At 62.9% G+C, this 45,000-nt stretch carries 45 protein-coding genes, 2 rRNA genes and 2 pseudogenes (2 of these 49 only partly in view); 20 read left to right on the top strand and 29 right to left on the bottom strand.

Going from position 1 to position 45,000, the window contains the following annotated elements; genetic code table 11:
* Positions 1 to 1,358, bottom strand: partial view of a DNA polymerase I gene (gene polA / locus E5E97_RS05130; RefSeq protein WP_118882140.1) — the start only. Its footprint begins 1,396 nt before the window's first position; 1,358 of the gene's 2,754 nt are visible here — the first part of the coding sequence; the start codon lies at positions 1,356 to 1,358; its stop codon lies off the left edge, out of view.
* A 400-nt stretch (positions 1,359 to 1,758) separates the two neighbouring features.
* On the opposite strand from polA, the gene elbB reads away from it, so the two are divergent.
* Complete coding sequence (elbB, locus tag E5E97_RS05125) at positions 1,759 to 2,409, top strand: isoprenoid biosynthesis glyoxalase ElbB (protein ID WP_171279945.1); 651 nt, start codon at positions 1,759 to 1,761, stop codon at positions 2,407 to 2,409.
* Positions 2,410 to 2,481: 72 nt separating this feature from the next.
* Here the strand turns inward: elbB and E5E97_RS05120 are convergent, their stop codons facing one another.
* The 4 genes from E5E97_RS05120 to E5E97_RS05105 form a co-directional block, all read right to left on the bottom strand.
* Positions 2,482 to 2,691 carry a cell division protein ZapB gene (locus tag E5E97_RS05120; RefSeq protein WP_016349028.1) on the bottom strand — a complete coding sequence of 70 codons (210 nt, stop codon included), beginning with the start codon at positions 2,689 to 2,691 and terminating at the stop codon, positions 2,482 to 2,484.
* Between the two features lie 246 nt (positions 2,692 to 2,937).
* Positions 2,938 to 4,218, bottom strand: a complete 1,281-nt coding sequence (locus E5E97_RS05115) for a hypothetical protein (RefSeq protein WP_060389795.1) — start codon at positions 4,216 to 4,218, stop codon at positions 2,938 to 2,940.
* A 21-nt stretch (positions 4,219 to 4,239) separates the two neighbouring features.
* The gene (cysE, locus tag E5E97_RS05110; RefSeq protein WP_011704210.1) at positions 4,240 to 5,019 is read right to left on the bottom strand and encodes a serine O-acetyltransferase; all 780 of its coding nucleotides are present in this window, start codon (positions 5,017 to 5,019) and stop codon (positions 4,240 to 4,242) included.
* An 8-nt stretch (positions 5,020 to 5,027) separates the two neighbouring features.
* Entirely contained in the window at positions 5,028 to 5,939 is a 912-nt protein-coding gene (locus tag E5E97_RS05105; RefSeq protein WP_016349026.1) for a cation diffusion facilitator family transporter, read from the bottom strand.
* Positions 5,940 to 6,025: 86 nt separating this feature from the next.
* Between E5E97_RS05105 and E5E97_RS05100 the strand changes: the two genes are divergently transcribed.
* The 3 genes from E5E97_RS05100 to trmL all read left to right on the top strand — a co-directional run bounded on the left by E5E97_RS05100 (position 6,026) and on the right by trmL (position 8,612).
* Positions 6,026 to 6,721, top strand: a complete 696-nt coding sequence (locus tag E5E97_RS05100) for a response regulator (protein WP_016349025.1) — start codon at positions 6,026 to 6,028, stop codon at positions 6,719 to 6,721.
* On the top strand, positions 6,718 to 8,073 hold the full coding sequence (locus E5E97_RS05095; protein WP_042067266.1) for an ATP-binding protein: 1,356 nt from the start codon (positions 6,718 to 6,720) through the stop codon (positions 8,071 to 8,073). The genes E5E97_RS05100 and E5E97_RS05095 overlap by 4 nt, the downstream gene beginning before the upstream one ends.
* Positions 8,074 to 8,141: 68 nt before the next feature.
* Positions 8,142 to 8,612, top strand: a complete 471-nt coding sequence (gene trmL / locus E5E97_RS05090; protein WP_029302634.1) for a tRNA (uridine(34)/cytosine(34)/5-carboxymethylaminomethyluridine(34)-2'-O)-methyltransferase TrmL — start codon at positions 8,142 to 8,144, stop codon at positions 8,610 to 8,612.
* A 28-nt stretch (positions 8,613 to 8,640) separates the two neighbouring features.
* Here trmL and dinF read toward each other — a convergent pair whose 3' ends face one another.
* From dinF to lexA, 4 genes are all read right to left on the bottom strand, one after another.
* Entirely contained in the window at positions 8,641 to 10,026 is a 1,386-nt protein-coding gene (dinF, locus tag E5E97_RS05085) for an MATE family efflux transporter DinF (RefSeq protein WP_118882143.1), read from the bottom strand.
* A 22-nt stretch (positions 10,027 to 10,048) separates the two neighbouring features.
* The gene (locus E5E97_RS05080) at positions 10,049 to 10,675 is read right to left on the bottom strand and encodes an SCO family protein (RefSeq protein WP_045790911.1); all 627 of its coding nucleotides are present in this window, start codon (positions 10,673 to 10,675) and stop codon (positions 10,049 to 10,051) included.
* Positions 10,676 to 10,896: 221 nt separating this feature from the next.
* Positions 10,897 to 11,184, bottom strand: a complete 288-nt coding sequence (locus E5E97_RS05075; RefSeq protein ID WP_101150965.1) for a hypothetical protein — start codon at positions 11,182 to 11,184, stop codon at positions 10,897 to 10,899.
* A gap of 439 nt (positions 11,185 to 11,623) precedes the next feature.
* On the bottom strand, positions 11,624 to 12,247 hold the full coding sequence (lexA, locus tag E5E97_RS05070) for a transcriptional repressor LexA (RefSeq protein ID WP_118882145.1): 624 nt from the start codon (positions 12,245 to 12,247) through the stop codon (positions 11,624 to 11,626).
* Positions 12,248 to 12,451: 204 nt separating this feature from the next.
* Between lexA and plsB the strand changes: the two genes are divergently transcribed.
* Complete coding sequence (plsB, locus tag E5E97_RS05065; protein ID WP_118882146.1) at positions 12,452 to 14,875, top strand: glycerol-3-phosphate 1-O-acyltransferase PlsB; 2,424 nt, start codon at positions 12,452 to 12,454, stop codon at positions 14,873 to 14,875.
* Between the two features lie 63 nt (positions 14,876 to 14,938).
* Here the strand turns inward: plsB and ubiA are convergent, their stop codons facing one another.
* Both ubiA and E5E97_RS05055 read right to left on the bottom strand, forming a co-directional pair.
* Complete coding sequence (gene ubiA, locus E5E97_RS05060) at positions 14,939 to 15,802, bottom strand: 4-hydroxybenzoate octaprenyltransferase (protein WP_118882147.1); 864 nt, start codon at positions 15,800 to 15,802, stop codon at positions 14,939 to 14,941.
* On the bottom strand, positions 15,799 to 16,335 hold the full coding sequence (locus tag E5E97_RS05055; RefSeq protein ID WP_029305282.1) for a chorismate lyase: 537 nt from the start codon (positions 16,333 to 16,335) through the stop codon (positions 15,799 to 15,801). The genes ubiA and E5E97_RS05055 overlap by 4 nt, the downstream gene beginning before the upstream one ends.
* 145 nt (positions 16,336 to 16,480) lie before the next feature.
* On the opposite strand from E5E97_RS05055, the pseudogene E5E97_RS05050 reads away from it, so the two are divergent.
* A pseudogene (locus E5E97_RS05050) lies at positions 16,481 to 16,914 on the top strand (flagellar basal body-associated FliL family protein).
* A 105-nt stretch (positions 16,915 to 17,019) separates the two neighbouring features.
* Positions 17,020 to 17,190 (top strand): hypothetical protein, encoded by a 171-nt coding sequence (locus E5E97_RS05045; RefSeq protein ID WP_005307551.1) that lies wholly within the window; start codon positions 17,020 to 17,022, stop codon positions 17,188 to 17,190.
* Between the two features lie 13 nt (positions 17,191 to 17,203).
* Here the strand turns inward: E5E97_RS05045 and E5E97_RS05040 are convergent, their stop codons facing one another.
* The 4 genes from E5E97_RS05040 to E5E97_RS05030 form a co-directional block, all read right to left on the bottom strand.
* Positions 17,204 to 17,539, bottom strand: coding sequence for a DUF2799 domain-containing protein (locus tag E5E97_RS05040; protein WP_016349018.1), 336 nt, complete (start codon positions 17,537 to 17,539; stop codon positions 17,204 to 17,206).
* A gap of 135 nt (positions 17,540 to 17,674) precedes the next feature.
* On the bottom strand, positions 17,675 to 17,797 hold the full coding sequence (locus E5E97_RS23665; protein WP_016349017.1) for a hypothetical protein: 123 nt from the start codon (positions 17,795 to 17,797) through the stop codon (positions 17,675 to 17,677).
* 74 nt (positions 17,798 to 17,871) lie between these two features.
* Entirely contained in the window at positions 17,872 to 18,852 is a 981-nt protein-coding gene (locus E5E97_RS05035; RefSeq protein WP_171279944.1) for an MDR family oxidoreductase, read from the bottom strand.
* Positions 18,853 to 18,881: 29 nt separating this feature from the next.
* Positions 18,882 to 19,904, bottom strand: a complete 1,023-nt coding sequence (locus tag E5E97_RS05030) for a LacI family DNA-binding transcriptional regulator (RefSeq protein WP_171279943.1) — start codon at positions 19,902 to 19,904, stop codon at positions 18,882 to 18,884.
* A gap of 252 nt (positions 19,905 to 20,156) precedes the next feature.
* On the opposite strand from E5E97_RS05030, the gene E5E97_RS05025 reads away from it, so the two are divergent.
* From E5E97_RS05025 to E5E97_RS05015, 3 genes are read left to right on the top strand one after another with little or no spacing between them, the layout of a single operon-like run.
* Positions 20,157 to 20,600 (top strand): PTS sugar transporter subunit IIA, encoded by a 444-nt coding sequence (locus tag E5E97_RS05025; RefSeq protein WP_171279942.1) that lies wholly within the window; start codon positions 20,157 to 20,159, stop codon positions 20,598 to 20,600.
* A 32-nt stretch (positions 20,601 to 20,632) separates the two neighbouring features.
* The gene (locus E5E97_RS05020) at positions 20,633 to 20,920 is read left to right on the top strand and encodes a PTS sugar transporter subunit IIB (protein ID WP_016349013.1); all 288 of its coding nucleotides are present in this window, start codon (positions 20,633 to 20,635) and stop codon (positions 20,918 to 20,920) included.
* 60 nt (positions 20,921 to 20,980) lie between these two features.
* Positions 20,981 to 22,237, top strand: coding sequence for a PTS ascorbate transporter subunit IIC (locus tag E5E97_RS05015; protein ID WP_011704190.1), 1,257 nt, complete (start codon positions 20,981 to 20,983; stop codon positions 22,235 to 22,237).
* Positions 22,238 to 22,305: 68 nt separating this feature from the next.
* On the opposite strand, the gene waaA is transcribed toward E5E97_RS05015, so the two are convergent.
* Together waaA and waaF are read right to left on the bottom strand one after the other, a co-directional pair.
* Positions 22,306 to 23,571 (bottom strand): lipid IV(A) 3-deoxy-D-manno-octulosonic acid transferase, encoded by a 1,266-nt coding sequence (gene waaA, locus E5E97_RS05010; RefSeq protein WP_171279941.1) that lies wholly within the window; start codon positions 23,569 to 23,571, stop codon positions 22,306 to 22,308.
* A 1-nt stretch (position 23,572) separates the two neighbouring features.
* A complete protein-coding gene (waaF, locus tag E5E97_RS05005; protein WP_171279940.1) occupies positions 23,573 to 24,688 on the bottom strand; it encodes a lipopolysaccharide heptosyltransferase II in 1,116 nt (371 codons plus the stop codon).
* Between the two features lie 241 nt (positions 24,689 to 24,929).
* On the opposite strand from waaF, the gene E5E97_RS05000 reads away from it, so the two are divergent.
* Positions 24,930 to 25,718, top strand: a complete 789-nt coding sequence (locus tag E5E97_RS05000) for a glycosyltransferase family 2 protein (protein WP_171279939.1) — start codon at positions 24,930 to 24,932, stop codon at positions 25,716 to 25,718.
* Positions 25,719 to 25,788: 70 nt separating this feature from the next.
* On the opposite strand, the gene E5E97_RS04995 is transcribed toward E5E97_RS05000, so the two are convergent.
* Positions 25,789 to 26,832, bottom strand: a complete 1,044-nt coding sequence (locus E5E97_RS04995; protein WP_171279938.1) for a glycosyltransferase family 9 protein — start codon at positions 26,830 to 26,832, stop codon at positions 25,789 to 25,791.
* A 223-nt stretch (positions 26,833 to 27,055) separates the two neighbouring features.
* Between E5E97_RS04995 and coaD the strand changes: the two genes are divergently transcribed.
* On the top strand, positions 27,056 to 27,538 hold the full coding sequence (coaD, locus tag E5E97_RS04990; RefSeq protein WP_011704185.1) for a pantetheine-phosphate adenylyltransferase: 483 nt from the start codon (positions 27,056 to 27,058) through the stop codon (positions 27,536 to 27,538).
* Between the two features lie 54 nt (positions 27,539 to 27,592).
* Here the strand turns inward: coaD and E5E97_RS04985 are convergent, their stop codons facing one another.
* The 6 genes from E5E97_RS04985 to radC form a co-directional block, all read right to left on the bottom strand.
* Positions 27,593 to 28,474, bottom strand: coding sequence for a VirK/YbjX family protein (locus tag E5E97_RS04985; protein ID WP_171279937.1), 882 nt, complete (start codon positions 28,472 to 28,474; stop codon positions 27,593 to 27,595).
* A 178-nt stretch (positions 28,475 to 28,652) separates the two neighbouring features.
* On the bottom strand, positions 28,653 to 29,465 hold the full coding sequence (mutM, locus tag E5E97_RS04980) for a bifunctional DNA-formamidopyrimidine glycosylase/DNA-(apurinic or apyrimidinic site) lyase (protein WP_011704183.1): 813 nt from the start codon (positions 29,463 to 29,465) through the stop codon (positions 28,653 to 28,655).
* Positions 29,466 to 29,495: 30 nt separating this feature from the next.
* Positions 29,496 to 29,951, bottom strand: coding sequence for a hypothetical protein (locus E5E97_RS04975; protein WP_044798843.1), 456 nt, complete (start codon positions 29,949 to 29,951; stop codon positions 29,496 to 29,498).
* 93 nt (positions 29,952 to 30,044) lie between these two features.
* The gene (gene rpmG / locus E5E97_RS04970) at positions 30,045 to 30,212 is read right to left on the bottom strand and encodes a 50S ribosomal protein L33 (protein ID WP_005307500.1); all 168 of its coding nucleotides are present in this window, start codon (positions 30,210 to 30,212) and stop codon (positions 30,045 to 30,047) included.
* 11 nt (positions 30,213 to 30,223) lie between these two features.
* Entirely contained in the window at positions 30,224 to 30,460 is a 237-nt protein-coding gene (gene rpmB, locus E5E97_RS04965) for a 50S ribosomal protein L28 (protein WP_005307492.1), read from the bottom strand.
* A 136-nt stretch (positions 30,461 to 30,596) separates the two neighbouring features.
* A complete protein-coding gene (radC, locus tag E5E97_RS04960; RefSeq protein WP_011704181.1) occupies positions 30,597 to 31,271 on the bottom strand; it encodes a DNA repair protein RadC in 675 nt (224 codons plus the stop codon).
* A 147-nt stretch (positions 31,272 to 31,418) separates the two neighbouring features.
* Here radC and coaBC point away from each other — a divergent pair, with 147 nt between their 5' ends.
* The 4 genes from coaBC to E5E97_RS04940 all read left to right on the top strand — a co-directional run bounded on the left by coaBC (position 31,419) and on the right by E5E97_RS04940 (position 34,808).
* Positions 31,419 to 32,621, top strand: a complete 1,203-nt coding sequence (coaBC, locus tag E5E97_RS04955; RefSeq protein WP_118882152.1) for a bifunctional phosphopantothenoylcysteine decarboxylase/phosphopantothenate--cysteine ligase CoaBC — start codon at positions 31,419 to 31,421, stop codon at positions 32,619 to 32,621.
* Between the two features lie 40 nt (positions 32,622 to 32,661).
* Positions 32,662 to 33,120 carry a dUTP diphosphatase gene (gene dut, locus E5E97_RS04950; RefSeq protein WP_016349004.1) on the top strand — a complete coding sequence of 153 codons (459 nt, stop codon included), beginning with the start codon at positions 32,662 to 32,664 and terminating at the stop codon, positions 33,118 to 33,120.
* 68 nt (positions 33,121 to 33,188) lie between these two features.
* A complete protein-coding gene (slmA, locus tag E5E97_RS04945) occupies positions 33,189 to 33,785 on the top strand; it encodes a nucleoid occlusion factor SlmA (RefSeq protein WP_011704178.1) in 597 nt (198 codons plus the stop codon).
* A gap of 186 nt (positions 33,786 to 33,971) precedes the next feature.
* Complete coding sequence (locus E5E97_RS04940; protein WP_011704177.1) at positions 33,972 to 34,808, top strand: mechanosensitive ion channel domain-containing protein; 837 nt, start codon at positions 33,972 to 33,974, stop codon at positions 34,806 to 34,808.
* Between the two features lie 125 nt (positions 34,809 to 34,933).
* Here the strand turns inward: E5E97_RS04940 and E5E97_RS04935 are convergent, their stop codons facing one another.
* Positions 34,934 to 35,122: a holin gene (locus E5E97_RS04935; protein WP_005323764.1), complete on the bottom strand. Its 189-nt coding sequence runs from the start codon at positions 35,120 to 35,122 to the stop codon at positions 34,934 to 34,936.
* 416 nt (positions 35,123 to 35,538) lie between these two features.
* Between E5E97_RS04935 and pgi the strand changes: the two genes are divergently transcribed.
* Entirely contained in the window at positions 35,539 to 37,188 is a 1,650-nt protein-coding gene (gene pgi / locus E5E97_RS04930; RefSeq protein ID WP_171279936.1) for a glucose-6-phosphate isomerase, read from the top strand.
* Positions 37,189 to 37,344: 156 nt separating this feature from the next.
* Here the strand turns inward: pgi and ilvC are convergent, their stop codons facing one another.
* Complete coding sequence (ilvC, locus tag E5E97_RS04925; protein ID WP_029305272.1) at positions 37,345 to 38,826, bottom strand: ketol-acid reductoisomerase; 1,482 nt, start codon at positions 38,824 to 38,826, stop codon at positions 37,345 to 37,347.
* A 217-nt stretch (positions 38,827 to 39,043) separates the two neighbouring features.
* Here ilvC and ilvY point away from each other — a divergent pair, with 217 nt between their 5' ends.
* Complete coding sequence (ilvY, locus tag E5E97_RS04920; RefSeq protein ID WP_017411123.1) at positions 39,044 to 39,937, top strand: HTH-type transcriptional activator IlvY; 894 nt, start codon at positions 39,044 to 39,046, stop codon at positions 39,935 to 39,937.
* Here the strand turns inward: ilvY and E5E97_RS04915 are convergent.
* Positions 39,926 to 40,809 (bottom strand): annotated as a pseudogene (locus E5E97_RS04915) (substrate-binding periplasmic protein). The gene ilvY and the pseudogene E5E97_RS04915 overlap by 12 nt on opposite strands.
* Before the next feature lie 169 nt (positions 40,810 to 40,978).
* Here E5E97_RS04915 and E5E97_RS04910 point away from each other — a divergent pair.
* Entirely contained in the window at positions 40,979 to 41,170 is a 192-nt protein-coding gene (locus E5E97_RS04910; RefSeq protein ID WP_011704172.1) for a hypothetical protein, read from the top strand.
* A gap of 72 nt (positions 41,171 to 41,242) precedes the next feature.
* The gene (locus E5E97_RS04905; protein WP_118882156.1) at positions 41,243 to 43,819 is read left to right on the top strand and encodes a bifunctional acetate--CoA ligase family protein/GNAT family N-acetyltransferase; all 2,577 of its coding nucleotides are present in this window, start codon (positions 41,243 to 41,245) and stop codon (positions 43,817 to 43,819) included.
* 90 nt (positions 43,820 to 43,909) lie between these two features.
* On the opposite strand, the gene rrf is transcribed toward E5E97_RS04905, so the two are convergent.
* A 5S ribosomal RNA gene (gene rrf, locus E5E97_RS04900) occupies positions 43,910 to 44,024 on the bottom strand.
* Positions 44,025 to 44,108: 84 nt separating this feature from the next.
* Positions 44,109 to 45,000: ribosomal RNA gene (locus E5E97_RS04895) — 23S ribosomal RNA — on the bottom strand (it continues 1,997 nt past the right edge of the window).

The raw sequence follows: 45,000 nt of genomic DNA, 5'->3' as shown, positions 1-45,000 counted from the left end.
TATCTTCGAGCCAGCGAATCCATGTCGTGGCGGCTGGCGGTGGAGTTGAGCACATAGGACTCGAGCATGGTGTCGTAGGCGATGCCCTGCAGCTCGATGCCGTGATTGAGTAGCACGTTGCGATCGTACTTGAGGTTCTGTCCCACCTTGAGACGGGCCGGATCTTCCAGCAGCGGTTTGAGCTTGCCGAGCACCACGGCTTCGGTCAGCTGTACCGGCGCCCCCAGATAATCGTGGCCGAAGGGCACGTAGGCCGCCTTGCCCGGCTCGATGGCAAAGGAGACGCCCACGACGCGCGCCTCCATATAGTCGAGACTGGTGGTCTCGGTATCGAAGGCAAACAGCGGCGCCGCCTGCAGACGGGCCAGCCACTCATCGAATTCAGCCTCATCCAGGATGCAGCGATAGTCGGTCTCGATGACGGCTACCGGGGCGGCGACTTCATCATCACCCTCGGCGTCACTCTCCTCAGCGCCGCCGGACTCCAACTCTTTGATCAGGTTGCGCAGCTCGTACTCACGGTAGACCGCCAGCAGAGCCTCCTTGTCGATAGGGCCAAGCTGCAGTTCTTCCAGGCTCTGTTCCAGCGCCACGTCGGTCTTGATGGTAGCCAGCACGTAGGAGAGGCGCACCTGCTCTTCCTGCTCGCGGAACTTGTCGGCGAACGCCTTGGAGCCACGGAAACCGAGCGCAGCCACCTTGTCGAGATTGGCGGCGATCTCGTCGATACTGCCAATCCCCTGCAGCAGGGCCAGTGCGGTCTTCTCGCCGACGCCGGTCATGCCGGGGATGTTGTCCACCTTGTCCCCCATCAGGGCCAGGTAGTCGATGATGAGCTCGGGCGGTACGCCGAACTTCTCGATCACCCCTTCCCGATCGGTCTTCACGTCCTTCATGGTGTCGATCAGGGTGACATGGTCGGAGACCAGCTGCGCCATGTCCTTGTCGCCGGTGCTGATCAGCACCGGCAGCTGCTTCTCGGTCGCCTGGCGGGCCAGAGTGCCGATCACATCGTCAGCCTCCACCCCTTCCACCATCAGGAAGGGGAAACCCATCGCCTTGATCATCTGGTGGATGGGGGCGACCTGGCTGCGCAGATCGTCCGGCATGCTGGCCCGGTTCGCCTTGTATTCGGGATAGATGTCGTCGCGGAAGGTCTTGCCCTTGGCATCGAACACCACGGCCACGTGGCAGTCGGGGTACTGCTTGCGCAGGCTGCGCATCATGTTGGCCATGACACGGACGGCGCCGCTCGGCAAACCGGTCGAGGTGCGCAGATCGGCCTGCTGGGAGGCAAAGAAGGCGCGGTAAAGGTATGAAGAGCCGTCGACCAGAATAAGGGGGTTGCTAGGGGCCATGAAATCGTCCTGCCAGAGATAAACAGCCGCTAGGATGCCACAGGGCCCCCCTCACACCAAGGGGGGCAAAGACCCTGCCGGCGGATCCTCACAGGCCATCAATCTGTGGATAACTCTGTGCTCAAAAATGGGGGGCAGTATGAACCACAGTGATGAAACTGTGCACAAAAATATAAAAACCAATAAATAACAATTGGTTGCACATGTAAAAATCGATCGCGAGACGACTTGAATGATCTCGATCAATGTGGAAAAAAATTTAAGGGAGTAAGTACGGCAGGATCCAAAACGAAACAATCCTAGCACAGCAAGATGACTTGACCAGCTGAGGACGAACGATAACCATACAAAAGTACAACAATCCATTCTGGCTCACATTTTCAACAACGAGGAGTCTGTCATGAAAAAAGTGGCCGTGATTTTGAGTGGCTGTGGCGTCTTTGACGGGGCCGAAATCCACGAGGCCGTCATCAGTCTGCTGGCGCTGGCCAGGCAGGACGCAGCAGTCCAGTGCTTCGCTCCCAATGTTCCACAGCTCCATGTCATCAACCACCTGACCGGGGAAGTGAGTGAAGGCGAGCGCCGCAACGTGCTAGTCGAAGCGGCCCGCCTCTGCCGCGGCCAGATAAGGGACGTGGCCGAGCTGGATGCGGCCGACTACGATGCCCTGCTGGTGCCAGGTGGCTTTGGCGCCGCCAAGAACCTGTGCGACTTCGCCATCAAGGGGGCCGAGTGCCAAATCCAGCCGGATGTACTGAAGGCGTGCCAGAGCTTCGCCAAGGCCGGCAAGCCGGCCGCCTACATCTGCATCGCACCGGCCATGATCCCGCTCATCTATGGCGCCGGCACCCTGGCCACCATAGGCCACGACGAGGGCACCGCCAACGCCATCGAGGCGATGGGCGGCAGCCACCTCAACTGCCCGGTCAACGAGTTCGTGGTGGATCAGGAGCGCAAGGTGATCTCCACCCCCGCCTACATGCTGGCCAACAACATAGTGGAAGCGGCAGACGGCATCGAGAAGACCGTCAAACAGCTGCTGGCACTCTGATTGCCAGACTGACCCAAACAAACGGGCCGCTCATGGAGCGGCCCGTTTTCAATTCTCGCGGATGGCGACGACTCAGATGCTTTCGCCCATCTGGTCCATCTTGCCCAGCAGGGCACGCAGACGCTCTTGCCAGGCGACGTGCTCGTTGCGCAGCTGATGGTTCTCGTCTTGCAGCTTGTTGTTCTGCTCTTTCAGCTCGTCCAGCTCCATCTTCAGCAGGGAGATGTTGTCGACGGCGGATTGTACTTTGGATTCGAGTTGCTCAAGGACTTCTAGTGACATATGCATACCTGTATGTTCAATTGCGATGCCCCACAGAGGGCGATTCAAGCGCGTGAAGCCAGCATACCCCGAGCCTATCGGCACAAACAAGCCGGTGCGCTGTAAAATGCGCCTTCCATGGATGTATTGCCTAAATATGCGTCTATTTTTCTCGCATCCTGCGCCCGGGCCACGGCCGGCCCCGCACAAGTCGCCACCCCACCCCTGCACAACCGCCCTGCACGCCCTTGCCGCAAGCCCGCATCATCAGGCGTGCAGGGCGATATAGGCCCCCAGCAGCAGACAGGCGACCCCGTACATCAACAGGCCGTAGAGCAGGTTGCCGCGCAAAATCGCTCCGGCACTCAGGTTGTAGCGGGAGGCCAGCGCCAGGTTGGAGCCGGAGAGCGGACTGGTACCGGTGGCCAGCCCCCAACCCAGCAGGAAGCACATGCCGAGCAGGCTGGGATCCGGCGAGAGCGGCCACAGCAGCGGCGCCAATCCTGAGATGCTGATGAGCGGGTGTACCCCAACGATGGCCACCAGCAGGATCAGCAACAGGGTGAGCGAAGACTCCAGCCAGCCGAAGTGCTGGAAGAAGGGCAAGCCGTGGCCGCCGCCCAGCTCGAACACCGACAGCGCACTGTTGATGCCGGCGGCCAGCAGACCAGCCCCCAGAAACAGCACCAGTTGGCCGCCGATGGCGGGGAAACGTTCCACCACCTGCCGCTTGAGGGCCGGGCCGCGCCCCGCACTCGGCATGAAGGCAAAGGCCAGCAGCGGCGCCACTAGGGCGATCACCGCCAAAATGCCGAGATCCGGCCAGATCTGCTTGATCAGCAGCACCAGCAGGGCCAGGGCCACCGGCAACCCCAGAGTCTGCAGCCGCAGCGGATAGCCGGCAAAGTCTGCCACCCCCAGCCGCTCCACCTGCCAGGCGGTCAGCCCCATTGCCAGCAGGGTCGCTACCACCCCGAACGGCAGGATGCGCGACAGCTGCAGGCCGGGCGCATAGGTGAGCGCCACCGCCATGGCGACGAAGAAGGGGGACCAGAAGGCCGCCGCGCAGAAGATCCGGCTCAGCACCAGCACCTGACGCCGCTCAAGGGTGCCGTTACGTTCCAGCCGATCGCCGATGATGAACAGCACCGAGAGGTTGATGACGGCCCCCAGCAGGTTGAGGCTGGCCATGGTGCTCCACAGCCCCTTGCGGCCTTGCCATGAGGTGGTGCCGGTCAAGAGACCCGAGGTGGCGAGATTGAGGGTGCTCACAGCTGCAAACATGGTGAGCATGTTGATGTTGGGCAGCAGCCAGTCACCGGCGGTGAGGCTCGCCCCCCGCCAGCAGGAGAAGATCAGCAGTGCCAGCGCCGCCCCGTACAGGGCCAGCGCCTGGCGCCGCGCCGCCCCCACCAGCCAGGGCCAGGTGAGCAGCGAGGCCCCCCAGGCCGCGATGGCTGCCGGCCAGGGGGAAAATCCCAGATAGAGGTGCAGCAGATTGAGCAGCCACATCCCCAGGATCAGATAACCCGACCAGCGCTTGGCCATCAATGCACCTCGGTCAGGGGATCAGAGACACTGATCCATGTCCAGCGAAGGCTTGTCGCACTCCGGACGACCCACGATCTTGGCGGGCACGCCCGCCACCGTGGTGTGCGGCGGCACCGGGTTGATCACCACGCTGCCGGCACCGATCTTGGCGCCCATGCCCACCTCGATGTTGCCGAGCACCTTGGCACCCGCCCCTATCATCACCCCTTCCCGGATCTTGGGGTGGCGATCGCCGCTCTCCTTGCCGGTACCACCCAGGGTGACGCTCTGCAGGATGGAGACATCGTCCTCGATCACCGCCGTCTCACCGACCACGATACCGGTGGCATGGTCAAACATGATGCCCTTGCCGATGCGGGCGGCCGGGTGCACGTCCACCCCGAACACCACGGAAATCTGGTTCTGCAGGTAGAGCGCCAGCGAGCGACGCCCCTGGCGCCACAGCCAGTTGGCGACCCGGTAGCCCTGCAGGGCATGGAATCCCTTGAGGTAGAGCAGCGGGGTGGAGAAGAGATCGACCGCCGGGTCGCGCTCCTGCACCGCACAGATGTCGGCCGCCACGACCGCCAGCAGCTCGGGCTCGCTGCGCAGTGCCAGCTCGATCACCTCGCGCAGGGCGATGGCGGGCATGGTGGCGCTGTCGAGCTTGTTGGCCAGCTGGAAGCTGAGGGCCGAACGCAGGTTCTTGTGATTGAGAATGGTGGAGTGGAAGAAGCTGGCCAGCATGGGCTCTTCGGTCGCCATGCTCGCCGCTTCTTGCTGAATTTTTTGCCAGGTTCTGGCAACCAGATCATCCATGTTGCAGCCTACTGTTGTTCTGAGGGAGTGCCTTGCTGTTCCTTGTGCACCACGGAGATGGGGTCCATATGAATGATGACATCCATGCGCTCAAACGCCTGACGAACCGCCAGTTCGGCTTCATCGGCAATCTGATGGGCCTTGACCAGAGGGAGCTGATCGTCCAGTTCCAGATGCAACTGCACGAAACGGGTCGGACCGGATTGGCGGGTGCGCAGATCATGCACCCCGTGTACACCTTCGACGTCACAGCAGAGGGCCATTATTCTCGCTTGTTCCTCGGCTGGCAACTGACGATCGAGCAGCGCCTGCACCGATTCATAGCCGATGTGCAGCGCCCCCCACAGCAGGAACAGCCCGATCAGGATGGCAAACAGGCCGTCGGCCCAGTACCAGCCCTGTCCCGCCAGCACCAGTGCCAGCAGCACGCCGCCGTTGAGCAGCAGGTCGGAGCGGTAGTGCAGCATGTCGGCCTTGATGGCCACGCTGTTGGTCTTGCGGATCACCAGGCTCTGGAAGCTGACCAGCAGCAGGGTCAGCACGATGGAGCCACCGCTGACCCACAGACCCGCCTCAAGCCGCTCCAGCGGCGCCTGCTTGAGCAGGGAGGAGATGCCGTGCATCACCAGCAGCAGGGCGGAACCGGAGATGAAGGCCGCCTGGATCAGCCCGGCCAGCGACTCCGCCTTGCCGTGGCCGAAGCGGTGTTCGTCGTCGGCCGGTGACAGGGCGTAGCGGATCGCCAGCAGGTTGATGATGGAGGCGCTCACGTCCATGAAGGAGTCGGTGAGGGAGGCCAGCAGGCTCGAGGAGTCGGTCATCAGCCAGGCGATCAGCTTGCCGGTGATCAGCAGGGTGGCGGTCGTGACGGCGGCCATGCTGGCCAGCGTCACCCAGCGGGAATATTGTTGATGGCTCAAAACCGGCTTTCCTCTTGCGGTTAAAAATCTATTATACCCTGACCCCGACGCCGGATTGGCGCGAAAAATCAGCGGAATGACTTCAGATGCACAAAATACTCCTGGTCGACGACGATCTCGAGCTGACCCAGTTGCTCACCGAAATTCTGACCCTGGAAGGCTTCCAGGTGACCGTCGCCGAGGATGGCGAAGAGGGCTTGCAACGGCTGGCCGAACAGCACTTCAACCTGGTGCTGCTGGACGTGATGATGCCCAAGCTCAACGGCTTCGCCATGCTGGCCCGACTGCGCAAGACCCACGACACTCCGGTGCTGATGCTGACCGCCCGTGGCGACAGCCAGGATCGGGTCAACGGGCTGGAAGCGGGGGCTGACGACTATCTCGCCAAGCCGTTCGACGATCGGGAGCTGCTGGCCCGGGTGCGCGCCATCCTGCGCCGAACCCAGGGCACCCAGCCCCAGCGCGGCGGCAGTTCGGAAGAGGTGCGCTTCATGGATCTGGTGCTGCAACCCGGCCTGCAGCAGGCCAGCTGCCACGGCGAACTGCTGGAGCTGACCGCCACCGAATTCGGCCTGCTGGAGTGCCTGCTGCGCAACCCGGGTCAGATCGTCAGCAAGAGCCAGCTCTCCGAGCTGGTGCTCGGCAAGAAACTCGAGCCCTTCGATCGCGCCATCGACATGCACCTGAGCAACCTACGCAAGAAGCTGCCGGAGCGTACCGATGGCCAACCCCGCTTCAAGACGGTGCGCGGCAGAGGCTATCTGTGGCTGGAACAGGCATGAGAACCGCCCGCACCTTCAACGGTCTCTCCACCCAGATCTTCCTCTGGTTCTGGTTCATGCTGTTGCTGGTGGTGGCCGCCGTGGTGATCCTGCCGACCCTGGATCCCCGCAACATCATTCCGCTGCCGGCCCACGAGATCACCCGCCTCAACAACAACCTGAAGGCACTGCAGAAGGGGGCAGACCCCAATCAGGATTTCGATCTGGCCCAGGCCATCGATGCCGCCGGCCTGCTGCCGGTCGACAACATCTATTTGCGCGATGCCAAGGGGCAGATGCAGTCCAGTACCCGCCTGAGCAAGTTCGTCATCCGTTTCATGCTCGACTCGGACAACCCGGCCAAGCCCATGCTGGGCAGCGAACATAAGCGGGCCATCGCCGGCCCCTTCCAGATGACGCATCACGGCCAGATCTACCACATCTACTTCGGCCTCAACGTCGAGAACTCCTATCTGTTCCTGTTCATCCAGATCCTGGATCACCCGATCCAGATCCTCGGCATCGCCATGCTGGTCAGCACCCCACTCTGTCTGCTGCTGGCCTGGCGGCTGACCCGCCCTATCCTGCAGCTGCAACAGTCGGTCTCCCAGCTGGCGGAGGGCAATCTGGAGGCGCAGATCCCCAACCTGGGACGGCGGGACGAGATCGGCCAGCTGGCGGATCACGTCAGCCACATGGTCGATACCCTCAAGAACATGATCCAGAAGCAGAAACAGCTGCTCTCCGATATCTCCCACGAGCTGCGCAGCCCGCTCACCCGCATCCAGCTGGCGCAGGCGCTGATCCGCCGCAAACAGGGTGACAGCAACGAGCTGGCACGGATCGAATCGGAGATCGGCCGGCTCGACAAGCTGATCGGTGACCTGCTCGATCTGTCGCGGGTACAGCAGCATGTGGAAGCGCCGGTGGTGATGCCGCTGGCCGAACTGCTGGAGCCCATCCTGGACGATGCCATGTTCGAGGCCAACCAGAGCGGCAAGCAGCTCCGGCTGCCGCCACTGCCGGCTGAGTCGCTGCGGATGTGGCCCGATCTGCTGGCCCGGGCACTGGAGAATCCACTGCGCAACGCGCTCAAATACGCCCGCGAGTTCATCAAGGTGGACTGGTATCGGGAGGGACTGGAGTGGGTGATGACCATCCGCGACGACGGTCCCGGCGTGCCGGTGGCGCAGCAGGCCCAGCTGTTCCTGCCCTTCTTCCGGGTGGACGATGCCCGCAACGCCAAGACCGGCGGCACCGGGCTGGGGCTGGCCATCGCCGCGGAGGCCATTGCGCGCCACGGCGGTACCATCCGTGCCAGCAGCAACCAACCAGCCGGGCTGACCATCACCATCCGCCTGCCCATCAGCTGAGCAGACTCTTTTCATCCGTACGGGCGCTGGGTATGCTGGCGCCCTTTTCGCCCCATCAGGACGCCGTCATGCTCGACATCGTGCTCTACCAACCGGAAATTCCGCCCAACACCGGCAACATCATCCGCCTCTGCGCCAACACCGGCTATCGACTGCACCTGATAGAGCCGCTGGGATTCGAGTGGGATGACAAGCGAGTGAAGCGGGCGGGGCTCGACTACCACGAGTTTGCCGAGGTGAAGCGCTGGCCGAACTTCGAGGCTTTTCTGGAGGCGGTGGCACCGACGCGGGTATTCGCCTGTACCACCAAGGGGCGCACCGCCCATTCGGCGGTGCAGTTTGCCGCGGGCGATGCCCTGCTGTTCGGGCCCGAGAGCCGCGGCCTGCCCATCGAGATCATCGAGAGCCTGCCGTTCGAGCAGCGGCTGCGCATCCCCATGCTGCCCCAGAGTCGCAGCATGAACCTCGCCAATGCGGTGGCGGTGTTTGTCTACGAAAGCTGGCGCCAGCTGGGCTACGCCGGCTCGCTGCAGGAGTGAACCCGACAGATCCAGGCAGGCGCTGACGTCAGGAAGAGGTCTGCTGCGCCGCTCCCACCCCGTGGGCTGAGTGCAGCAGCCGGCCATCGCGCTCCAACAGCCAGCAGAGCCAGCCCAGCGTCAGCCCCCGCCCCGCCATCAGGGCCGCCATCGCGGCCCACAAGGCCGCCACGCCCCAACCCTGACAGAGCCACCAGACCGGGAAGAAGCCGCACAGTGCCGCCACCAGCATGCTGTTGCGCATCTCCCTGGCCCGGGTCGCCCCGATGAAGACCCCGTCCAGCAGGAAGCACCAGACCGCCAGCAGCGGCATGGCGATGAGCCAGGGCAGCTGCGCGTTGGCGGCGGCGATCACCGCCGGCAGATCGGTGATGTGCGCGATCAGCCGGCTGCCGCCCACCGCAAACAGCAGGCTGAACGTCAGGGCGATCAGCAGCGCCCAACCGAGATTGAGTACGATGGCCTCCCGCAACCCCTGCCGATCCCGCTGCCCGATGGCGCGGCCCACCATGGCCTCCACCGCGTAGGCAAAGCCATCCAGCCCGTAGGAGATCAGCATCAGGAAGTTGAGCAGCACCGCATTGGCCGCCACCGCCACATCCCCCAGCCTAGCCCCCTGCAGGGTCATGAAGGCGAAACAGAGTTGCAGGCAGAGGGAGCGGATGAAGATGTCTCGGTTCAGGGCCAGCAGTCGCAGCAACGCAGGCCACTGACGCCAGCGCTGCCAGGCCCCCTGCCACGCCGACGCGGCCAGCCGGCGCAGGTGACGGCTCACCAGCCAGAGCCCCAATCCGAGTGCGCTGTAGTCCGCCAGCAGCGAGGCGGCGGCGACCCCTTTTACCTGCCAACCCAGCCCCAGCACGAACCAGGCATCGAGCCCCATGTTGACCAGGTTGGTGAAGATCAGCAGCAGCATGGGGCTGCGCGCATCCTGCATGCCCAGCAGCCAGCCCATGATCACCAGGTTGCAGAGCGCCGCCGGGGCGCTCCAGACCCGCACCGAGACATACTCGGCGGCATAGTGCTGCACCTCGGCGGAGCCACCGCTGAGCGCGATGAGAGTGGGGATCAGCGGCAGCAACAGCAGCAACAACGTCACTCCCAGCCCGACGGCGAGCCCCAGCGCACGGGTCAGGGTGTCGAGCTGGCCGGCCGGGCTGCTGGCGCCATGAGCCTGGGCGGTCAGCCCCGTGGTGGACATCCGCAGAAAGCCGAGCAGCCAGAACAGCAGGTTGATGAGGGTGGCACCGACCGACACGCCGCCGAGGAACCAGGCCTGGCCGAGATGACCGATCACCCAGGCATCCACCAGCCCCAGCAGCGGAGTGGTGACATTGGAAAACACCATGGGCAGGGCCAGGGCAAACACGGCGCGGTGGCGCCGCCCGTCCCGCCACCAAACGGGGGTCAGCATGTCGCAGGGAATCCGTTGCTCATCATGCGTCGTCCAGCCGCACTATCTTGGCAAAGTCCGACACCATGCTCGCCATGACGACCCTGGGTACACTGCCCTCGCTCACACGGGGGCGAAACACGGCCTCCAGCTTGCCGGCCGGATTGATCAGCACGATGGAGGCGGAGTGGTCGATCAGGTAGTCCTTCTCCCCCTGGTCGGCGATGGAGTAGATGAGCCCCAGATTGCGCACGAAGGGGAACAACTTGTCGTGGGGGCCGGTCGCCGCCTTGAACTCCGGGTTGAAGAAGGCGGTATAGGTCTTGAGACGGGCCACGTCATCCCGCTGCGGATCCGCCGAAATGAACACCACCTGGCTGCTCGGGGCGATCTTTTTCAGCTCGGGATAGACGGAACGCAGATCCGCCAGGGTGGTCGGGCAGATGTCGGGGCAGAAGGTGTAGCCGACGAATAGGAAGGTCCAGTGGCCGGTCAGGCTGGCGGGGACGAAGGGTTGGCCATCCTGATCGGTGAAGGCGAACGGATTGATGTCCCGCCCCGCCGGGTAGTAGTCGGCATGCTCGGGCAGGGAGGGCTGGTTCCAGTAAAATCCGGCCATCATGCCCCCGACCAGCAGCAGAAATAGCAAGGGGTAACGCGGTTTAACCATAAGAGAACAGACCCTTTCACTTCGACATACCCGCCAACCGGGCCCGAATGGAAGAGCCATTGTAACCCAGCCGGCGCCACACCGGTCACCCCCTTGTACCGGATGCCCGTTCACTGGCCAACTTCCGTCAGAAGATGACGCAAGGGCCGGTGATGCCGGCCCGAACCCGCCCAAAACAGCAGCCCCACCATGGGGTGGGGCTGTACAAGAAGAGGTGGCGCTCAGGGCTGCTGTCGGCGCCGCTCATGCGGGCGTCTGGATTGTGCCCGCAGCGGGATGACGGGGGCGGTCCAGAGGGCGTCGGCCAGGCCGCCGTCATGATGGCTGTGAAACAGGCGCACCAGCCGGACAATCTTGTCCTTGGGGCATCCCAGCCAGATGGTCCAGCAAGCGCCCTTGTGGTGTACCCAGAGGGCATAGAAACGGGTCATCCGGTTACCCTTGATGAAACGGGTGATGGAAGAAACGGGCGATGCCAGACCCGGATCCCATGGCGAGCTTGAAGCCATACCTGTCCTCCTCGATCAACAGGTCACGCCAACCGGCACCGCCCATCACCGCCGGGGTGAATGAGCCGATGACTGCCGCGTGTCGACTGCGCGAGTGTGCCGCTGCGGTGCCGACTGCCGGCGCCCTGCTGGCCACTCTCCCTTCTATCCCGCAAGCGCCTCTTTGCCGGGTGTGACCTGCACACCGCACGAGGCTGTTGTTTTTCCCTGCTGCCCTCCGGGTTCCTGCTACCAGCGATCTGGATAACGCGCGTCATGGCGAGCAGCGGGAGCGGCTCGAGCCAACGAGTCCGCCTTACCAAATGATATATCTGAAATGAATCGCCTGCGGTCACCGCCCGCAGACAAAAATGGCGGGTATCAGGATCTGATTGAAATCATGGGGAAAGGAGTACAGAAACGAAACGGCCTCCCGCAGGAGGCCGTTTCATGGCAGGGATTACATCCAGTCGGCGTTGCGAATGACGCCAACCGCCAGCCCCTCGATGGTGAGCTGCTGACAGGAGAGATCCACCTCGATGGGGGAGAGCTCTTCGTTCTCCGGCAGCAGCCACACCTGGCTGCCCTTGCGCTGGAAGCGCTTGACGGTGACATCCTCGTCGAGCCGTGCCACCACCACCTGGCCGTTGCGCACCTCCTGGGTCTTGTGCACCGCCAGCAGGTCGCCATCCAGAATGCCGATGTTCTTCATGCTCATGCCCTGCACCCGCAGCAGGAAGTCGGCCCGCGGGTGGAACAGGGCCGGATCCACCTGGTAGTGGCTCTCGATATGCTCCTGCGCCAGGATGGGCTCGCCGGCGGCCACCTTGCCGATCAGCGGCAGGCCGCTCTCTTCCAGCGGCTCTTCCTCTTCGATCAACAGGCGGATGCCGCGGGACGTGCCCGGCATGATCTCGATGACCCCCTTTTTGGCCAGGGCTTTCAGATGTTCCTCGGCCGCATTGGCCGACTTGAAACCAAGCTTCTGGGCTATCTCGGCGCGAGTCGGCGGCATGCCGGTTTCGTTCATGTTCGCCTTGATCAACTCCAGCACTTCGGCCTGGCGGGGAGTAAGGGGTTTCATAGCATGGGCACCTGTCTTTTTATACAGCACACTGGCAGTATATACAGTGCAGTGGCCAAGGCAAGGCGCAGCTGACATTTGTCGCGGCCCGGCACTCATTTGCTGCAGATTTGATCCCGCGCAGCCGACTCATCGTACCTCTCGGCGACAACCAGTCGGTGATTTGCTATGCTCACGCCGCATTTTTTTGGAGAGCAGACGCACATGTCCCTTGGACAGAACATTTCCAGAGCCATCTTGCAATGGCCGGTCAGCGGCTTGGTCAATCACAAGAGCCTGCCGGAAAATCCCATCACCGAGCTCAAGCTGGATCCGGCCAGACCCATCGTCTACGCCCTGAAGACCAGCTCGATCACCGACCTGATGACCCTGCAACAGTGCTGCGAGGATCTCGGCCTGCCCGGCCCCTTCACCCCGCTGGAGCTGAACGGCCAGTTGCTGCCCCGTTATGTCTGTCTGGACCGTCCGCCTCCCCTGTTCGGCAAGCGCAGCAAGCCGCTGCCCTTCCTGCAGGAATTCCACCAGCTGCTGGATCTGCACAAGCAGGATCCGGCGCTGGATATCCAGGTGGTGCCCGTCACCCTGTTCTGGGGCCGCGCCCCCGGCCGGGAAGGCGAGGAGGCCTCCGGCTGGAACATCATCAGCAGCCTGGCGCCAAACCGCCTCAAGAAGGCGTTGATCGTGATCCTCAAGGGGCGCGAGAACCTGGTGCGCTTCTCCCCGCCGCTCTCCCTGCGTCACATGGCGGACAAGCACGGCACCGACGAAGCCATCGCCCACAAGCTGGCGCGGGTCGCCCGTACCCACTTCAGCCGCCAGCAGCTGGCCGCTACCGGCCCCAAGCTGCCCAACCGCAACCTGCTGTTCAAACAGCTGCTCGATTCGAACGTCATTCAGCAGGCCATCGAGGAAGAGGCCCAGCGCGAGGGGATCAGCCTGGAGAAAGCCCAGAAACGGGCCCACGGCTACATGGACGAGATCGCCTCCGACTTCTCCTACCGGTTGATCCGGCTCGGTGAGAGCTTCCTCGGCTGGCTGTGGAACAAGCTCTACCGCGGGCTCTCGGTCAACGGCGCCGAGAAGGTGCGCCAGCTGGCCCAGGAAGGGCACGAGATCGTCTATGTCCCCTGCCATCGCAGCCACATGGACTATCTGCTGCTCTCCTACGTCATCTACCACCAGGGCATGGTGCCACCCCACATCGCGGCGGGCATCAACCTCAACTTCTGGCCGGCGGGCCCGATCTTCCGCCACGGCGGCGCCTTCTTCATCCGCCGCACCTTCAAGGGCAATCCGCTCTACAGCACGGTATTCCGGGAATACCTCAATCTGCTGTTTGCCAAGGGTTATTCGGTGGAGTTCTTCACCGAGGGCGGGCGTTCGCGTACCGGCCGCCTGCTGCCGCCCAAGACCGGCATGCTGGCGATGACCCTGCAGGCCATGATGCGCGGGCTGGACAGACCGGTTACCCTGGTGCCCGTCTATCTGGGCTACGAGCACGTGATGGAGGTGAACACCTACCACAACGAGCTCAAGGGCAGCCGCAAGGAGAAGGAGAGCTTCCTGCAGGTGCTCGGCATCCTGCGCAAGCTGCGCAACTACGGCCGCGGCTTCGTCAACTTCGGTGAGCCGCTGACCCTCAACAATTACCTCAACGAGCAGGTGCCCAGCTGGAAGGAGCACATCGGCGAGGAGGAGCGTCCCGAGTGGATGGCGCCCACCGTCAACCAGCTGGCCGAGCTGCTGATGACCCGCATCAACGGGGCCGCCGCCGTCAACGGCCTGACCCTGAGCGCGCTGGCACTGCTGGCCGCCGAGCGCCACGCCCTGACCCGCGACGAACTGCAAGCCCAGCTCAACACCTATCTGGATCTGCTCAAGCAGGTGCCCTACAGCCCGCACAGCACTATCCCGGACGAAGATGCCAAGACCCTGCTGGATCAGGCCATGGAGCTCAACAAGTTCGAGGTGAGCGAGGACAAGCTGGGCCAGATCGTCAGCCTGGACCGCTATCAGGCGATCCTGCTGACCTACTACCGCAACAACATCCTCCATCTGTTCGCCATGCCCTCCCTGGTGGCGGCCCTGATCGAGCGCTGCGAGGGGATCTCCCGCAGCGAGATCGTTGCCCGCTGCATCGACATCTACCCGCTGCTCAAGACCGAGCTGTTCCTGCGCTATGAAGAGGACGAGCTGCCGGAGCTGGTCGATGCCCTGCTGGCCGAACTGCAGCGCCAGCAGTTGATCGAGGCCCGCGATGGCGGCTTCTGGGTCAATCCGGTCAACCAGACCCGCCTGCTGCTCTTGGCCGAGAGCATTCAGGAGACCCTGCAGCGCTACGCCATCGTGCTGACCCGGGTGCTGGCCCAGCCCCGCATCGAGGCCGAGCAGCTGGAGGCGGATGGCCTGATGATGGCGGAGCGCCTCGGCACCCTGCACGGCATCAATGCCCCCGAGTTCTTCGACCAGAAGCTGTTCAGCACCCTGATCCACACCCTGCGCAGCGAAGGCTACCTCGACCCGGGCTGCAAGCCGGATCTGGGCCGTTTCCAGGCGCTGGCCGACAACATAGTGCCGCTGCTGAGCACCAAGATCCGCCGCACCATCCAGGCCGGCAACCGGCTCTGACCCGCTCGCACGACACCATAAAAAAGGCCGCAACATGCGGCCTTTTTTCATGATGGGGCTGACTCACAGGTAGTTGATCACTACCCCGGCAAAGATCAGCGCCCCCACGTAGTTGTTGTTGAGAAACGCCTGGAAGCAGGCCTCCCGCTTCCGCTCGCGGATCAGCCGCTGCTGATAGACGAACAGCGCCGCCGCCGCCAGCAGCGACCAGTAGTAGCTGGAACCCAGCTCGCTCAGCTGCCCCACCAGCAGCAGGATCAGCAGGGTCAGCAGCTGCAGCGCGCCGATGATCCGCTTGTCGTGGCGGCCGAACAGGATGGCGCTCGACTTGAGGCCGAGCTTGAGGTCGTCGTCCCGGTCCACCATGGCGTACTGGGTGTCGTAGGCGATGGTCCACAGCAGGTTGGCGAGAAACACCAGCCAGGCCACCGCCGGCAAGGCGTTGGCCTGGGCCGCATAGGCCATGGGAATCGACCAGGAGAAGGCCATGCCGAGCACCAGCTGGGGGATCGGGATGTAGCGCTTCATGAAGGGGTAGCAGACCGCCAGCAGCAGGGCCGCGAACGACAGGCCGATGGTGAGCGGGTTCATGGTCAGCACCAGGGCGAACGAGATGAGCGCCAGCACCGCAAACAGCGCCAGTACTTCCCGCGGCTTGACCTTGCCCATGGGCAGCGGCCGGCCGGCGGTGCGCTTCACGTGACCGTCGAAGTTGCGATCCGCATAGTCGTTGATGACGCAACCGGCGGAGCGCATCAGAAACACCCCCACCACGAACACCAGCAGGGTCCAGAGATCCGGCAGGCCGTCAGCCGCCAGCCACAGTGCCCACAGGGTCGGCCACAGCAGCAGCAGGGTGCCGATGGGTTTGTCGATGCGGGCCAACTGCACGTAGGCCAGTCCCCGCTCCTTGGTTAACAGATTCACTCCAGCTCCTTGTTGCATGACAGAGAGGGCAAGAAGAGTTCATGGACCAGCAGTGGCCATTGCCCCAGAAACAGACGGGAACGACGTCCCCAGACGGTGCCGGCCGGACACCAGGGATTGCTCGCAATCTCGAAACAGGCCAGTTGCAGGTGATCGCGCCGGGCAGGTTCGTCACCAAAGATACGTTCACCCAGCGGTTGCTCACCCAGCTCGCGCAGACCGCTCTCTTGCAGGGCGGCTTCGGCAAACAGGGTCCAGCCCAGCACGGCCGGCCCATGATCGCCGTGCAGGATCACCTCGCGGCACAGCCCCATGGGGTGCTCGGCGACCACCAGCTGCTGCTCGTCGGCGTCGAGGGCGACACTGCGATTGCCGAACAGTTGTACCGAGAAATGGCGATTGTGGCGGCGCAGGCGCCGGGTCATGGAATCGGCCTCCAGCAACCAGGGCAGCAAGGCCTCGGGCGGCTCGCACTGCGCGGGCGTCTGCCAGGGCACGAGCCGGGCAAGGGGAACAGTCAACTCGGACTTCACAGCTTCACCATCCGGAGATTTCCGTTATCAGGTTAAAATCCGGTTTATTATCCGTAAATCAATCGAGAATTGTAAGAACATCCGTGCTTGACGGCCCCGATGGCAGCATCAAAAATGGGGTATCTCTTGCTGATGAGCCATCCCTATGAAGCTATTCAAATTTCTGCTGGTGTTGTTGCTAAGCTGCGGTGCACTTCAGGCCTATGCCTCCGAAGGGGGGAAGCCCCCGCAGAAGGGGAAGCTGCCGCCGCCAAGCCGGGCTTCTTCTATCACCTGCTGGATCCTGACATCATCACCAACTACCTGAGCGATGGCAAAACCCTCGGCTACGTCCGGGTGACGGTGGAGCTGATGGCCGAGAACGAGGCCGACCTCAAGCTGCTGGAGCAGCATGACCCCCTCATCCGTGACGCCATCATCCGGCTGATGGGCAGCAAGAGTGCCGACCAGATCAAGTCTCTGGTCAGCCGCGAAGACCTGCGCAAGGAGTGCCAGACTAGGGCCAATGAGCTGCTGGTGAAGGAAACCGGCAAGAAGGCGGTGCGCGAGCTGATCTTTACCAAGTTCCTCTATCAGTAATCTCCCGTCACCACGAGCGGGCCGCGAGATCATCCGGGCCCGCTCGCTGTTTTAGAAATGAAAATTGATTACACTAGGGCCCACCGAGTTGTCGAGGTAGTCGAGATGGGCAACAAGACCCTGTGTGAATGGCGTCGCAGCGAGATCCCGGCCGATCTCAAGACCCTGCGCAAAATCGTGCGCAAACCCAAGTTCGTCTGCGGCAAGTGTGCCCGCAGCGCCAACGACAAGAGCTATCTGTGTCAGCCACTGCGGTTGAAAGAGAAAGAAGCCTGAGCCGCCAGCCCGGCTATTGATCGGTCCAGCCCTGGCGGCCCTGCTCGAACAGCCGGCGCGCCTGGACGTCATTGGGGCAGACCCCGCGATACTCGCCACCGGAACGGCCCGCCAGATAGAGGTGCTCCGGCCGGCAATACCAGGCCAGTCCCTTCTGATGCCCCTGTTTCCACAGCTCGGCATCCACCTTCTCGCCGCACTGGGCCTGATGAAACTCGACCCGCTCGGCGGTAAAGCCCAGCTTGCCATCGGCCTCCCCCACCTCGCTCCACACCTTCTCGCACGGATCGTCCGAATGGGAGGCGCAGCCCCCGAGCAGAACGGCAAACACTATCACCGAGAGTCGCATAATCATCCTTGAGTGTCGTTTGGGCAGTTCATTCTAGCCAGAGCCGCAGCCCCCTCCAAGCACCTCTCCCCATTCCTGTGAGCCGCCCAAAAAAACAGGCGGGCCCGAGGCCCGCCTGTGTATTCAATGCGCGGATTACTGGTCGTCGAGAGGGTCATCATCCTGCCAGCTCTCGTCTTCCCATTCATCCAGCTCTTCTTCCCAGGATTCCGGCTCCCAATCGTCATCGAGGTCGTAATCCGGCTTGTGTCCACCCATGCTCATTCTCCTTGGATAGTGCACCCGCACTCAAAGTCTATCCAGAAAAATGGGGCTCGCCAGTCAGGGCTGAATCAAAGTTTGACCAGGGTGCGCCCCGCGATTTGCCCTTGGGTGATGGCTTCGGCGGCCTCCGCCACCTGCTCCAGCCCGATCTCGGTGACCGCCTGCGCAAAGAAGCTGGCAGGCAGATCTCGCGCCAATCGCTGCCACGCCAATTGGCGGCGCGCCAGCGGGCACATCACCGAATCGACCCCCTGCAACCGCACGTTGCGCAGGATGAAGGGCATCACGCTGGTGGGCAGATCGAAGCCACCCGCCAGCCCGCAGGCCGCCACGGCGCCGCCGTAGTTCATCTGGGCCAGCAGCTTGGCCAGCACCTGACTGCCGACGGTATCGACCGCCCCGGCCCACAGCTGCTTCTCCAGCGGCTTGGCGGGCTCCAGCAGCTCGCTGCGCGGCACGATTCGACTGGCGCCGAGCGCCGTCAGCAGCTCGCCCTGCTCCTCGGGACGGCCGGTCAGGGCCGCCACCTGATAACCCAGCGCGGCCAGCAAGGCGACGGCGGTGGAGCCCACCCCGCCGGCGGCGCCGGTCACCAGGATCTCGCCGCTCTGCGGGGTCACTCCCGCCTCTTCCAGCGCCAGCACGCAGAGCATGGCGGTCAGACCGGCGGTGCCGATGCACATGGCCTGCCGCTCATCCAGCCCGGCCGGCAGCGGTACCAGCCAGTCGGCCTTGACCCGCGCCTGTTCGGCCATGCCGCCCCAGTGCCCTTCCCCCACGCCCCAGCCGGTCAGCACCACCTTGTCGCCCGGTTGATAGCGGCTGTCGGCAGATTCGAGCACGGTGCCGGCGAAGTCGATGCCCGGCACCAGCGGCCACTGGCGCACTATCTTGCCCTTGCCGGTGATGGCCAGCCCGTCCTTGTAGTTGAGGGAGCTGTAGCTCACCGCCACCCGCACCTCGCCGGCCGGCAGCTGACTCTCGTCCAGCCGGGTCAGGGTCGGCACCGTCTTGCCGTCTTGGTTTTCCAGTAACAGAGCCTTGAACATGGTTGCCTCTTTGATGAGTGTGAAAGGGGTCAGCTGCTTTGCCGCTTCTGCAGCTGGAAATCGAGGGTCAGCGCCGAGCCCATGACGGGTTCACCGGCCAGCTGACGCAGGATGAGATCGGCCGCCTCCTGTCCCATCCGCTGATAGGGGATGCGGACCGAGGTGAGGGCCGGATAGCAGGCGCGGGCCACGTCCAGATCGTCGAAACCGGCGATGGCGAGCTTGCCCGGCACGTTCAGGTGGCGGCGCTGGCATTCGAACAGCACCCCGGCCGCCAGCTCGTCATTGACACAGACCAGCGCATCCAGTTCGGGCCAGCGCAGCAGGAACTCCCCCAGCATGGCCGCCCCCGTGCTGAAGCTGGGTCGCTCCGAGGTGTTGATGATGGCGTCGGGGGAGAGGTAGTTGTCCAGCAGCGCCTTCTGCCAGCCCTGCATGCGCTGCTGCAGCATCCACTGCTCCTGGCGGGCACAGAGAAAACCGATATTGCGGTAGCCGCGCTCGATGAGGTGGCGGGTCAGCTGGTAGCCAGCATCGAAGTTGGAGACCCCGACGTTCATGTCGATGGGACTGCGGGCCATGGCCCCCACCTCCACCACCGGCAGGCGGGCCGCCTGCAGCCGCTGGCGGATGGTCTCGCCGGGATCGCTGCCAAACAGCACCACGGCCGCCGGATTGTGCTGCAGAAAGCTGGTCAGCAGGCTCTCCTCCTGCGGTTTGAGGTGCTGGGCATCCCCCAGCATGATCTGGTAGCCCTCGCCCCGCAGCGTCTGCTGCAGCCCGGCGATCACCTCGCCGCAGCCGCACTCGGTCAGGCTGGGCACGATCACCACTATGGTCTGGGAGGTGGCGGACGCCAGCGCCCCCGCCGCCCGATTGGGGATATAGCCGAGTTCGTCCACCGCCGCCTCGATGCGTTCGCGCATCTTGTCGGACACCAGCTCGGGGGTGCGCAGGGCGCGCGACACCGTCATGGCCCCCACGCCGGCCAGCTGGGCCACATCGTTGAGGGTCACCCGACCCGTGCTACGGCGTTTCTTCGCTTCTGACATCCTTTCCCTTCCTCGGCATACGGGTGCTCACTTTAAGGCAAAAGCGCGGCACTGACTATTTGCTCAAACCGGATTTTACCTCCTTTGAGCCAGAGAAGGGGCAAGATGAATCCCTTCCATGAGAGAAATGATAGCGCTATCACAGATCGATGTTAGCGCTATCTGGTAGCGCTAACTTTCGCGATCAGGCTCACAGTTATCAGCCGGCAAGATCGCTAGATTGGCGCCATCTTATCCAGCCCGGACATTGCCATGCTGACCCAATTGCTGACCGAGGAGGTCATTTCCATCGAAGCGGGCGCCCGCGACTGGCGTCACGCCATCGAGCTGGCCACCGCCCCCCTGCTGGCCAATGGCACCATAGAGCCCTCCTATGTGGCGGCGCTCTATCGCTCCCACGAAGAGCTCGGCCCCTACTACGTGCTGGGTCCGGGCCTGGCCATGCCCCACGCCCGCCCGGAAGACGGCGTCAACCGGCTGGGACTGGCGCTGACCGTGCTGAAGGAGGGGGTCAACTTCGGCTCCGAGGGCAACGACCCGGTCCGGCTGCTGGTCACCCTGGCCGCCAGCGACAGCAACACCCACGTGGAGACCATCGCCCAGCTGGCCGAGCTGTTCATGAATGAAGAAGACGTGGCGGCCATCATGGCGGCCACCAGCAAAGACGACATCTTGCACATCCTGGCGCGTTATTGAGTGGCGCCCTGCGCCCGACAGAGGAAGAGCACATGAAGATTCTGGTTGTATGCGGACACGGCCTGGGCACCAGCCTGATGATGGAGATGAGCATCAAGAGCATTCTCAAGGAACTGGCCGTGACGGCCGAGGTGGATCACCGGGATCTCGCCTCCGCCGGCAGCGAAAGCGCCGAGATCTTTGTCGCCACCCGCGACATCGCCGAACAGCTGGTCAGCATGGGGGTCGACGGCCGGCTGGTATCGCTGGACAACATGGTCGACAAGGCCGCCATGAAAGAAAAACTCGCCATCGCCCTGCGCGAGCTGGGCGCACTCTAACCCCTTTGCGACTGTCTGGGCGGCCGATGAGCCGCCGCTTCCACCTGCTTGGAGCTGACCATGGAATTTTTCAATTTTCTGATGTTTGACGTGCTGTCGGAGCCGGCCGTGCTGGTCGGCCTGATCGCCCTCATCGGCCTGATCGCCCAGAAGAAACCGGTGACCGAGTGCATCAAGGGCACGGTCAAGACCATCATGGGCTTCGTCATCCTGGGGGCCGGCGCCACCCTGGTGGTGAACTCCCTGGGCGACTTCGCCACCATCTTCCAGCACGCCTTCGGCATCAAGGGGGTAGTGCCCAACAACGAGGCCATCGTCTCCATCGCCCAACAGTCGTTCGGCAAGGAGATGGCGATGATCATGTTCTTCGCCATGCTGGTGAACATCCTGATCGCCCGGCTCACCCCGTGGAAGTTCATCTTCCTGACCGGTCACCACACCCTGTTCATGTCGATGATGGTGGCAGCCATCCTCTCCGCCGGCGGCATGAGCGGCATCCCGCTGATCGCGGTGGGCAGCCTGGTGGTCGGCGTGACCATGGTGCTGTTCCCGGCCCTCGCCCACCCCTACATGAAGCAGATCACCGGCTCTGATGACGTGGCACTCGGCCACTTCTCCACCTGCTCCTACGTGCTGGCCGGCTGGATCGGCGCCAAGTTCGGCAACAAGGCCCACAGCAGCGAAGAGGTGCAGGTGCCCAAGAGCCTGCTGTTCCTGCGCGATACCCCGGTGGCCATCTCCTTCACCATGGGCATCATCTTCCTCATCACCTCCGCCTTCGCCGGCCCCGAGTTCGTCGCCAGCGTCGCCAAGGGCAAGCACTGGTTCATGTTCTCCCTGATGCAGTCCATCACCTTCGCCGCCGGGGTCTACGTGATCCTGCAGGGGGTACGGATGGTCATCGCCGAAATCGTGCCGGCCTTCAAGGGGATCTCCGACAAGCTGGTGCCCAACGCCAAGCCGGCGCTGGACTGCCCCATCGTCTTCCCCTACGCCCCCAATGCGGTGCTGATCGGCTTCCTGTCGAGCTTTGCCGCCGGTCTGGTGGGCATGGTGCTGCTCTACCTGCTGGGGCTCACCGTCATCATTCCGGGGGTGGTGCCGCACTTCTTCGTCGGCGCGGCAGCCGGGGTGTTCGGCAACGCCACCGGCGGCCGTCGCGGTGCCCTGCTGGGGGCCTTCGCCAACGGCCTGCTGATCACCTTCCTGCCGGTGTTCCTGCTGCCGGTGCTGGGGGATCTCGGCTTTGCCAACACCACCTTCAGCGATGCCGACTTCGGCGTGGTGGGGATCCTGCTCGGCCTGATCGTGCGCTAACCCTCAGCCCGCACGACAAACAAAAACGGAGCGCCATGCGCTCCGTTTTTTTATCCGTCTACCTGGCTTCAGTCGTTCTCCAGGCTGGCGAGGCAGTGGGAAAGGGTACGCGCCAGCGCCCCCTGGTTGCGCAGCACCACGGCGCGGGCCTGCTCGCCCATCTCCCGGCGTCGGCTCTCGTCGGCCAGCAGCACACTCACCTGCTCCCCCAGCTCGGCGGCATCAGCCACCACGGCGGCGCCACCCTGGGCCACCAGCTGGCGGGTGATGTCGCTGAAGTTGAAGTAGGCGGGGCCGCTCAGGCAGGGTTTGCCCAGCGCTGCCGGCTCCAGCAGGTTGTGGCCGCCCACCTTGACCAGGCTACCGCCGACGAAGGCCACGTCGGCCGCCGCCAGCATCAGCGGCAGCTCGCCCATGGTATCGCCGAGGTAAACCTTGTCGCGCTCGCCGACCGCACCGCCCGCCGTGCGCCGTGCGCAGCCGTAGGGGGCACACAACGCCGCCACCCGCTCGAACCGCTCGGGGTGACGCGGTACCAGGACCAGCAGGGCCGACGGCTGCACCGCGAGCACCCGATCGAAGGCGGCCAGCACCTGCTCGTCCTCCCCCTGATGGGTGCTGGCGGCGATCCAGACCGGCCGCTCCGCCCCCAGCAGTTGGCGCAGGGCACGGCCCCTGGCCTGCACCTGCTCATCGAGCTGGATGTCGAACTTGATGGAGCCTGTCACCGCCAGCCGCTCGCGCCCCAGCCCCAGCCGATGGAAGCGATCCGCGTCGTCCTGGTGCTGGCAGAGCAGGTGGGTCAGCGGCCGGCTGAGGGCATCGAACGCCCCCTGAAAGCGGCCATAACGCTGGCAGGATCGCTCCGAGAGGCGCGCATTGATGATGGTTACCGGCAGGTGACGCGCCTCGCAGGCGGCCAGCCAGTTCGGCCACAGTTCGGTTTCCATCACCCAGAGCGCGCGCGGTTTGACGGCATTGAGGAACGCCGCCACCGCCCAGGGGTAGTCGAGCGGCGCGTAGCGGTGCTCCACCAGATCCCCCAGCCTGGCAGCCTGCTCGGCACCGGTGCGGGTGGTGGTGGTGAGCAGGATCGGCAGATCGGGCCGCTCGGCCTTGAGGGCGCGGATGAAGGGACTGATAGCCAGCGTCTCCCCCACGCTCACCGCATGGATCCAGAGCGGCTCCTCCTGCCCGGTGGCGGGCGTCCGCCCCAGGTGCTCGGCCCAGCGCTTGCCAAAGCCGGGCTTGCCCTTCTTCGGCTTGTAGAGCGCCAGCAATGCCAGCGGCAAGCCCAGGTGGATCAGCAGGTTGTAGAGCAGCCGATAGCCCATGCTAGTGCGGCTCCCCGCGCTTGCCCGGCTCGGCGACGAAACGGGGCGGTTCGCCGGGCGGCAGCGCCAGCGGCGGGGCCGGCGTCTCGCTGCACTCCAGCCGGCGTCCAGCCTCGATGACCTGCTCCGGCATCAGCTCGATCAGGCACTTGAGGTGGCCGAACTTGCAGGTGCGCTTGAAGCAGGGGCGGCACTCGATGTCGGTGTGGACGATCTCGACCCGGTCCGCCAGCGGCGGGGTGTAGAGCGGCGAAGTGGAGCCATAGACCCCGATCAGCGGCCGGTTGAGGGCGGCAGCGACGTGCATCAGGCCGGAGTCGTTGGCGATCACCCGCCCGGCCAGCGCCATCAGGTCGATCGCCTCGTACAGATTGGTCTTGCCCGCCAGCACGTGGCAGTTGGGGCGCGACAGCGGGTTGACCCGGTCGCGGATGGTGTTGGCCACCGCCGCGTCCTTGGCGGAACCGAAGATCCACACCTGCCAGCCCTCATCGAGGTGTTTTTGCGCCACCACGGCGTAGTGGCCCTCCGGCCAGCGCTTGGCTGGGCCGAACTCGGCCCCGGGGCAGAGCACCAGCACCGGGCGGGCGCGATCCAGCCCAAGCCGCTCCAGCGCCTTCTCCTGATTGATGAGATCGACGTTGAGGGCCGGCTGGGGAATGGTCGGGATGTCGGCCCGGCTCTTCATCTGCGCCTTGGGATAGGCCAGCGCCAGGTAGGCCTCCACCATCAGCGGAAAGGCAGACTTGTTGCTGCGCATGTCGTTGAGCAGACCGAAGCGGTGCTCCCCCTTCCAGCCGGTACGCACCGGGATGCGGGCAAACCAGGGGATCAGCGCCGACTTCATGGAGTTGGGCTGAATGATGGCCTGATCGTACTTCTCGGCCGCCAGCTGCTTGCCGAGCCGGCGGCGGGCCCCCAGCTTGAAGTCGCCGTGGCCAAGCGGCATCGGGATGGCTTTGTCCACCTCCGGCATCCGCTCCAGCAGAGCACCACACCAGGCGGGCGCCATCACGTGCAGCTCGCTGTCGGGGTGATTGGCCTTGATCGCCTTGTAGAGGCTCTGGGACATCACCATGTCGCCGACCCAGGAGGGGCCGATCACCAATATCTTCATCTCGCGCGTCTCTTGGGCCAAGCCCTGCGGTTAATCGTTGCTGGCCGAGATTATGCCCCAAGAATGGCCCGAGAAATAACAGAAGATCCCCGCACCACCCGCTCTCATGCCAAAAAGCATCCCATTTGAAACTGACTCAGCCCCGGCAGCCGGAACCATGCCCCGCCTGCCGTTTTAGGCTAGAATGGGCGCCAATTTGAGCATGGCCCGCCAGCCGGGCGCCAACAAGAGCCTTTAATCCGTGAACAAACCGACTCTGGCGGCTGTCCTTATCGTCAAGAATGAAGCCGAAAACCTGCGCCCCTGCCTCGCCTCCCTCGACGGGCTGGTCGACGAGATCGTCATCATGGACTCCGGCAGCCAGGACGAGACCCCGGCCATCGCCGCCGAATTCGGCGCCCGCTTCTTCGTCAACCCGGTGTGGCCGGGCTTCGGCCGCCAGCGCCGCCTCGCCCAGTCCCACGTGCAATCCGACTGGGTGCTGTGGCTGGATGCGGACGAGCGGCTCACCCCCGAGCTGAAAGCCGCCATCGCCGCCGTCATGGCCAATCCGGCCAGCGACACCATCTACTCGATCCCGCGCCTCTCCTGGGTATTCGGCCGCTTCATCCGCCACAGCGGCTGGTATCCGGACCGGGTGCTGCGCCTCTATCCCAAGGCGCTCACCAGCTACAACGAGGTGCTGGTGCACGAGAAGGTGGAAGTGCGCGCCAACATGAAGATCGTCAACCTGCACGGCGACCTGCTCCACTTCACCTATCGGGATCTGGAGCACTACCTGGTCAAATCCGCCGGCTATGCCCGCGCCTGGGCCGATCAGCGCACCGCCCGCGGCAAGAAGGGCTCCCTCGGCCAGGGGCTGGTGCACGCGCTGGGCTGCTTCCTCAAGATGTACCTGCTCAAGGCTGGCTTCCTCGACGGCAAGCAGGGGCTCTTGCTGGCCATCCTGTCGGCCCACTCCACTTTCGTCAAATACGCCGATCTCTGGATCCGCCAGCAGCCGCAGACACCGGATCAGGCCGACCAGTAAGCCGCCTGCACTCCCCCTCATACGAGACAGGGCCCTTCAAGGGCCCTGTCTGCATTTACATCATCCGGTATCAGTGTTCAGTGCGCCAGAACGGCGGCGCCCAGCGGGCGATCGCCGCCGCCATGGTCTTGGGATCGAGCTGGCTCATGTCTTCCGGGTGATCGCTGTCTTCCGGCGGGCTGAACGCCAGGTGGCGTCCTTCGCTGTTGAGCGGACGCCAGCGCAGCGGCGTCGCCGAACGGTGGGCCGGGAAGAAGCCGATGGTGGGCACATCCAGCGCCGCGGCGATGTGCAGCGGCCCGGTGCTGCCCGCCACGAACAGGGCAGCGTTGGCCATCACCTGGCAGAACTTGGGCAGCCCCTCGTCGGAGTGGTAGATCCAGCCGTTGCCGCCGTGGGCCAGCAGCTCGGCCGCCAGCTGTTCGGCGATCTTCTCCTCCCCCGGCCCCGCGGTCAGGATGCACTGCAACTCGGGACAGGCCTGGTTGAGCTTGATGATGAGGCGGGCGTACTGCTCGATGGAGAGGTTGTTGGCCGAGCCGCCGCTGCCGGCATGCACCATCAGCCAGGGGCGGCCGGCATCGAGCCGCAGGCGGGCGGCGACCTGCTCGCGCACCTGTTGCAGGCTCTCGGCATCGAAGCTGAGGTAGGGGCCCTGCGGCTCCACCGCGCTCACCTGCTGGTCGGCAAGGAAACGGCGCACCAGATCCAGGTTGTATTCGTACTCCGGCTTCTGGGAACGGGAGCGGCGCTGGATCAGGCGCTGGTTGTAGAGCACCTGAGCCAGCTTGGTGGCCGGTGCCAACCGGTAGGGAATGTGCGCCTTCCACACCAGCATGGCGTTGCGGGAGTTGGAGAAGAGGCAGATGGAGGCATCGAAGGCGGCGGCCTTGATGCGCGCCTGCAAGGCGCGTTGCTGTTCCTTGTCGGCCCGTGAGCCCGGATCCAGGATGATCTCGTCAATCCAGGGGCAGAGGCGGGCCAACGGCGCCGTGTAGGCAGGAACCAGGGCAGTCACATGACACTCCATGGAGCGCTTGAGCATGGCAAAGCTCGGCCAGGCCAGCATGAAGTCACCAATCTTGTCATTGCGGACTACCAGAATACGTTTCATAAAAAATCCCTTTGCTCCCTGTCACCAATGCAAGGAGGCTTGATGCGCGGTGCGGGTATTCTTGCCTGATGTATCGCTATTCTCAAGCGAAGAGACCCGGTGACCCCGATTTGGATCGGCAAAGCCGGCCTTGGGGCGCCAAAACTCGCCCCAAGGCGGTCGCGCCAATCCCCCAACAGACCCTATAATGCGACCAAATTTCCCGGTTGCAGGAATCAGCAGCATGACCAACAAGGTAATCTATCCCGGCACCTTCGATCCCGTCACCAACGGCCATACCGACCTCATCGGCCGGGCCGCCAAACTGTTTGATGAAGTGGTGGTCGGGGTGGCCAACAGCCCGAGCAAGCGGCCGCTGTTCGATCTGGACGAGCGGGTGCAGCTGGCCCGCCAGGTGACCGCCCACCTGCCCAACGTCAAGGTGGTCGGCTTCTCCGGCCTGCTGGTGGATTTCGCCAGGGAGCAGCAGGCCAACGTGCTGATCCGCGGTCTGCGCGCCGTTTCCGACTTCGAGTACGAATTCCAGCTGGCCAACATGAACCGCCGCCTGATGCCGGAGCTGGAGAGCGTGTTCCTCACCCCGGCCGAGGAGAACTCCTTCATCTCCTCCACCCTGGTGAAGGAGGTTGCCCTGCACGGCGGCGACATCCGCCAGTTCGTCGACCCCGCCGTGGCCGCCGCCATCAAGGCCAAACAGACCAAGTAACAACGAAACAGGCTACCCGAGGGTAGCCTGTTTGCTGCTGGGGGCCTGTGCGGCTCAGCCCGCCAGACGCGGGCCCAGCAGTTGCTGACTCGCCAGAGTCAGCTGATCGAGCCACTCGTAACGGCGCCGGTACATGGCCCGCTTCTTGGAGGCGATCTCCTCCAGCGGCTTGCGCTGGGCGGACTGCAGCCGTACGAAGTTGTCATCCAGATCGATGGCGCCAAACTCCTGCCACAGCTCGTCATAGTCCGCCTGCAGACAGGCTTTCTTCTTCTTGCTGTAACGGCGGGCCTGATAGATGTGGGCCTTCATCCGCACCGCCGAGATATGCTCGGCCTGCATCGCCTCGGCCAGCTGCATCACCAGCATCACCACCAGCGACTTGGGCCGCAGACCGTGGCCCTCCTTGGTCAGCGCACGCACCTTGTCCTGCGCCTGTTCGATGCAGGGTTCCGGGCCCTGTACCGAACCGATCACCACTGCCAGCCGGTTGGGAGTGCCGGCCAACGAGAAGGCGCAGCTGTAGAGCCGCTTGCCCTGCGGGTCGACGATGGAGAGGGCCAGCTCCGCCTCGCGGCGGAAGGTGCCGTCGTGGCGCAGCACGATGCGACAGCCGCTCTCGGGATAACGACCGAGCTCGATGCCATCCCCCAGATAGAGCGGGTCGATCAGATCCGGGTAGCGAGCCAGCATCAGCCGGTAGTGGTTTTCCAGCATCTCGGCCCGCTCGGTCGCGGTGGAGCCGGCAAAGCGATAGGGCCGCATCGGCTTGTCGAGCAGCTCGGGATAGTGGGCAGGCAGGGCCTTGAGCGGTTCGGCCTGAAACAGCTCGAACACGCGGCTCAGCTGCTGCCGATAGAGCAGGCTGCGCAGCACGAACTTGGCGCGATTGAAGGTTTTGCGGGCGCTGTCATCGGGATAGAGGAAGCGCGCCATTTTTTGGGCACAATAGTGCCCCTGCCGGGACAAATGGTCCCAGTCTATTGATTTAGCTGTCATTTTATTTTCTCAAACCGCCTGAACGGTCGAGATAGTAGTGACAGGCGAGCAAATCTTCAACAGACTGGAAATACTCTCTTACAACTTGGCCATTTCAGGCCAAAAAAACCGCGATTCAGCGCTGGCAGTGGGAACAGAACACGGTGGTACGCTGTCCCAGCCGGATTTCACTGAGCAGGGTGTGGCAGTGAAAACAGGGCTGGCCGCCCCGCCCGTACACCTGCAGCTGCTGCACGAAATAGCCCGGCTTGCCGTCTGCACTGGTGAAATCCTTGAGGGTGGTGCCGCCCTGCCGAATCGCTTCGGCCAGCACTCGCTTGATCTCGGCCACCAGGGTGCCCAGTCGCTCGGCGCTGATGTTGCCCGCCGCCCGCTTGGGGTGAATGCCGGCGGCGTAGAGCGCCTCGTTGGCGTAGATGTTGCCCACCCCGACCACCACCTGGTTGTCCATCAGGAAGGTCTTGATGGCGGTGCTGCGCCCCTTGGCGCGCTCACGCAGGTAATCGGCATTGAACGCATCGGTGAGCGGCTCCGGCCCCAGCTTGGCCAGCAGCGCGTGCGCCTCCGCCGGCTCGCGGGTCCACAGCAGGGCGCCGAAGCGGCGCGGATCGTTGAGCCGCAGCAGTTTGCCGTTGGCCAGCTCGATATCCACGTGATCGTGCTTCTCGGCCGGGGTGCCGATGTCCAGCACCCGCAGGCTGCCCGACATGCCCAGATGGAGGATGGCGGTGCCGAAGTCGGTCTCCAGCAACAGGTACTTGGCGCGGCGGCTGACCCGGTGGATGGTGAGATCCACCAGTTCCTGGATTTCCCCCGGCACCGGCCAGCGCAGACGGCCGTCCCGCACCACCACTCGGGTGACCTTGATGCCGGTAAGCCAGGGCGAGATACCCTGGCGGCTGACTTCGACTTCCGGTAATTCAGGCATGGGATCCTCGTGCTGACGCTGAAAAAGGGGTTAGGGTGCGGGACGCAGCAGGCTGCGGTACTGCTCCTGGCTCAGGCTGAGCCAGGTCGATGGGGGCAGCAGGGCGGCAAACTTGCCGCTGTCCTGATAGAGGCCCACCTCGATGGGATCGCTCTGGCCGGCGACCCAGATCTTGAGGGTAACCGGGGTGCCGCGCACGGATTCGCCGGGCGGCAGCAACCAGCCCTGCCAGGCCTCGATGTGCGCCGCCAGCTGGGCACTGCTGAGCCCCAGATCCGGCCCGCTGCGCCAGCCCTGCCCGATCCGTTCGATCTGCCAGCTAGGCCCCTGCCAGGTGAGCACCACGGCGCTGTCAGGCAGCAGCGGACGCGCTCGCTTGGCGCTGTTCTCCTGCTGGGCCAGCTCCAGCCGGTGCAACAGGGTGATCACGATCAGCACCACCACGATGATCACGTTGTTCCAGCCTTTGCGGCTCAGTTTGAACATGGCAAGCCTCCCTTAGAACCGGCAGTGTACTGAATTTCAGCCATAAAAAAACCCGGCACTAGGCCGGGTTTTTGGGAATGCAGCATCAAGCAATTACTTGATTTTGCCTTCCTTGTAGATCACATGCTGACGAACAACGGGATCAAACTTTTTGATCTCCATTTTTTCGGGCATGGTGCGCTTGTTCTTGGTAGTGGTATAGAAGTGACCAGTACCGGCGCTGGAGTTCAGGCGAATTTTCTCGCGAATACCTTTAGCCATGATCTAATTCCTTATACCTTAACACCGCTGGCGCGCAGTTCAGCCAGAACCACTTCAACGCCACGCTTGTCGATGATACGCATGCCTTTTGCAGATACGCGCAGGCTTACGAAGCGTTTTTCACTCTCAACCCAAAAACGGTGAGTGTGCAGGTTCGGCAGGAAACGACGCTTGGTAGCGTTGTTAGCGTGCGAACGGTTGTTACCAACTGCCGGGCGCTTGCCGGTTACTTGGCATACTCTAGACATGTCAGTCTCTCCAAATCTTACTTCATTGCTCGAGCAAATATCTGCCCCGCTGGCCTTCGATTGCGGGGCAAACAGAAGGCGGCATTTTATACAGCATCCGTGATCAAAGATCAACTAATACGGCGCCAGAGCACAGTCATAACCAACCGCGCTCGGCGAAAGAAACCGTGATGCCGTCACCGATCACCAAGTGATCCAGCACTCTGATATCGATCAGGGCCAAGGCGGCCGTGATCCGATCCGTGATCTGGCGGTCGGCCCGACTGGGCTCGGCGACGCCGGACGGGTGATTATGCGCCAGAATCACGGCGGCTGCATTATGTTTGAGTGCGATCTGCACGATTTCTCTGGGCCAGACGCTCGCCGAGTCGAGGGTGCCATAAAAAAGTTCAACGAATTGAATCACTCGGTGCTGGTTGTCGAGCAGCAGCAGGGCAAACACCTCCCGCGGTCGATCCCGCAGCTGAGCCTGCAGATAGTCCCGGGTCAACTGGGGCGAAGTGAGCGGATCGCCCCTTTGCAACTGCTCGGCCAGATGGCGCTTGCCCATCTCCAGCACGGCCTGCAGCTGGGCATATTTGGCCGGTCCAAGACCGTGCGCTGCGCAAAAGGCCCGCTGTTCGGCGCCAAGCAGCGCCCGCAGCGAACCAAATTGCTGCAACAGATGGCGGGAGAGATCGACCGCACTCAGGCCACTGACCCCGGTGCGCAGGAAGATCGCCAGCAGCTCGGCGTCGGACAAGCCGCCAGGCCCCTGACGCAACAGCTTCTCGCGCGGGCGTTCATCTTCCGGCCACTCCTTGATGCTCATTTGTCTCTCCCTCATGCCTATTGAGAGAAAACATAGCAAAAAATCGCGGGAGCCCGACCACAAGTCCCCCATGTCAGCCTCTGTCGTCGTCCGCTGCCTGTGGTATCTTAGCCGACCAGTCAGAGTGAGCCGGAAGAGAAGCAGCAGATGAGATTGGCCGATAAACGCATCCTGTTGGGTGTCAGCGGCGGGATCGCCGCCTACAAGAGTGCCGAACTGGTACGCCGCCTGAAAGATCAGGGGGCCGAGGTACGGGTGGTGATGACCCGTTCCGCCAAGGAGTTCATCACCCCGCTGACGCTGCAGGCCGTCTCCGGCCACCCGGTGGCCGACAGTCTGCTGGATCCCGCCGCCGAGGCGGGCATGGGCCATATCGAGCTGGCCAAGTGGGCCAATCTGGTGCTGATCGCCCCGGCCAGCGCCAACCTGATGGCCCGTATGGCCGCCGGCATGGCCGACGAGCTGCTCACCACCCTCTGCCTGGCGACACCGGCACCGGTGGCGCTGGCGCCCGCCATGAACCAGCAGATGTACCTCAACGCCGCTACCCAGGCCAACCTCAAGACCCTGGCCAGCCGCGGCATCCTGCTGTGGGGGCCGGATTCCGGCAGCCAGGCGTGCGGTGACGTAGGCCCGGGCCGGATGCTGGATCCCCTCGAACTGGTTGAGCGCTGCTGCCAGCAGCTCGCCGCCGAGCCACTGCTGGCCGGGGTCAGGCTGCTGCTCACCGCCGGGCCGACCCGCGAGGCGCTGGATCCGGTGCGCTATATCAGCAACCACAGCTCCGGCAAGATGGGCTACGCCATCGCCCGCGCCGCCCGTGAGGCGGGTGCCGAGGTCACTCTGGTGAGCGGCCCGGTAGCACTGGCCACCCCGACGGGCGTCACCCGTATCGACGTGGAGAGCGCCGAGCAGATGCATCAGGCGGTGATGAGCCGGGTCGGCGAGTGCGACCTCTTCATCGGCTGCGCCGCCGTCGCCGACTACCGCCCCGCGCAGGTAGCCAACCAGAAGATCAAGAAGACCGGTGACAACGACCAGATGCAGCTGACCCTGGTCAAGAACCCCGACATCATCGCCGCCGTGGGGGCCTTGTCAGACAAGCCCTTCACCGTCGGATTTGCCGCAGAAACCGTGGATGTGGAACAATACGCCCTCGACAAACTGCAGCGTAAGCGGCTGGACATGATCGCCGCCAACGACGTATCTCGTGCGGGCCAGGGCTTCAACGCCGATGACAACGCCCTGACCGTGTTCTGGCAAGGGGGTCAAGCACCCCTGCCCCTGGCCGATAAGCTGACGCTGGCTCGTCATCTCATCGCCCTGATTGCAGACCACTACCGGCACTGAGCCAGTCAATCGACCACCTCCACTCCATTAAAAACGATTTATGACAACACAAATTGAACTGAAGATTCTGGATGCCCGCATCGGCACCGAGTACCCGCTGCCCGCCTACGCCACACCGGGTTCCGCCGGCATGGATCTGCGCGCCCTGCTGGATGCCCCGCTGACCCTGGCCCCGGGTGATACCACGCTAGTGCCGACCGGGCTGGCCATCCACATTCAGGATCCGGGCCTGTGTGCCACCATCCTGCCCCGCTCCGGCCTCGGCCATAAGCACGGCATCGTGCTGGGCAACCTGGTCGGCCTCATCGATTCCGACTACCAGGGCCAGCTGATGGTCTCGGTGTGGAACCGTGGCAATGACAGCTTCACCATGCAGCCCGGCGAGCGCATCGCCCAGCTGGTGATCATGCCGGTAGTTCAGGCCAGCTTCCAACTGGTCGATGAGTTCAATCAGAGCGAACGGGGTGAAGGCGGTTTTGGTTCTTCTGGTCGCCAATAACAGACCACACCAGCCCGCGCGGCGGTGCCTAATAACAGAATCAGGCCATTGTTTTTTTAGGGGAATCCATGGCAAGCAGTAATCAGAAACAGAGTCGGCGCGATCAGATCCTGCAGGCGCTCGCCCACATGCTGGAGACCAGCCCTGGCCAGCGCATCACCACGGCCCGTCTGGCGGCCGAGGTGGGGGTATCCGAGGCCGCGCTCTATCGACATTTTCCCAGCAAGGCGCGAATGTTCGAGGGGCTGATCGACTTTATCGAGGATTCCCTGCTGTCACGGGTCAACCTGATCATGGCCGAAGAGAAGGACACCATGGCCCGCTGCCACCACATACTGCAGCTGCTGCTGGTGTTCGCCGAGCGCAATCCCGGCATCACCCGCATCCTCAATGGCGATGCCCTCTTGGGCGAGCACGACCGGCTGCGAGATCGCATCAGCGTCCTGTTCGACAAGCTGGAGACCCAGATCAAGCAGGTGCTGCGGGAAAAGCGGCTGCGTGAAGGCCAGGGCTTCCAGCTCGACGAGACCATGCTGGCCAACCTGCTGCTGGCCTATACCGAGGGACGCATCAGTCAGTTTGTCCGCTCCGAGTTCAAAATCAAGCCCACTGCCGGCTTTGAAGATCAGTGGCAGTTTATCCGCAGCCAGCTGCTGCAGAGCTGACAAGCTCAATTTGCAATCAGTAGCGGCAACGCCGCTCCAGACGGGTTGCAGTAAAGAGGGAGGCCTTGGCCTCCCTTGTTTTTTGTGGCACAAAAGAGGCGATGAGCACCAGATGCGACCCGGATTGTCGCATTCCAGTGTTAGATTCATGCGTCATAAACCTTTTATCGCCTGACAGGACACCCTATGGAACCCGAAATCATCACCGAAGCGCAGACCTGGCTGGTCAACAACCAAGGCCTGCTGATCGAGTATGCCGTCAACATCGCGGCCGCCCTGATCACCCTGCTGGTCGGCTATATCGCCGCCAACCTCATCAGCAGCGCCGTGGTCAAGGTGATGCAGGCCCGCAAGCTGGACACCACTGTCACCCACTTCGTCGGCAGCATCCTCAAGTACGCCATCCTGGTGTTCGTGGTGATCGCCGCGCTGGGCCGGGTCGGGGTGCAGACCGCCTCCTTCGTCGCCATTATCGGTGCCGCCGGTCTGGCCATCGGTCTGGCGCTGCAGGGCTCGCTCTCCAACTTCGCCGCCGGCTTCCTGCTCATCATCTTCCGCCCCATCAAGGCAGGTGAGTTCATCGAGGTGGCTGGCACCAATGGCGTGGTGCAATCCGTTCAGCTGTTCACCACCACCCTCACCTCCGGTGACAACAAGATGGTGGTGGTGCCCAACTCCGCCATCCTCAACGGCACCATCGTCAACTACTCGCGCATGGATACACGCCGGGTCGACATGACCTTCGGCATCGGCTATGGCTCGGACCTGCGCAAGGCCAAGCAGATCCTGGAGCGGCTGGTCAGCGAAGAGCCGCGCATCCTCAAGGAACCGGCCGCCACCATCGCCGTCGCTGCACTGGCCGACTCCTCGGTCAATATCGTGGTGCGCCCCTGGGTCAAGACCGGCGACTACTGGGGAGTCTGGTTCGACTTCCACGAGAAGGTGAAGCTCACCTTCGATGCCGAAGGCATCGAGATCCCCTTCCCGCAGATGGTCATGCACATGCAAAAGCCGCAGGCCTGAGCCTTTTCCTGAATGACACAATGCCAGCCTCCGGGCTGGCATTGTCGTTTCCGGCCCACTGACGGGCATAAAAAATCCGGCCACCCTGGGCCGGACTTTGTTTTCAGCATGCCGGGGGCGTCGACTTACACCAGCCGACGAGCCACCCGGTTGAGCAGCGGTTGCACCAGCACATAGCCTCCCAGCACGGCACCGATCACCGCCAGCACCCGTAACGGCAAGGTCGGCGCCGCACTGGTCAGTACCATGGTCAGCAGGCCGATGAGGCCGGTGGCGATCAGGCTCAGAGCAAACAGGGACAACACAGCTTTCATAGCGATCTCCTCATTCCAGACAGTGGCCATCCCTGGGAGATCTCGTCCATTCGCTCATATGCTAGCCAGCTTCCACTACCAACAACTTGCGCCTGCGCATGAAATGAGCGAAAAGGCGTCTGTCGAATACTCTTTTGGCGGCCAGGCCAAACTGCCACCCCACTCACAGCAGGCCCTCGCCCTGAAAGCCCTTTCAGCGGCGGCAAGCCCGACCAAGTATGCGCAAACGCAAGATCCGGCTGCCATCAGTGACTCATAATCGCAGCGTTTTGGTTGTAAACTCGGTCGATGGCAGACAATTGGTAAAGCTCTGTTACACGGGCGGCGCAGCTGGCCCGGTATAATGCTCGAATAATAAGGTTTGGCGGGAGCCTTGCCTGCAAGGTTCATACACAACTTGGAAGACTGATAATCCTATGAAAAACATCAATCCAACCCAGACCCAGGCCTGGCAGGCACTGGAAGCCCACTTTGCAGCGAACAAAGAGACCCGGCTCAAGGATCTGTTTGCCCAGGATCCCCAGCGTTTCGACAAATACTCCCTCACCTTCGGCGGCGACATCCTGGTCGATTACTCGAAGAACCTGATCACCGAAGAAACCCTCAAGTTGCTGGTTGATCTGGCCAAAGAGACCGATCTTCGCAGCGCGATCGACGCTATGTTCAACGGCGACAAGATCAACATGACCGAAGGCCGCTCGGTGCTGCACGTGGCCCTGCGCAACCGCTCCGACCGCCCCATCGAGAGCGACGGCAAGGATGTGATGCCGGAAGTGAACGCCGTGCTGGCCAAGATGAAAGGCTTCTGCGAGAAGATCATCTCAGGCGAGTGGAAAGGCTACACCGGCAAGGCGATCCAGCACGTGGTCAACATCGGTATCGGTGGCTCCGATCTCGGCCCGGTAATGATCACCGAGGCGCTGCGTCCTTACAAAAACCACCTGCAGATGCACTTCGTCTCCAACGTCGATGGCACCCACATCGCCGAGACCCTGAAGAAGATCGATCCGGAAACCACCCTGTTCCTGGTGGCCTCCAAGACCTTCACCACTCAGGAGACCATGACCAACGCCCTGACCGCCCGCGACTGGTTCATCAAGATCGCCGGTGACAAGGCCCACGTTGCCAAGCACTTCGCTGCGCTCTCCACCAACGGCAAGGCCGTGGCCGAGTTCGGCATCGACACCAACAACATGTTCGAGTTCTGGGACTGGGTTGGCGGCCGCTACTCCTCCTGGTCTGCCATCGGCATGCCCATCGCCCTCTCCGTCGGTTTCGAGCACTTCGAAGCCCTGCTGCAAGGCGCCTTCGAGATGGACATGCACTTCGCCACTGCCTCCTATGAGCAGAACGTGCCGGTGCTGCTGGCGCTGATCGGCCTGTGGTACAACAACTTCTACGGTGCCGAGTCCGAAGCCATCCTGCCGTACGATCAGTACATGCACCGCTTCCCTGCCTACTTCCAGCAGGGCAACATGGAGTCCAACGGCAAGTACGTGGATCGCAACGGCAAGCCGGTTGACTACCAGACCGGCCCCATCATCTGGGGTGAGCCGGGTACCAACGGCCAGCACGCCTTCTACCAGCTGATCCACCAGGGCACCAAGCTGATCCCCTGTGACTTCCTGGCACCGGCCATCAGCCACAACCCGATCGGCGACCACCACCCGAAACTGCTGGCCAACTTCTTCGCCCAGACCGAGGCGCTGGCCTTCGGCAAGAGCAAGGAACAGGTCGAAGCCGAGTTCCTGGCGGCTGGCAAAACCCTGGAGCAAGTCAAGGATCTGGTGCCGTTCAAGGTGTTCGAAGGCAACCGCCCGACCAACTCCATCCTGTTCAAGAGCCTGACCCCGAAAACGCTTGGCTCTTTGATTGCCATTTACGAGCACAAGATCTTCGTACAGGGCGCAATCTGGAACATCTTCAGCTTCGACCAGTGGGGCGTGGAGCTGGGCAAACAGCTGGCCAACAAGATCCTGCCGGAGCTCAACACCGATGCGGCCGTCACCAGCCACGACTGCTCCACCAACGGTCTGATCAACACCTGGAAAGCGTGGAAAGCCTGATTTAGCCGGCCTTTCTGAATGCAAAAGCCCCGCTCGATGAGCGGGGCTTTTTTATGACTGTAAGGCTGATTTTTCTGGCTAGCCGATCGGGTGTCCAGCCCGACCGGCGACGAGGATCGTCATCCCCGCCCCTTCATCATCCTGCCCGATGCCGGCTTAACCGCCGACGGCGATGCGTTTCATGTCCTTCATGTAACCACGCAGTACCTGACCGATCGCTTCGATGGGGTGGTTGCGGGTCGCCTCGTTGGCTGCCAGCAGCGCCAGGTTATCGACGCTCTGCTCATCCGCCTTGCTGGCGCCAAGGTCGCCCGCTTTCAGGGTCGGCATGAAGTGCTCGCGCAGCAACGGCACGGCGGCGTTGGCGAACAGGTAGTTGCCGTACTCGGCGGTGTCGGAGATGACCACGTTCATCTCGTACAGACGCTTGCGGGCAACAGTGTTGGCGATCAGCGGCAGCTCGTGCAGGGATTCGTAGTAGGCAGACTCTTCATAGATGCCGGAGGCCACCATGGTTTCGAACGCCAGCTCGACACCCGCCTTGACCATGGCCACCATCACCACGCCATTGTCGAAGTACTCCTGCTCGGCAATCTTGCCTGCAAACGCCGGCGCGTTTTCGAAGGCGGACTTGCCGGTCTCTTCGCGCCAGCCGAACAGCTTGGCATCGTCTTCGGCCCAGTCGGCCATCATGCCGCGGGAGAATTCACCGGCGATGATGTCATCCATGTGCTTCTCGAACAGCGGGCGCATCAGGGTCTTGAGCTGCTCGGAGAGCTCGAAGGCGCGCAGCTTGGCCGGGTTGGAGAGGCGGTCCATCATCAGGCTGATACCACCCTGCTTCAGGGCCTCGGTGATGGTCTCCCAACCAAACTGGATCAGCTTGCCGGCATAGGCCTTGTCGGTCCCTTCGGCAACCAGCTTGTCGTAGCAGAGCAGGGAACCGGCCTGCAGCATGCCGCAGAGGATGGTCTGCTCGCCCATCAGGTCAGATTTCACTTCCGCCACGAAGGAGGACTCCAGTACCCCGGCACGATCGCCGCCGGTGGCGGAGGCCCACGCCTTGGCGATGGCCATGCCTTCACCCTTGGGATCGTTCTCCGGGTGAACGGCGATCAGGGTCGGTACGCCGAAACCGCGCTTGTACTCTTCGCGCACCTCGGTGCCCGGGCACTTGGGCGCCACCATCACGACCGTGATGTCGGAGCGGATCTGCTGACCCTCTTCCACCACGTTGAAACCGTGGGAGTAGCCCAGCGCGGCGCCCTGCTTCATCAGCGGCATCACGGTTTTGACGACGTCGGAGTGCTGCTTGTCCGGGGTCAGGTTCAGCACCAGATCGGCGGTCGGGATCAGCTCTTCATAGGTGCCGACCGCGAAGCCGTTGTCGGTGGCCTTCTGCCAGGAGGCGCGCTTCTCGGTGATGGCGGCCTTGCGCAGGGCGTAGGAGATATCCAGCCCGGAGTCGCGCATGTTCAGGCCCTGGTTCAGACCCTGGGCACCACAGCCCACAATCACCACCTTCTTGCCCTTCAGCACGTTGCAGCCGTCCGCGAACTCTTCGCGCTGCATGAAACGACACTTGCCCAGCTGGGCCAACTGCTGACGCAGGTTCAAGGTGTTGAAATAGTTAGCCATGGTGATTGCTCCGTTCGATTGATTCCATGCCGGATGGCGGCGTTGTCGAAACCACTATAGCGCGGGACACTTATTGCCTGAACTGATATATTCGAAACAGTACGTTGCAATAATTGAAACGTTAACCCTTCATCATCGCCGTCAGGATCTAGCGCCAGATGGCGGATGCCAGCCGCCCAGGATCTCGGCCAGAGATGCCGCACCAGGAGTTGAAAAGATGGACCTTCGCAATCTCGAGCTGTTTCTCCACCTCGCCGACTCCCTCCACTTCGGCAAGAGCGCCGATGCCATGGCGGTCAGCCCTTCCACGCTGAGCCGCGCCATCCAGCGGCTGGAGCAGGAGACCGGCTGCGTGCTGTTCGAGCGGGACAACCGCTCGGTGCGGCTTACCCCGGCGGGCGAGAAGCTGCGTGAATTTGGTGGCGCCCTGCTGCAGGAGTGGCGCCAGCTCAAGCAGGAGCTCAAACGCAGCGATGAGCCGCTGCAGGGACGGCTGCGGGTGTTCTGCTCGGTCACCGCCAGCTACTTCCTGCTGCCCGAGGTACTGGAGCGCTTTCGCCGCCGCTATCCCCAGCTGGAGATCAAGCTGGAGACCGGCGACCCGGCGCTGGCGGTAGACAAGATCCTGGCCGACGAGGCCGATCTGGCCATCGCCGCCCGCCCCGATGCCCTCTCCGCCAAGCTGGAGTTTGCCAGCCTGCAGCAGGTGCCGCTGGTGTTCATCGCCCCTCGCACCGCACCGCAGCAGAGCCAGTGGTTTTCCCAGGGAGAGCCAGACTGGGAGCGGCTGCCGTTGATCCTCTCGGAGCAGGGGCTGGCCCGCAAACGCTGCGATCAGTGGCTGCGCAACAAGGGGATCGCCCCCAACATCTATGCGGAGGTGGCGGGCAACGAGGGGATTGTCGCCATGGTGGCGCTCGGCTTCGGAGTGGGGTTGGTACCGGCGGCGGTGATCGACCACAGCCCCATGGGGGAAAAGGTGCGCATCGTCGAACCCAAGCCGGCACTCAAACCGTTCGATGTCGGCATCGCAGTGCTCAAGAAGCGGTTGGAAGAGCCGCTGATCCGCGCCTTCTGGGATACCGCACGAGGCCAGGGCTCACTGCGCTGACACGGCGGGCAGCGCCGGAGCATAAATGAGCGAGGGATCCTGCATCATGGCGCGGCTGCCGGCCGGCAGATCGGGATTGCTCAGCTCCAGCATCACCCGCCGATCAAGCTGCAGCCGCCGGATGGTGCTGCCAAAGCCCGCCTCGAAAACCCGCTCATAGTCACCGGACTGACGGGCTCGCTGCAGACCCAGCTCGATGCGCTTGGCCAGTTCCGGGTACTTGGGGGAGACGAAAAACAGCAGCGCCAGCGGATAGCGAAACACCAGGTGCGGCTCGATGGCCAGCTCAGGGTGCTGCTTGAGCTCCTCCTCGATCTCGATGACCGAGCGCAGGAAGCAGTCGAAGCGCTGCTTGCGCAGCATGTTGAACAGAGCATCGTAGAGGCTGCCCACCACCACGTTGAGGCCGTTCTCCTTGAGCAGACGGGTATCAGGCCAGGATCTGTGCTGGCCGATGCGAAGCCCGGCCTGATGCCAGTCGGTCAGCGAGCGTATGTTGGCGAACCGCCCCTCGTCCCCCTGCCGAATGAGGCATACCCGCCAGCCCAGCAACCCTTTTGCCAATGGAACATGGATGGCCAGCAGGGTACGCTCGCGCTCATCATCGGGAGCAAACACCCCGATCTGCACCAGCTCACCGCTTTGCAACTCCTTGACCGCCCGTCCCTGCTCCATCGGCGGGCTGGCAATCAGCCGATAGGGACCGTATTCCGGCACGGTCAGATCGAGCGAGAGTCGCAGCAGACCAGCCACGGCGGGATTGGGATGGTCCAGCAGCAGGTTCCAGGCCCTGATGGGCACCTCTGCCGCCGGCACGCTGCCGGCACGCTGCCGGCAAACAACATGACGCAACACAACCAGATCCTGATCATCGCGCACCTCCCCCGCCATCCATTCACTATAACCTCAGGCCTGGCCCTCTTGACTCATTGCGCCGCAGATGTGTGAGCCACCTCGTGTCAAATCTGACACTGGTCAGTCTGAGGATCGATTCACCGACTAGACTGGATGTTCAGCCTGAATGGAACAAGGAGCCGCGCCATGATGCCTCATCTGATCGAAATCAACAGCTCGCTGCTGTTCGATGAGTACCTGCAGAGCCTGGGCGTACCGCAAACACAGCTTGATCAGGAGCAGGATATCTATCTGCAGGAGCGCCACCTGGCAGCGGTACGCCAGATCCAGGGTGAGCTGAAGTTTTACCTGCGAGCCAGTGCCCTGACCAGGCAGTGATCCGCAACCGGTCACAGAACCGGCCCTGAAAGCGTATTACACTGGCACCATCCGCCACCCACGGGAGTGCCCATGAAACCAAGCGGCCTGGATCGGCTCTTCAAACCCCAGTCAATCGCCGTCATCGGTGCCTCGACCGACCCGCAGAAGGCGGGTCACGTGGTGATAAGACACCTGCTCGCCGGCCAGTTCAAGGGCCCCATCCTGCCAGTCAGCCCGCACAGCAAGGCCATTGCCGGCGTGCTGGCCTATGCCGATATCGACAGCCTGCCGCTGGCCCCGGATCTCGCCATCGTCTGTACCCGGCGGGAACGAGTGCTAACCCTCATCGAAGCACTTGGCAAACGGGGAACGGGCGCCGCCATCATACTGGCGGCAGACTTCACTGCGCCGGAGCGGGAGCAACTGCAACAGCTCAGCCGGCAATACGGCATTCGCCTGCTCGGCCCCAACAGCATGGGGATGCTGCTGCCGGGTCAGGGCATCAATGCCAGTTTCTCGCCAATTGCCGCCAAGCCCGGTCAGGTTGCCTTTCTCTCCCAGTCGGCCGCCGTCAGCACCACCATTCTGGATTGGGCCAAACAGCATGAACTCGGCTTCTCGGCCTTCATCTCCCTTGGCGATCACTGCGACATCAACTTCGGCCAGCTGCTGGATCAGCTCTCCCGCGACAGCGTGACCCGCGCCATCCTGCTCTACATGGACAAGCTGCAGGACGCCCGCCATTTTCTCTCGGCCGCCCGTGCCGCCGCCCGCAACAAACCCATCCTGGTGCTCAAGAGCGGCCGCCATGAGCTGGACAACGGGCTCGACAACGTCTATGACGCCGCTATCCGTCGGGCCGGCATGCTGCGGGTACGGGATACCCACGAACTGTTTGCCGCCGTCGAAACCCTGAGTCACTCCCTGACCCTCAAGGGGGAGCGGCTCGCCATCATCTCCAATGGCCGTGGCTTGGCCAACATGGCGATCGACAAGTTGCTGGAGCGGGGCGGCAAACTGGCGATGCCGCCTCGCGACATCGGCAGCGATGCCGACATCCATGACTATCAGCAGGCTCTCGACGACCTGCTGCAAGGGGATGAGGCTGACGCCATCCTGCTCATCCATGCCCCTTCACTCACCGCCCGTGGCGCCGCCCTGGCGCGCAGCCTGATCGACTACGTCAAACAGCACCCCAGGGCCAGACGCTTCAATATCCTGACCAACTGGGCGGGAGAATATTCGGCCCAGGAGGGGCGTCGTCTGTTCAGTGAGGCAGGCTTCCCCACCTATCGCACCCCGGAGAGCGCGGTCGCCGCCTTTATGCACATGGTGGAATACCGGCGCAACCAGAAGCAGCTGATGGAGACCCCCGCCTCCCTGCAGGGTGACAGGCTCAACCTCGAGCTGTGCCAGCAGTTGATCCGACAGGCGCTGGAACGCAAGCAGCTCACCCTCGACACCCATCTGGCACACCCCATTCTGCAGGCCGCTGGGCTCTCCACCCTGCCGACCTGGATCGTCTCCGATGCCATCGAGGCAACCCTGACCGCGGAGCAGATCGGCTATCCCGTTGCGGTCAAGCTGCGCTCACCGGACATCCTCCACAAATCGGCGGTACACGGGGTCATGCTCAACCTGCGCACCTCGGCCGAAGTCGCCCAGGCTGCGGATGCCATTCTGGATCGGGTCAGGCAGCACGATCCCGGCGCCCGTATCGAAGGCCTGCTGGTGCAGCGCATGGCGCGGCGCAGTGGGGGGCTGGAGCTGCGGATCCGGCTGCAACAAGACCCCGTATTCGGCCCCGTCATCCTGCTCGGTGAATCAGGCGCCGAACCGCAGGAGATGATGGCGGCCCTGCCGCCGCTGAACCAGGCGCTGGCACGCTACCAGATCATTGGAGCGCTCAAGAGCCGCAAGATCCGCGAGCAGGCCAGTCCGGAGCGACTCGATATCGATGCCCTCGGCCAGGTGTTGTGCCAATTGTCGGAGTTGCTGCTCGCCTTCCCCGAGATCCAGCAGCTGGATCTGCACCCACTGCAGGCCTGCGGTGCCGAAATGGTGGTACTGGATGCCAGCCTGACTCTGCAACCTGCTGAAGAAGGCCGCTGTAGACTGGCTATCCGCCCCTATCCCACCGAGCTGGAAGAGGGGGTCTGGCTCAAGGATCAGAGCCATGTGCTATTGCGCCCGATCCGGCCGGAGGATGAACCGGCTCACAAGCAGTTTGTACTCAAGGTATCGGACGAAGACAGGTACAAGCGCTTCTTCGCCGACGTGGGGGAGCTGGGACATGAAGAGCTGGCCCGCATGACCCAGATCGATTACGACCGGGAGATGGCGTTTGTCGCCGTGGGGCAGGATGGTCCGTTCGACCAGCAGATCCTGGGGGTAGTACGAGCCATTTCCAACCCGGACCTGTCTGATGCAGAGTTTGCCATCCTGGTGCGCTCCGACCTGAAAGGGCTGGGGCTTGGCAAGCTGATGATGGAGAAGATAGTGCGCTATGCCAGAGAGCGCGGCATTGGCCAGCTGTCGGGCATGACCATGCCCAGCAACCGCGGCATGATCAACCTGGCCAAACGGCTTGGCTTCAAGATCGATATCCAGCTGGAAGATGGGGTGGTCAACATGGAGCTGCCCTGCGCCAGTCAAGGGCAGGCATAAAGCAGAGAAATCAGCGATTTATGGCCATAAATCGCTGATTTTAGATGATAAAAAACCCCGCTCAGATGAGCGGGGTTTCTCGTGTTGGGTGCCTGGCAGTGTCCTACTCTCGCATGGCGAATGCCACACTACCATCGGCGCTACCGCGTTTCACTTCTGAGTTCGGCATGGGTTCAGGTGGTTCCACGGCGCTATGGCCGCCAGGCAAATAACTTCAATCTAAGAAAGCTGATTTTGTTGTTCGTTCTCGGTATCTGCTACAAGCCTTAGAACACTTCTTGGGTGTTGTATGGTTAAGCCTCACGGGTAATTAGTATGGGTTAGCTCAACACGTCGCCGCGCTTACACACCCCACCTATCAACGTTGTGGTCTCCAACGGCCCTTTAGGACCCTCAAGGGGTCAGGGATGACTCATCTCAGGGCTCGCTTCCCGCTTAGATGCTTTCAGCGGTTATCGATTCCGAACTTAGCTACCGGGCAGTGCCACTGGCGTGACAACCCGAACACCAGAGGTTCGTTCACTCCGGTCCTCTCGTACTAGGAGCAACTCCCTTCAATCATCCAACGCCCACGGCAGATAGGGACCGAACTGTCTCACGACGTTCTGAACCCAGCTCGCGTACCACTTTAAATGGCGAACAGCCATACCCTTGGGACCGACTTCAGCCCCAGGATGTGATGAGCCGACATCGAGGTGCCAAACACCGCCGTCGATATGAACTCTTGGGCGGTATCAGCCTGTTATCCCCGGAGTACCTTTTATCCGTTGAGCGATGGCCCTTCCATTCAGAACCACCGGATCACTATGACCTACTTTCGTACCTGCTCGACCTGTCCGTCTCGCAGTTAAGCTGGCTTATGCCATTGCACTAACCTCCTGATGTCCGACCAGGATTAGCCAACCTTCGTGCTCCTCCGTTACTCTTTGGGAGGAGACCGCCCCAGTCAAACTACCCACCAGGCACTGTCCGCGACCCCGATTCAGGGGCCTGCGTTAGAACATCAAACATACAAGGGTGGTATTTCAAGGACGGCTCCAGCGCAACTGGCGTCACGCCTTCAAAGCCTCCCACCTATCCTACACATGTAGGTTCAATGTTCAGTGCCAAGCTGTAGTAAAGGTTCACGGGGTCTTTCCGTCTAGCCGCGGGTACACCGCATCTTCACGGCGAATTCGATT

This window comes from Aeromonas sp. 2692-1, from assembly GCF_013085505.1.
Classification (GTDB): Bacteria; Pseudomonadota; Gammaproteobacteria; order Enterobacterales; family Aeromonadaceae; genus Aeromonas; species Aeromonas hydrophila.
The sequence above is the reverse complement of the archived record's forward strand: the minus strand, read 5'-3'. Positions and strand labels throughout refer to the sequence as shown.

Bases quoted from the DNA above. Each gene is read 5' to 3' on its own strand.
- E5E97_RS05095 (WP_042067266.1), top strand. From the start codon at position 6,718: ATGAGAACCGCCCGCACCTTCAACGGTCTCTCCACCCAGATCTTCCTC.
- E5E97_RS05100 (WP_016349025.1), top strand. From the start codon at position 6,026: ATGCACAAAATACTCCTGGTCGACGACGATCTCGAGCTGACCCAGTTG.
- E5E97_RS05030 (WP_171279943.1), bottom strand. From the start codon at position 19,904: ATGTCAGAAGCGAAGAAACGCCGTAGCACGGGTCGGGTGACCCTCAAC.
- E5E97_RS05075 (WP_101150965.1), bottom strand. From the start codon at position 11,184: ATGGCTTCAAGCTCGCCATGGGATCCGGGTCTGGCATCGCCCGTTTCT.
- mutM (WP_011704183.1), bottom strand. From the start codon at position 29,465: ATGCCTGAATTACCGGAAGTCGAAGTCAGCCGCCAGGGTATCTCGCCC.
- elbB (WP_171279945.1), top strand. From the start codon at position 1,759: ATGAAAAAAGTGGCCGTGATTTTGAGTGGCTGTGGCGTCTTTGACGGG.
- waaA (WP_171279941.1), bottom strand. From the start codon at position 23,571: ATGGGCTATCGGCTGCTCTACAACCTGCTGATCCACCTGGGCTTGCCG.
- E5E97_RS04985 (WP_171279937.1), bottom strand. From the start codon at position 28,474: ATGGCGCGCTTCCTCTATCCCGATGACAGCGCCCGCAAAACCTTCAAT.
- E5E97_RS05020 (WP_016349013.1), top strand. From the start codon at position 20,633: ATGAAGATTCTGGTTGTATGCGGACACGGCCTGGGCACCAGCCTGATG.
- E5E97_RS05115 (WP_060389795.1), bottom strand. From the start codon at position 4,218: ATGGCCAAGCGCTGGTCGGGTTATCTGATCCTGGGGATGTGGCTGCTC.
- dut (WP_016349004.1), top strand. From the start codon at position 32,662: ATGACAACACAAATTGAACTGAAGATTCTGGATGCCCGCATCGGCACC.
- E5E97_RS05040 (WP_016349018.1), bottom strand. From the start codon at position 17,539: ATGCGACTCTCGGTGATAGTGTTTGCCGTTCTGCTCGGGGGCTGCGCC.
- cysE (WP_011704210.1), bottom strand. From the start codon at position 5,019: ATGGATGATCTGGTTGCCAGAACCTGGCAAAAAATTCAGCAAGAAGCG.
- E5E97_RS04995 (WP_171279938.1), bottom strand. From the start codon at position 26,832: ATGAAACGTATTCTGGTAGTCCGCAATGACAAGATTGGTGACTTCATG.
- E5E97_RS05015 (WP_011704190.1), top strand. From the start codon at position 20,981: ATGGAATTTTTCAATTTTCTGATGTTTGACGTGCTGTCGGAGCCGGCC.
- coaD (WP_011704185.1), top strand. From the start codon at position 27,056: ATGACCAACAAGGTAATCTATCCCGGCACCTTCGATCCCGTCACCAAC.
- ilvY (WP_017411123.1), top strand. From the start codon at position 39,044: ATGGACCTTCGCAATCTCGAGCTGTTTCTCCACCTCGCCGACTCCCTC.
- radC (WP_011704181.1), bottom strand. From the start codon at position 31,271: ATGAGCATCAAGGAGTGGCCGGAAGATGAACGCCCGCGCGAGAAGCTG.
- plsB (WP_118882146.1), top strand. From the start codon at position 12,452: ATGTCCCTTGGACAGAACATTTCCAGAGCCATCTTGCAATGGCCGGTC.
- E5E97_RS05080 (WP_045790911.1), bottom strand. From the start codon at position 10,675: ATGGTTAAACCGCGTTACCCCTTGCTATTTCTGCTGCTGGTCGGGGGC.
- dinF (WP_118882143.1), bottom strand. From the start codon at position 10,026: ATGCTGACCCCCGTTTGGTGGCGGGACGGGCGGCGCCACCGCGCCGTG.
- E5E97_RS04935 (WP_005323764.1), bottom strand. From the start codon at position 35,122: ATGAAAGCTGTGTTGTCCCTGTTTGCTCTGAGCCTGATCGCCACCGGC.
- E5E97_RS04905 (WP_118882156.1), top strand. From the start codon at position 41,243: ATGAAACCAAGCGGCCTGGATCGGCTCTTCAAACCCCAGTCAATCGCC.
- E5E97_RS04975 (WP_044798843.1), bottom strand. From the start codon at position 29,951: ATGTTCAAACTGAGCCGCAAAGGCTGGAACAACGTGATCATCGTGGTG.
- E5E97_RS05035 (WP_171279944.1), bottom strand. From the start codon at position 18,852: ATGTTCAAGGCTCTGTTACTGGAAAACCAAGACGGCAAGACGGTGCCG.
- lexA (WP_118882145.1), bottom strand. From the start codon at position 12,247: ATGAAACCCCTTACTCCCCGCCAGGCCGAAGTGCTGGAGTTGATCAAG.
- E5E97_RS23665 (WP_016349017.1), bottom strand. From the start codon at position 17,797: ATGGGTGGACACAAGCCGGATTACGACCTCGATGACGATTGGGAGCCG.
- E5E97_RS04940 (WP_011704177.1), top strand. From the start codon at position 33,972: ATGGAACCCGAAATCATCACCGAAGCGCAGACCTGGCTGGTCAACAAC.
- coaBC (WP_118882152.1), top strand. From the start codon at position 31,419: ATGAGATTGGCCGATAAACGCATCCTGTTGGGTGTCAGCGGCGGGATC.
- rpmB (WP_005307492.1), bottom strand. From the start codon at position 30,460: ATGTCTAGAGTATGCCAAGTAACCGGCAAGCGCCCGGCAGTTGGTAAC.
- slmA (WP_011704178.1), top strand. From the start codon at position 33,189: ATGGCAAGCAGTAATCAGAAACAGAGTCGGCGCGATCAGATCCTGCAG.
- waaF (WP_171279940.1), bottom strand. From the start codon at position 24,688: ATGAAGATATTGGTGATCGGCCCCTCCTGGGTCGGCGACATGGTGATG.
- E5E97_RS05120 (WP_016349028.1), bottom strand. From the start codon at position 2,691: ATGTCACTAGAAGTCCTTGAGCAACTCGAATCCAAAGTACAATCCGCC.
- trmL (WP_029302634.1), top strand. From the start codon at position 8,142: ATGCTCGACATCGTGCTCTACCAACCGGAAATTCCGCCCAACACCGGC.
- ilvC (WP_029305272.1), bottom strand. From the start codon at position 38,826: ATGGCTAACTATTTCAACACCTTGAACCTGCGTCAGCAGTTGGCCCAG.
- rpmG (WP_005307500.1), bottom strand. From the start codon at position 30,212: ATGGCTAAAGGTATTCGCGAGAAAATTCGCCTGAACTCCAGCGCCGGT.
- E5E97_RS04910 (WP_011704172.1), top strand. From the start codon at position 40,979: ATGATGCCTCATCTGATCGAAATCAACAGCTCGCTGCTGTTCGATGAG.
- E5E97_RS05025 (WP_171279942.1), top strand. From the start codon at position 20,157: ATGCTGACCCAATTGCTGACCGAGGAGGTCATTTCCATCGAAGCGGGC.
- E5E97_RS05045 (WP_005307551.1), top strand. From the start codon at position 17,020: ATGGGCAACAAGACCCTGTGTGAATGGCGTCGCAGCGAGATCCCGGCC.
- pgi (WP_171279936.1), top strand. From the start codon at position 35,539: ATGAAAAACATCAATCCAACCCAGACCCAGGCCTGGCAGGCACTGGAA.